The organism is Pseudarthrobacter sp. alpha12b (assembly GCF_054130495.1).
Map to the genome: position 1 here is coordinate 3,356,255 of NZ_CP196746.1, position 57,671 is coordinate 3,413,925.

Here is a 57,671-nt window from a genome sequence, read left to right on the forward strand (position 1 = left end):
AACCCTTGATCATTCGGCGGACGGGTTTCTCACCCGTCTTTCGCTACTCATGCCTGCATTCTCACTCGTGTAGGCTCCACCGCTGGTTTACACCGCGACTTCACCGCCCACACGACGCTCCCCTACCCATCCAAACACCTGAACCACGAAGGCTTAGTCAATGCTTGAATGCCACAACTTCGGCGGTGTACTTGAGCCCCGCTACATTGTCGGCGCGGAATCACTTGACCAGTGAGCTATTACGCACTCTTTTAAGGGTGGCTGCTTCTAAGCCAACCTCCTGGTTGTCTGGGCAACTCCACATCCTTTCCCACTTAGCACACGCTTAGGGGCCTTAGTTGGTGGTCTGGGCTGTTTCCCTCTCGACTATGAAGCTTATCCCCCACAGTCTCACTGCTGCGCTCTCACTTACCGGCATTCGGAGTTTGGCTGACGTCAGTAACCTTGTAGGGCCCATTAGCCATCCAGTAGCTCTACCTCCAGCAAGAAACACGCAACGCTGCACCTAAATGCATTTCGGGGAGAACCAGCTATCACGAAGTTTGATTGGCCTTTCACCCCTACCCACAGCTCATCCCCTCCATTTTCAACTGAAGTGGGTTCGGTCCTCCACGACGTCTTACCGTCGCTTCAACCTGGCCATGGGTAGATCACTTCGCTTCGGGTCTAGATCACGCCACTCACACGCCCTATTCAGACTCGCTTTCGCTACGGCTGCCCCACACGGGTTAACCTCGCGACGTAACACTAACTCGCAGGCTCATTCTTCAAAAGGCACGCCGTCACCAGAATCAGACTGGCTCCGACGGATTGTAAGCACACGGTTTCAGGTACTGTTTCACTCCCCTCCCGGGGTACTTTTCACCTTTCCCTCACGGTACTGGTCCGCTATCGGTCATTAGGGAGTATTTAGGCTTATCAGGTGGTCCTGACAGATTCGCACGGGATTTCTCGGGCCCCGTACTACTTGGGATACTCTCACAGGCGGTACAAACACATTACGGTTACGGGACTAACACCCTCTCTGGCCGGCCTTTCAAAACCGTTCACCTATGCGCGCACATCACACCCCACCAGCCCGGCAGAACTGGTATGGAAAGTCCCACAACCCCGACCATGCAACGCCCGCCGGCTATCACACATGGAACGGTTTAGCCTGATCCGCGTTCGCTCGCCACTACTAACGGAATCACTATTGTTTTCTCTTCCTGCGGGTACTGAGATGTTTCACTTCCCCGCGTTCCCCCCACGCACCCTATGTGTTCAGGTACGGGTCACCGAGTCACTCGCGCGCTCGGCGGGGTTTCCCCATTCGGACACCCTGGGATCACAGTCCGGTTATCGACTCCCCCAGGCTTATCGCAGATTCCTACGTCCTTCTTCGGCTCCTAATGCCAAGGCATCCACCGTGTGCTCTTAAAAACTTGACCACAAAGATCAAAAACATTTTCGAGAGAACCATGAAAACCGTTCCACGCACCACAACCCCAAAAGAGTCACAGCACACGAACCAGATCCAGGTTCATTAATCTTGGAAATTGCTTCTTATACAAGATGCTCGCGTCCACTATGTAGTTCTCAAACAACAACCCCACACCACACACCCCACACACAAACACGTGCACGGACCGCCATGGCAGGGAAACCAGAAACAAAGTACCGAAGGCAAAAACCCCCGGCCCTGTTGCCTCAGGACCCAACAGTGTGCCAAACACTACCCAGCAGCAACAAACCAACCGCGTTCCAGGACAACCCCCACAAAGGAAAGCATCCGTACTAACAATGGTCCGTGCCACCAGGCACCTATTTGTTGATATTCCACCCATGAGCACCCGCCACGGAACAATCGTCCATGCTGCGGGCTTGCTTCCTGACAACACCACACACCAACATGCGCCGGTACGTGATCGTTGTAGGTGCTCCTTAGAAAGGAGGTGATCCAGCCGCACCTTCCGGTACGGCTACCTTGTTACGACTTAGTCCCAATCGCCAGTCCCACCTTCGACAGCTCCCTCCCACAAGGGGTTAGGCCACCGGCTTCGGGTGTTACCAACTTTCGTGACTTGACGGGCGGTGTGTACAAGGCCCGGGAACGTATTCACCGCAGCGTTGCTGATCTGCGATTACTAGCGACTCCGACTTCATGGGGTCGAGTTGCAGACCCCAATCCGAACTGAGACCGGCTTTTTGGGATTAGCTCCACCTCACAGTATCGCAACCCTTTGTACCGGCCATTGTAGCATGCGTGAAGCCCAAGACATAAGGGGCATGATGATTTGACGTCGTCCCCACCTTCCTCCGAGTTGACCCCGGCAGTCTCCTATGAGTCCCCACCATCACGTGCTGGCAACATAGAACGAGGGTTGCGCTCGTTGCGGGACTTAACCCAACATCTCACGACACGAGCTGACGACAACCATGCACCACCTGTAAACCGACCGCAAGCGGGGCACCTGTTTCCAGGCGTTACCGGTTCATGTCAAGCCTTGGTAAGGTTCTTCGCGTTGCATCGAATTAATCCGCATGCTCCGCCGCTTGTGCGGGCCCCCGTCAATTCCTTTGAGTTTTAGCCTTGCGGCCGTACTCCCCAGGCGGGGCACTTAATGCGTTAGCTACGGCGCGGAAAACGTGGAATGTCCCCCACACCTAGTGCCCAACGTTTACGGCATGGACTACCAGGGTATCTAATCCTGTTCGCTCCCCATGCTTTCGCTCCTCAGCGTCAGTTAATGCCCAGAGACCTGCCTTCGCCATCGGTGTTCCTCCTGATATCTGCGCATTTCACCGCTACACCAGGAATTCCAGTCTCCCCTACATCACTCTAGTCTGCCCGTACCCACCGCAGATCCGGAGTTGAGCCCCGGACTTTCACGGCAGACGCGACAAACCGCCTACGAGCTCTTTACGCCCAATAATTCCGGATAACGCTTGCGCCCTACGTATTACCGCGGCTGCTGGCACGTAGTTAGCCGGCGCTTCTTCTGCAGGTACCGTCACCTTGCGGCTTCTTCCCTACTGAAAGAGGTTTACAACCCGAAGGCCGTCATCCCTCACGCGGCGTCGCTGCATCAGGCTTGCGCCCATTGTGCAATATTCCCCACTGCTGCCTCCCGTAGGAGTCTGGGCCGTGTCTCAGTCCCAGTGTGGCCGGTCACCCTCTCAGGCCGGCTACCCGTCGTCGCCTTGGTAGGCCATTACCCCACCAACAAGCTGATAGGCCGCGAGTCCATCCAAAACCACAAAAGCTTTCCACCAACCACCATGCGATAGTCGGTCATATCCGGTATTAGACCCAGTTTCCCAGGCTTATCCCAGAGTCAAGGGCAGGTTACTCACGTGTTACTCACCCGTTCGCCACTAATCCCCCCACAAGTGAGGTTCATCGTTCGACTTGCATGTGTTAAGCACGCCGCCAGCGTTCATCCTGAGCCAGGATCAAACTCTCCGTTGAAAACAAACAGACACAACCACAACCACCGGAAATAACGGCGGAAACAGCTGCACAAAATTTGAAACCAGCTAAAAACACCAGGCCCATCCACGGGGTGGACAAACCCAGCACAATCAACCAATTTTATAAAAAATCGGTATCAACAAACTTGGCACACTATTGAGTTCTCAAACAACAGACACACCCGGCACCACCCAAACTTTCGTTCAGGATCGCTCCGGAGCAACTTTTCAAACTTAGTCGATCTCAAGGAGCTTCGCAAATCGGCGTTTCCGCGATTTTCTTTGCTCTGAGACCGGCCCCACCCACGTCCGGCGCGCCAAGAGGCGAACCATTTTCAGGCTGTTTGGTAAGGGGGTTGGCCGCTATCTTTCCGCTTCAGCGGCGGCGACTCAGAAAACAATACCCGCACACACCCCCCACCGCAAATCGAGCCCCACAGGGCGCCCATGCCCCCAGAAACCCCGGAAATCCGCGGTTCTTGGGGCTGGCATCGGGGCATCTCCCCCTGCCGGGGCGGGATTACTTCCTTTATGGAGTGGCTCACATCCAACGAGGGCCAGGATGGGCTACCCCTGCACCTCGAGGACCACTTGGAAGTCAGCCTGCCGGGGCTTCAGCCGGTACGGCTCCAAAACACCGGGCCCGCACGCTGCTGTGCCCACGCCCCTCAATGCATGGTCAACGTAGATGTGGCTCCATCCGTCCGGTACCAGATCCGGCCTATGGTTTGCCGCCTCAAGGGCCTGCATGCTGTATGGCCGAACTGTCAGCGCAAAGGGTTCGCCTGAAATGTGCAGCTCCCTGCCACCCGTGTGCAGCACAGCGGATCGCACGCCGGACCGGGCACCCGACTCCTGGGGGCGGACATACTCAACATCCAGGCTTGTGAGGGGGAGGGAGAACCAGCCTGTCCGTGCACCCTGCCCGGCGTCCGGGTAACTCTGGTGCGGACCTTGGCCGAACCACTGCACGTTGGTGGTCTGTGCGCCCAGGACCAGCTCCAGTCCGATCCGCGCCCACTCCACCTCGAAGCCGGCGTTGACCCACTCCCCCACCGGCCGGACCTGGGTCCGCAGGGCCATTGAGCCGGAGTTGCTGGTCCACAGGTAATCCACCAGCATCCCGAACTGCTTGTCCGCCGCTGCCATGCGCGTGCTGACGCGCAGGTGCTCCCCGCCGTCGGGCGCTGATTCGGCGCTGATACCCAGCAGCCGGGTGTGCAGCCGGTCGAGTCCCGCGTCCCTCCACTGGGTAGCAAGGGGCCGTTCGTCCGGACCTCCCCACTCCCGGCCAAGGTCGTTGTCGGTCGGGGGCCACCACAGGACCAGGCCGAACTTTTCCACGGGAAGTCCGCCAATGGACGTTGGCATCCCGGTGGCCCGGTTGAACACCGCGGTCCCCAGCCGGAGTTCGTCGTCCCCGGCCTCAAGCAGGTCCCCGGCCGGCACCTCCGCGACTGGAGAAGCGACCCTGACAGCCTGCCCCCAAGCAACCTCGTGGCCGGCAGCGGCCCAGGCAGAATCCGAGGCCAGCTCAGCGCTCACGGTGAGCACCGCGGTCCGGTCCTGCGGCAGCCCCGCCACGTAGCCGGCAACCTCCGCCGGCAGTTCCACGGCAGCCGTCGACTGCGCCGCCAGCGGCGCAAGCGCCACCGTTCCCTCCAGCCGCGTGCCGCCGTCGGCCTCCACCTTGTACTGGAAACGGTAGGCGGAGGTGTCCGCGAAGTCCTGCCCATTCCGCACGGTGAAGTTGGCCCATGACGGCGCCACCTCCAGACGCAGCGGCTCGATCACCTTCTTGAAATCCAACAGCCCGGGGCGGGGGTTGCGGTTGGCGTCCACGAGGCCGTCCGTGACGAAGTTTCCGTCGTGGACTTCCTCACCGAAGTCCCCGCCATAGGCGAAATGCTCGCCGCCGCCGGGGGATGGAACGGTGATACCGTGCTCCAGCCACTCCCAGACGAAGCCGCCCATTAGTCGGGGGTACTTTTCGAACAACTCTTGGTACTCGCTCATGCCGCCGGGCCCATTGCCCATGGCGTGGACATACTCGCAGAGCACGAACGGCATGGCACGGCGCCGTGCGTCCAGCGTGGCGTCCTCCAGGGCTGGCTCGTTGCCTTGCCCGATGAGCGCCGTCTCGGCCTGGCTGGCGTACATCCGGGAGTAGACGTCCACGTCCGGTGAGGACCAGTCGCCCTCGTAGTGGATGGGGCGGGAGGGGTCCCGGTCCTTGGTCCAGCGCGACATCGCCGCAAGGTTCCGGCCGGTGCCGGCCTCGTTGCCCAGGGACCACATGATCACCGATGGATGGTTCTTGTCGCGCTCAACGGTGCGCCGCATCCGGTCCAGCAGGGCCTCCTCCCACTGCGGATCATCGCTGGGGTTCTGTGCCCAGCCGGCGCTGTGGAAGCCGTGCGTCTCGAGGTCGCATTCAAGGACCACGTAAAAGCCGAGCTGGTCTGCCAGCGCCAGGACTTCGGGGTGGGGCGGGTAATGCGAGGTCCGGATGGCATTGATGTTGTGCTGCTTCATCAGCCGCAGCTCCGCCTCCACCACGTCCCGTGGCACCACACGGCCAAGTCGGGGATGGTGCTCGTGGCGGTTCACGCCGCGGAGCAGGATACGGCGGCCGTTCACCTTGAACTGGGCGTCTTCGATAGTGATACTGCGGAACCCCAGCTGCAGTGCGACAGTCTCACCAGGGGTGCTCACCGTCGCGTTGTAGAGTCGCGGGATCTCGGCAGACCATGGTTCCACGGCGGAGATATGGTGTTCCACACCCGCAGGCAGTTCAAGGCCAAGTTCCGGAACGCGTACGACGGCGTCAATCGCCTTCCCCGCCCGGCTCACCTCCACACGGAGCGTGCCTTCGCCCGTTCCCGGGTCATAGCCGGCGTGGGCAAAGACATCATCGATGCCGTCCTCCGGCCGTGCCTGCAGGGTGACGTCCCGGAAGATGCCCGGCAGCCACCACATGTCCTGGTCCTCCACATAGCTCGCAGCAGAGAACTGGGCCACCCGCACGGCCAGTGTATTGGCTCCCTCCACCAGGACGCCCGAGACGTCGAATTCGTGGGCCAGCCTGCTCCCGCGGGTGGTCCCCAGCTCCACTCCGTTCAGCCACACGGTCGCCGCGGAGTCGATGCCGTCGAACCGCAGCAGGGCGTGCGGGAAGAAGTCCGGGCCCGCCTCAAAGGTCACCAGATGATCGCCGATGGGATTGGCGTCCGGTACGTACGGCGGCTCCACCGGGAAGGGGAACTGGACGTTGGTATATGCCGGGGATCCGTGGCCGTGCATGTTCCAGCTGGAGGGGACGGGGAGGGCCGTGAAGCCGGACAGCTCCTTGCCGTTCTGCCACCCGTCGCTGGGGGCCGTCCTGATTCCCTGGCTCAGCCGGAACTGCCATTCCCCATTGAGTGAGAGCCTGGGCGCGTCCGTCACCAGGTAAGCCCGCGCCGGAAGTGCTCCCCGGCCGGGTCCCAGGGAGGCCAACTCGGCGACATCGGACGCGGCGAGATCGAGGCTGCGGGAGGAGCTTGCGGCTGCCGGAGCGGACCGGGGGCCGCCATTTGCGGCGGGGGTGTGGACTGACATGGATTTTCCTAGCGGGGAGAACAGATCGAGTGGCAAACGTGAACGTTCACGTTCCAGAGCAAAAGCTTATGCGCTTACTCTCGATTTGGATAGGGGTCAAGCGGATTGCCGGAGGATCAGCTGGTGCCGCAGGGTCAGATGGGCTTCGAGGCTGCGGTCCGAAATGGCGCCCGTGAGTAAACCATCCAGGAGGCCTACGGCGGCGCGGCCCACGCCGCGCAGGTCCAGGGAGAGGGTGGTCAGCTCAGGCGTAAGCAGTTCTCCGAGCGGTATTCCGTCCATGCCGATGACAGCACAGTCCCCGGGGACCGATGTGGCTGACTCCTGCAGCGCCTTCAGCGCGCCTGCAGCCATCAGGTCGTTGAAGGCGAGAATGCCGTCGATGCGCCCAGCTCCGGTAGGGAGGAGGGCCACAGCGGACTTTGCCGCGGCCGCAGACGGTTCCGCCTGCACGCGGGTGAGGTGGATGCCCGCCTGTGCCGCCACTGCCGCTGCTGCCGTGCTTCGGCTCGTGGCGGTGCCGCCCTGGTCCGAGTCCAGGAAGATGACATTCCGGCACCCGCGGGATGACAGATGGGTCAGAGCCAGCTGGGCAGCGTGACGATAGTCAAAGGAGATCCCGCCGGCGGTGCCCGCGTCCGGGGAGTCAAGGGCGACGACGGGCCGCCGGCCCATGAGTGCCTGAGCCTCATCCGGATGCGGCGCGAGGTAGCCGATCAGCGCGTCCACCTGGGGCGCAAGCCGGGCAGCGGAGTCCACTGCGCTGCCCGTGCCATGGCCGTAGTCGTCCACCACCACGGTCCAGCCGCGCTCGGTAGCGGCTTCCACCACGCTGGAGGCAAAGGCTGGGAAATAGGGATTGGTCAGATCAGGGATGGCGAGACCAACAGAGATCCGCGCCCCCTGCACCAGGCCTTTCGCGAAGCGGCTGGGGCTGTAGCCCATCTCTGCAGCGAGCCTTTGGACCCGTTCCTTGGTCTCCAGGCTGATGCCGGCCATGTCGTTCATAGCCCGGGTTACGGTTTGGCGCGATACGCCTGCTGCAGCTGCCACATCCAGGATGGTGGCGCGCTTGCCCCTGGGGCCGGAGGTCTGGGGGTCCATAAACGGTAAGTCTAGGTGCCAACCGTTCGTGCTGGTTTTGTTTGTTAAAGCGGTAGGGCCCTGACGTTCCTTGTCAGGGCCCTACTTAATGTGTGTCCGGCGGTGACCTACTCTCCCACACCCTCCCGGGTGCAGTACCATCGGCGCTGTGGGTCTTAGCTTCCGGGTTCGGAATGGGACCGGGCGTTTCCCCCACGCTATGACCGCCGTAACCCTTTTACCCGGTCCCCCGGTGATGCTTTGGGGGTGGGAAGACTGGTGGTTACAACATTTGTGGTGTTGTTATTCAGTTGTTGGTTCCGTGTAACCGTTCCCCCGTGGCGGGTTGTTGGTTGGGAACCACATAGTGGACGCAAGCACAGTGTTTTGTATGTTTCTGTGTGGTGTAAGTTGTTGGCCTATTAGTACCGGTCAGCTTCACGAGTCGTTAGTCCTCGCTTCCACATCCGGCCTATCAACCCAGTGGTCTGGCTGGGGGCCTCTCACACATAAAGTGTATGGAAATCTCATCTCGAAGCGAGCTTCCCGCTTAGATGCTTTCAGCGGTTATCCCATCCGAACGTAGCTAATCAGCGGTGCACTTGGCAGTACAACTGACACACCAGAGGTTCGTCCGTCCCGGTCCTCTCGTACTAAGGACAGCCCTTCTCAAATTTCCTGCGCGCGCAGCGGATAGGGACCGAACTGTCTCACGACGTTCTAAACCCAGCTCGCGTACCGCTTTAATGGGCGAACAGCCCAACCCTTGGGACCTACTCCAGCCCCAGGATGCGACGAGCCGACATCGAGGTGCCAAACCATGCCGTCGATATGGACTCTTGGGCAAGATCAGCCTGTTATCCCCGAGGTACCTTTTATCCGTTGAGCGACGGCCATTCCACAATGTACCGCCGGATCACTAGTCCCGACTTTCGTCCCTGCTCGAGATGTCTCTCTCACAGTCAAGCTCCCTTGTGCACTTACACTCGACACCTGATTGCCAACCAGGCTGAGGGAACCTTTGGGCGCCTCCGTTACTTTTTAGGAGGCAACCGCCCCAGTTAAACTACCCATCAGGCACTGTCCCTGACCCGGATTACGGGCCGAAGTTAGATGTCCAAAGTGACCAGAGTGGTATTTCAACGATGACTCCACCCGAACTGGCGTCCGGGCTTCAACGTCTCCCACCTATCCTACACAAGCCACTCCGAACACCAATACCAAACTATAGTAAAGGTCTCGGGGTCTTTCCGTCCTGCTGCGCGTAACGAGCATCTTTACTCGTACTGCAATTTCGCCGAGTTTATGGTTGAGACAGCGGGGAAGTCGTTACTCCATTCGTGCAGGTCGGAACTTACCCGACAAGGAATTTCGCTACCTTAGGATGGTTATAGTTACCACCGCCGTTTACTGGGGCTTAAATTCTCAGCTTCGCCCTTACAGGCTAACCGGTCCTCTTAACCTTCCAGCACCGGGCAGGAGTCAGTCCGTATACATCGTCTTGCGACTTCGCACGGACCTGTGTTTTTAGTAAACAGTCGCTTCCCCCTGGTCTCTGCGGCCCCGATCCCCTCCCGGACGCGTAGTCCGTTCAAGGTTGGGGCCCCCCTTCTCCCGAAGTTACGGGGGCATTTTGCCGAGTTCCTTAACCATAATTCTCTCGATCGCCTTAGTATTCTCTACCTGATCACCTGTGTCGGTTTGGGGTACGGGCGGCTAAAACCTCGCGTCGATGCTTTTCTCGGCAGCATAGGATCACCAAATCCCCCCAAACGGGGGTCCCATCAGATCTCAGGCACAATGAGTGGCGGATTTGCCTACCACTCGCCCTACATCCTTAGACCGGGACAACCATCGCCCGGCTCGGCTACCTTCCTGCGTCACACCTGTTAATACGCTTGCCTCCCAGGATCAGGTCCCGCGCTCCACCAAAAACCTCACACCACAAGGGTGATCGGTCAGGTCTCGGGCGGTTAGTATCCCCTGTTCAACATGGACGGTTTTTCGCCGGTACGGGAATATCAACCCGTTGTCCATCGACTACGCCTGTCGGCCTCGCCTTAGGTCCCGACTTACCCAGGGCAGATTAGCTTGACCCTGGAACCCTTGATCATTCGGCGGACGGGTTTCTCACCCGTCTTTCGCTACTCATGCCTGCATTCTCACTCGTGTAGGCTCCACCGCTGGTTTACACCGCGACTTCACCGCCCACACGACGCTCCCCTACCCATCCAAACACCTGAACCACGAAGGCTTAGTCAATGCTTGAATGCCACAACTTCGGCGGTGTACTTGAGCCCCGCTACATTGTCGGCGCGGAATCACTTGACCAGTGAGCTATTACGCACTCTTTTAAGGGTGGCTGCTTCTAAGCCAACCTCCTGGTTGTCTGGGCAACTCCACATCCTTTCCCACTTAGCACACGCTTAGGGGCCTTAGTTGGTGGTCTGGGCTGTTTCCCTCTCGACTATGAAGCTTATCCCCCACAGTCTCACTGCTGCGCTCTCACTTACCGGCATTCGGAGTTTGGCTGACGTCAGTAACCTTGTAGGGCCCATTAGCCATCCAGTAGCTCTACCTCCAGCAAGAAACACGCAACGCTGCACCTAAATGCATTTCGGGGAGAACCAGCTATCACGAAGTTTGATTGGCCTTTCACCCCTACCCACAGCTCATCCCCTCCATTTTCAACTGAAGTGGGTTCGGTCCTCCACGACGTCTTACCGTCGCTTCAACCTGGCCATGGGTAGATCACTTCGCTTCGGGTCTAGATCACGCCACTCACACGCCCTATTCAGACTCGCTTTCGCTACGGCTGCCCCACACGGGTTAACCTCGCGACGTAACACTAACTCGCAGGCTCATTCTTCAAAAGGCACGCCGTCACCAGAATCAGACTGGCTCCGACGGATTGTAAGCACACGGTTTCAGGTACTGTTTCACTCCCCTCCCGGGGTACTTTTCACCTTTCCCTCACGGTACTGGTCCGCTATCGGTCATTAGGGAGTATTTAGGCTTATCAGGTGGTCCTGACAGATTCGCACGGGATTTCTCGGGCCCCGTACTACTTGGGATACTCTCACAGGCGGTACAAACACATTACGGTTACGGGACTAACACCCTCTCTGGCCGGCCTTTCAAAACCGTTCACCTATGCGCGCACATCACACCCCACCAGCCCGGCAGAACTGGTATGGAAAGTCCCACAACCCCGACCATGCAACGCCCGCCGGCTATCACACATGGAACGGTTTAGCCTGATCCGCGTTCGCTCGCCACTACTAACGGAATCACTATTGTTTTCTCTTCCTGCGGGTACTGAGATGTTTCACTTCCCCGCGTTCCCCCCACGCACCCTATGTGTTCAGGTACGGGTCACCGAGTCACTCGCGCGCTCGGCGGGGTTTCCCCATTCGGACACCCTGGGATCACAGTCCGGTTATCGACTCCCCCAGGCTTATCGCAGATTCCTACGTCCTTCTTCGGCTCCTAATGCCAAGGCATCCACCGTGTGCTCTTAAAAACTTGACCACAAAGATCAAAAACATTTTCGAGAGAACCATGAAAACCGTTCCACGCACCACAACCCCAAAAGAGTCACAGCACACGAACCAGATCCAGGTTCATTAATCTTGGAAATTGCTTCTTATACAAGATGCTCGCGTCCACTATGTAGTTCTCAAACAACAACCCCACACCACACACCCCACACACAAACACGTGCACGGACCGCCATGGCAGGGAAACCAGAAACAAAGTACCGAAGGCAAAAACCCCCGGCCCTGTTGCCTCAGGACCCAACAGTGTGCCAAACACTACCCAGCAGCAACAAACCAACCGCGTTCCAGGACAACCCCCACAAAGGAAAGCATCCGTACTAACAATGGTCCGTGCCACCAGGCACCTATTTGTTGATATTCCACCCATGAGCACCCGCCACGGAACAATCGTCCATGCTGCGGGCTTGCTTCCTGACAACACCACACACCAACATGCGCCGGTACGTGATCGTTGTAGGTGCTCCTTAGAAAGGAGGTGATCCAGCCGCACCTTCCGGTACGGCTACCTTGTTACGACTTAGTCCCAATCGCCAGTCCCACCTTCGACAGCTCCCTCCCACAAGGGGTTAGGCCACCGGCTTCGGGTGTTACCAACTTTCGTGACTTGACGGGCGGTGTGTACAAGGCCCGGGAACGTATTCACCGCAGCGTTGCTGATCTGCGATTACTAGCGACTCCGACTTCATGGGGTCGAGTTGCAGACCCCAATCCGAACTGAGACCGGCTTTTTGGGATTAGCTCCACCTCACAGTATCGCAACCCTTTGTACCGGCCATTGTAGCATGCGTGAAGCCCAAGACATAAGGGGCATGATGATTTGACGTCGTCCCCACCTTCCTCCGAGTTGACCCCGGCAGTCTCCTATGAGTCCCCACCATCACGTGCTGGCAACATAGAACGAGGGTTGCGCTCGTTGCGGGACTTAACCCAACATCTCACGACACGAGCTGACGACAACCATGCACCACCTGTAAACCGACCGCAAGCGGGGCACCTGTTTCCAGGCGTTACCGGTTCATGTCAAGCCTTGGTAAGGTTCTTCGCGTTGCATCGAATTAATCCGCATGCTCCGCCGCTTGTGCGGGCCCCCGTCAATTCCTTTGAGTTTTAGCCTTGCGGCCGTACTCCCCAGGCGGGGCACTTAATGCGTTAGCTACGGCGCGGAAAACGTGGAATGTCCCCCACACCTAGTGCCCAACGTTTACGGCATGGACTACCAGGGTATCTAATCCTGTTCGCTCCCCATGCTTTCGCTCCTCAGCGTCAGTTAATGCCCAGAGACCTGCCTTCGCCATCGGTGTTCCTCCTGATATCTGCGCATTTCACCGCTACACCAGGAATTCCAGTCTCCCCTACATCACTCTAGTCTGCCCGTACCCACCGCAGATCCGGAGTTGAGCCCCGGACTTTCACGGCAGACGCGACAAACCGCCTACGAGCTCTTTACGCCCAATAATTCCGGATAACGCTTGCGCCCTACGTATTACCGCGGCTGCTGGCACGTAGTTAGCCGGCGCTTCTTCTGCAGGTACCGTCACCTTGCGGCTTCTTCCCTACTGAAAGAGGTTTACAACCCGAAGGCCGTCATCCCTCACGCGGCGTCGCTGCATCAGGCTTGCGCCCATTGTGCAATATTCCCCACTGCTGCCTCCCGTAGGAGTCTGGGCCGTGTCTCAGTCCCAGTGTGGCCGGTCACCCTCTCAGGCCGGCTACCCGTCGTCGCCTTGGTAGGCCATTACCCCACCAACAAGCTGATAGGCCGCGAGTCCATCCAAAACCACAAAAGCTTTCCACCAACCACCATGCGATAGTCGGTCATATCCGGTATTAGACCCAGTTTCCCAGGCTTATCCCAGAGTCAAGGGCAGGTTACTCACGTGTTACTCACCCGTTCGCCACTAATCCCCCCACAAGTGAGGTTCATCGTTCGACTTGCATGTGTTAAGCACGCCGCCAGCGTTCATCCTGAGCCAGGATCAAACTCTCCGTTGAAAACAAACAGACACAACCACAACCACCGGAAATAACGGCAGAAACAGCTGCACAAAATTTGAAACCAGCTAAAAACACCAGGCCCATCCACGGGGTGGACAAACCCAGCACAATCAACCAATTTTTATAAAAAATCGGTATCAACAAACTTGGCACACTATTGAGTTCTCAAACAACAGACACACCCGGCACCACCCAAACTTTCGTTCAGGATCGCTCCGGAGCAACTTTTCAAACTTACCCGATCCCCCACTCCGAAGCAAATCCATCTTTCAGGATCCGCATCGAGTTGAAGACCGCCCCCACCAATTTCCTGCGCCCTAAAGAGCAACCAGATTTTGGCTTTGATTTGGGGGTTTTGGCCGCCCGGTGATCAGTTCTTCACTGTCTCCCCCGCGGCGACTTAGAAAACAATACACGCACTCCGGGCCCACCGCAAACCGGCCCTCCGGGGGCCGGAAATCCCCGGTATTGCGCGGCGAAACCCGGGGTGGAGCACCCAAGCAGCCTGCCGGCGTCGTAATTCCACTGTGTGTGCTGCCGCACAGGCCTCGCGGCAGGGACAGGACGGCAGGCGCTTAACGCAGAAGGGCCGGCAACCCTAAGGTTGCCGGCCCTTCTCAAGCAGCTGGAATCAGCGGTGCTGGATTACCAGGAAGACTTGGTGATGCCCGGGAGTTCGCCCTTGTGTGCCATGTCGCGGAAACGGACACGGGAGATGCCGAACTTCTGGAAGGTGCCACGGGGGCGGCCGTCGATGATGTCGCGGTTACGCAGACGGATCGGGGACGCGTTGCGGGGCAGCTTCTGCAGGCCCAGGCGGGCTGCTTCGCGTGCTTCGTCGGTTGCGTTTTCGTCAACCAGGGTCTTCTTCAGCTCGAGGCGCTTTGCAGCGTAACGCTCCACGATGACCTTGCGCTGCTCGTTACGAGCAATCTTGGACTTCTTAGCCATGTTTAGCGCTCCTCTCGGAATTCGACGTGCTGGCGGATCTTGGGGTCGTACTTCTTCAGGACCATGCGGTCAGGATCGTTACGACGGTTCTTGCGGGTTACGTAGGTGTAACCCGTGCCCGCAGTCGACTTGAGCTTGATGATCGGACGTACGTCCTTGTCCTTAGCCACTAGAGCTTCACCCCACGAGCCAGGATCTGGGCGACGACTACGTCGATGCCGCGTACGTCGATGGTCTTGATGCCACGTGCAGAGACCTGCAGAGTGACGTTACGGCGCAGGGACGGAACCCAGTAGCGCTTCTTCTGGATGTTCGGATCGAACCGGCGCTTATTGCGGCGGTGCGAGTGCGAAATGCTGTGCCCAAAGCCCGGCTCGGCCCCGGTCACTTGGCAGTGTGCTGCCATGACTTCTCCTCAAGAATTGAAAGTAATGATCCGCATATCTGCTGCTGGACCATGCTGCTAAGGGCGACCCACAGAATGTACGGGCAACGGTTAGTTACGCAACTTGAGCCCCTAACTACCGGCCACCCTGGAGAAAATTACCGGGCAACCGGAGCAATTGCGCACGCTCCGCGCACTTAGCGCCTACCAAGTCTACGAGTTGACGCAATTAAAGACCAATCGGGTGTATAAGGGCCTGCTCATGGAGAAAGGTCACAGCCGCCGTTGGCCCCTTTTCACAGCCGGGACATAGCTTCCCCACGCATGTTTGATGCATGAATACTCAGCTCCTGCCGGCATCACCGGCCGCAAGCCGCTCCGGCCGCCCGGAGCTAACACCTACGAAGAGACCCGCCCGTGGATGGTTCGCCCGCCAGCACCGGCAGCGCATGCTGCGGACCGACCTCCTGACCGTCATTGCCTGGGCGTCCGTCGCTGCCGCAATCGCCCTGTGGCTGGCCGACGGCGGAGCAACCAGCATCACGTCCCCTGCCTCCCTGTTTACGGCGGCGGGGATCGTGGCCGGCTTGGCGGGCATGGACCTGGTCCTGCTCATGCTGCTCCTTGCCGCAAGGATCCCGTTCATTGACCGCACCATCGGCCACGACCGCGCCCTGGAGTTCCACGGCAAGCTGGGTAAACCCTCCCTCTACCTGCTTTTGGCACACGGACTCCTGCTCGCCACCGGGTACGGCATGGCCGAGGGGCTGGATCCGGTCAGCGAGTCCATCAACTTGTGGGCTCAGGTGCCCGACATGTGGCTGGCATTCGTCTCCATGGCACTGTTCATCGCCGTCGTCGTGACGTCCCTGGTGGCTGTCCGGCGCCGTTTCCCGTACGAGTTCTGGTACGTGGTGCACCTCCTGACCTACGCCGCGGTGGCAACATCAATTCCGCACCAGTTCAGCGTGGGCGGCCTCTTTGCGGCCGGCACCTGGCAGCGCTGGTACTGGCTTGCCATCTGCATCTACACAGGCACAGCTCTGGTGTACTTCCGCGTGCTGGAGCCGGTACTGGCCACAGCACGGCATCAGCTGACGGTGGCCCGCGTTGAGGCTGTGGCCCCCGGCGTGGTGAACATCGTCATGCGGGGCCGGAAACTGGACCAGCTGGCGGGAACGGGCGGACGCTTTTTCATCTGGCGCTTCCTGGCCCAGGGAATGTGGTGGCATCCCCACCCGTTCAGCCTGTCCGCCGAGCCGGTCTTCAATGGCCCGGACGGCCAGGGGAAGCTGCGGGTCACCGTGCGGAACCTTGGCAACGGCTCCGCCCAGCTTGTCCGGCTCCGCAAGGGCACCAAGGTGGCCCTCGAAGGCCCCTACGGTCTGCTCAGCACGGCCGCCAGGACAAGGAACAAGGTGGTGATGATCGGCGCCGGCATCGGCATCACGCCCCTGCGCGCGCTGCTGGAGACCACGCCGTTCGGTCCAGGCGAGGCGACGGTCCTGCTCCGCGGACATACGGACCAGGAGCTCTACCTTGGCAACGAAATTCTCGACCTCTGCCAGGCCCGGGGGGTCCGGCTCTTCCATCTCACGGGGCCCCGTTCCCACGGCCGCTCCACCTGGCTTTCCGAGGACGCCGTGCGAAACGGCTACAGCCTCACCTCCTATGTGCCGGACATCGCGGAGGCGGACGTCTACGTCTGCGGCCCGGCGGCATGGGCGGCAAACGTCATTGAGGATGCCGGGAATGCCGGCGTCCCCGGGGACCAGATCCATCACGAAAGGTTTGACTGGTGAAAATACGCGGAACGGTCGCGGCGGCCCTGGCCTCCGCCGGGATCCTCCTGGCGGGCTGGCAAACAGGCACGCAGGCAGGCGGCATCAGCACCGTCGCTTCAAGTACGACGGCGACAGGCACCACGGGTGCGACGGGAACAGGTTCATCCGGAACGGGGTCGTCCGGGTCTGGTTCCACCGGATCGACGGGTTCCACCGGCACGTCCGGGTCCTCAAGCTCGCCCAGTTCCTCCGGCACCACCGGGTCCTCCAGTTCGTCCGGCTCCTCGGCCTCCGGCACCTACAAGGGCAATGCCGTGCAGACCCGGTTCGGTCCCGTGCAGGTCCAGATCACGGTGGCGAACGGAAAAATCACCGATGTCACCGCCCTTCAGCTGACCAACACCGACGGCAAGTCGATCCAGATCAGCAACCGTGCGGCTCCCCTGCTTCGCAGCAAGGTCCTCGCCGCCCAGTCGGCGAATGTGCAGACGGTCAGCGGTGCCACCATCACCAGCGACGCGTACCTGACCTCACTCCAGGCAGCCATCGATGCAGCGAACCTCTGATCCCCTGCCGCCGGGCACCGGCACGGTCCTCAAGGCCCGCACCTTTGAATGCATGGGAACGGTCATCGGCCTGACACTGCCGGTGGGCCCCCGCGCGGAAGGGCAGCAGGGGTCCGACGAGCTCGCTGCCGCCACCGCCGTCGTCGAACGCCTGTTTCGGGACCTGGACGAAACCTTCAGCCTGTACCGTCCCGATTCGGAAGCCAGCAGGCTTGCCCGCGGGGAACTGACACTGCCGGGCGCCTCGGCCCAGATGCGCGAAGTATACGCCGAGGCGCATGAATGGCGGCTGCACACGGAGGGCGCTTTCACCCCTGAAAGGCCCGACGGCGTGCTGGACCTTTCGGGGATCGTCAAGGGCCAGGCGATCCGCGAGGCCGGCATGTCGCTCCTTGCGCTGGGCCGCCGCGACTGGTGCCTCAACGCCGGGGGTGACGTCCTGGTCAGCGGATCGCCCCGCCCTGGCAGCGCCGAGCCGTGGAAGGCCGGCGTCGTGGACCCGGCGGACCGGCGCACCCTCATCACCGGACATGCACTGGGCGGCGAGAGCCGGCACAGCGCGATCGCCACCTCCGGCTCTGCCGAACGCGGCGAGCACATCTGGCGGGTGGGAAGCAGCGCCGAATTTGTCCAGGTCACCGTGGCTGCCGCGGACATCGTCACCGCGGATGTCCTGGCCACCGCGATCGTTGCCGGCGGAACACGGATGCTGGACCGCGCTGCTGACAATTGGGACGTTTCCGTGCTGGCCATCCGCGCGGACGGCTCACTGCTGGCGACCCCTGGTTTCCAACCCGCCTAAGCCGGCTGCCCATGCGGCGGCTCAGGCGGGACGGCCCGCTACAGCCGCGTGAGCTGCGGGTATCTGGGGTGCAGGTTGTCCCCGGAGGACTTGCCAGTGACGCGGCGGACCACCCAGGGGGCCGCATACTCGCGGAACCATTGGGCGTTGGCGCGCAGAGCCTCGGCACGGCTCAGTTCCGGCACCGGAGTCATGGGCGGGACGTCGATGGAGTGGTCATACTTGAGGACCTCAAGCACGCGCTTGGCCATGTTGGCGTGGCCCGCAGCGGACATGTGCATCCGGTCGTGGGCCCACATGGCCCAGTCGTAGTACTCGCTGAACCGCCAGTAATCCACCAGCAGGGCACCGTGGTCCCCCGCGATCCCGCGCACCAGTTCGTTGTAAATGGCGGTGCGGCCGCGCATGGTGCCGAAAACCTTGGAACCCCGGGCGTCGAAACCCGTAAACATCACCACGGTGGCACCGGTGGCAGCGAGCTTCCCCACGGCATCGTTGTACTCCACGAGGAGTTCATCGATGTCCACGCGCGGGCGGAGGATGTCATTGGCACCGGCGTAAATGGTCACCAGGGTGGGATTAAGTTCGACGGCGGCGTCCACCTGTTCAGCCAGGATCTGGCGGAGTTTCCTGCCGCGGATGGCCAGGTTGGCGTAGCCGAAGTCCGGGTCAGCGGCGCAGAGCTGCTCTGCCACGCGGTCCGCCCAGCCGCGGACGCCGTTGGGGCGTGCCGGGTCATCGTCACCAACGCCTTCGGTAAAAGAGTCGCCGAGTGCCACAAACCGGGAAGTGAAATCCATGCGGTTAGTTTGCCATCCGTTGCCGGAAGCAACCAATCGCCCGGGATGTTCGCAGGTCAGCCTTGGGTTTCGCGGAGAATCCAGTGGTCGGTATCCAGGCGTCCCACCACTTTTTCGCCGATCCGTGCCAGGTCCAGAACATCCTGCTCAGTCAGGGCGTCGAGGAACAGGTCCCGGACGTCCTCCACGTGGGCGGGGGCCAGCCCGACGATGGTGGCCATGCCTTCCTCGGTGAGGTGGGCGGTGGTCACCCTGGCGTCATGGGGGTGCGGGCGGCGCTCCACCCAGCCGCGCTTCTGCAGCTTGGTCACCACGTGGGACAGGCGGGACAGGGAGGCGCTGGTGCGGGCAGCGAGCTCGCTCATGGGCAGGAACCGGTCCTCGGCCTCGGACAGCATGGCCAGCACCGTGTAATCGAAGAGGGACAGCTTGCCGGCGGCATGCAGCTTGGTATCCAGGGCCGCGGGCAGCAGCGTATTGATGCTGACCAGTGCCAGCCAGGCGCGGCGTTCGTCAGCGTTGAGCCAGCGGGGTTCGGTCATGGTCCCCATTCTACGATTGATCCTTCAACCAGCATGTGCAGCGCCGGTAGGCTTGCCGCATGTATGTTGTCTCCCTCACTTACCGCGTGCCCCAGGAGATCGTCGACTTCCACAACGACGCGCACATCGCCTGGCTGCAGAAGGCGTTCGACGACGGTGTGTTCATCGCCGCCGGCCGCAAGATTCCGCGCACGGGAGGGTTGCTGCTGTCGCAGGCCGAACGGGGGGTTCTGGACGCGAGCCTCGCGCAGGCTCCGTTCAACACCAACGGGGTTGCCGACTTTGAGGTGATGGAGTTCCACGCAGGCCGGGTGGCCGCAGGGTACGAAAACCTGCTGGACCCCCCGCCCGCGCCCGCGCCTTAGGTCATGCCGCCTCCGTAAGGTGTGCTGCCGGCGTCGTACTTTCTCCCGGCGATCTTCTTCAACCCGCCTTTCCGCGGGACCTTCACCGGCTGCGGCCAGCGCGGGGTGAGGGTGTCCCCCAACGTCACGCCGCGGAGCTTGCGGCCAAAGAGCGGCAGGACCCAGTCGTGGACCCAGCGCCGCTGGCGCCGCTCCCACTCGCGCAGGCTGAGCGGGGCGGGCGGCTCCCAGTCCCTGGGCTTGATCTTGTGCGGCACGCCCAGCTGGTCCAGCACCTGCCCGGCCAGGTATTTGTGCCCCGCCTTGGACATGTGGAGCCGGTCCGAGTCCCACATCCGCCGGTCATGGAAGGCGTCCAGGCACCAGTAGTCCACCAGCACCGCACCATACTTCCCGGCGATCTCCCGCACCCGCTGGTTGTAGTAGGTGTTGCGCTTCTTCAGGGGCTCCAGCAGCGCGGAGACTTTGACGTCGAAGCCGGTGAAGAGGACCACCGTGGCCCCGGCGCCCGCCAGTTGGGCCACCAGCTCTTCGTAGTCCGCCATGAGTGCCGGCATGCCGGTCTTCAGGTCCAGGATGTCGTTACCGCCGGCATAAAGCGTGACCAGCGTGGGCCGCATCCGCAGTGCCGGCTCCAGCTGCTCTTCGACGATGTGCCGCAGCCGCTTGCTCCTGATGGCCAGGTTGGCGTACTTCCACCCGGGCTGCGCTTTGGCGAGTTTCTCGGCCACCCGGTCGGCCCAGCCCCGCACCCCGTTGGGCAGCCGATCGTCCCGATCCCCCACCCCTTCGGTAAAGGAATCACCGAGGGCAACAAACACCCGCCGCCCGGAGTCAGGAAGCAAGGATTCAGGCACCACCGCCCCAACGTACCCGGAGGAAAAGAAGCAAGTACGACGCCGGGATGAACAGTAAGTGATGGGGCGTCCCGGGCGGATTCAAGGGGTCGTCGCAACACCTGAGTGATTGGTGGTGTTGTGGGACGTTTTGGTCGGCCTGAGGTTTTCCGTGAGGTGATTCGGGTGTTCTGGGAGGTGAGGTCTTCTGGAGCATCTGATGAGTTAGCGGCGGAGGCTGCCGGTCTTTCCCTGTCAGCGGCCCGGGTAATCGTCCGTCAGCATGGTGGGGTGAATCCTGCAATGAGGCCTGCCTGCCGACGGTTCTTGTCCTTCCATGAACGCGAGCTGATTGCGGTCTGGCGCGCGGCCGGATGCGGGATACGTGAGATTAGCCGGCGTTTGGGCCGGAGCCCCTCCACGATCAGCAGGGAACTGGGCCGCAACGTCCGGAACGGGGGCCAACGCCCTTATCTGGCGTCCTCGGCGCAGAACCGGGCGCAGAAGCTGGCACGCAGGCCCAAGACCCGGAAACTGGCTTCCCATGAAGCCTTGGCACTCTACGTCGCCGGGATGCTGACGGCACGGGAGCGGTTGTCGCCGGAACAGATCAGCGCCCGGCTGCGGATTGATTTCCCCGATGATGAAAGCATGCGCATCAGCCCGGAGACGATCTATCAGTGCATCTATATCCAGGGCCGCGGCGGGCTCAGATCCGAGCTCACCGCAGCCCTGCGCACCGGCCGGGCCGTGCGGCAGCCAAACCGGCGGGCCGGGAACCGAAAGCCCCGGGTCCCGAAAGAGTTGCTGATCAGCGAACGGTCCGCGGAGGCCGATGACCGGGCCGTTCCCGGACACTGGGAAGGTGACCTCATCATCGGTACCCCCGGCACCGGGGCGATCGGAACACTCGTGGAACGCAGCAGCCGCTTCGTGATGCTCCTGCATCTGCCCAACGGACACAGCGGCGAGCAAGTGCTGGCCGCCATCCAGGAAACCCTGCCCTTGCTCCCGGCCCAGCTGCGCCGGTCCCTGACCTGGGACCAGGGCGCGGAGATGGTCGGCATTCACGACCGCGTCAAGATCGCCACCGGAGCGGACGTTTACTTCTGCGACCCCCACTCACCCTGGCAACGCGGCACGAACGAGAACACCAACGGACTCCTGCGCCAGTACTTCCCCAAAGGCATGGACCTCACCAAAGTCACCCCCGAGGACCTCGACTACGCCGCCGCGGGACTCAACGGCCGCCTACGCAAAACCCTCGGCTGGAAAACCCCCGCACAAGCCCTCCAACAAATACTGGAAGAATCAGCAGCATAGAACGTGTTGCGACGACCCCTTGAATCCGCCCCGGAAATACCGGCAGGATCTGATGGGGCGTCGCAGGGCAACGCCGAAAGGTGAGCCCGGCGGGAGTGGGGGATTCAGCCTTCGGCTTTGCCCTGCCGCCAGTACCCCATGAAGGCCACCTGTTTCCGGTCGATTCCCGCCTCGCGGACCAGGTACCGGCGGAGGTCCTTGATAACCCCAGCTTCTCCGGCTATCCAGGCGTAGAAGGGCATGGCACCGGCAGGCACGGCGGGGTTCCTGGCGCCACTGATGTCGGCGGTCTCCAGGCGGGCCGGGGTCTCCCACAGGATGTCCACGTCCACGTTGACGTCATGGGGCTCAGGCCCGGCGCCGCCGTCGTCCGCTTTGATGCCCACCCAGCCCGGCACGGGGACGGCTTTGCGCACGGCCTCCTGCAGCAGTTGGCCGTGGGGGCGGGAACGGCCGATGGCGGCGCCGCGGGCCAGCCAGGTGACCTCGATGTCCGCCGGGGAGGTGAGCTCCAGGAAGTCACCGGCCTGCGGAACCTCCAGGAACGCGTGTCCGCTCACGTAGGGCGGCAGGGTTTCGAGAATGGCAGAGATGGCGGGGACGGCGGTTTCGTCGCCGGCGAGCAGAACGCGCTGGGCCAGGCCGGGCCGCCACTCGATGCCGGAGTAGGTTTCCGCGGTGACGCAGTGTGCGGCGCGGTTGTTGGGGCCGATGATGGTGAGGGCGTCGCCGGGTTTGGCGTCCAGCGCCCAGCTCGCGGCGGGGCCGCTGTGTTGCGGATCATCCACGTGCATCACGAAGTCGATATCGATCTCCGGGTACACCCCATCCAGCCGCGCCTCCCGTACCGTATAGGTGCGCATTGAGCCGCGCACCGCCGGGTCCATGGCCAGCCAGTCCCGGTACCAGCCGGCCTGACTCGTGCGGAAGGCCGGCAGCGGCAACTGTGAGCCGTCCGGTGCCAGTGACGGGATGAGCAGCTTGACCCGGAGGTCCAGGGTGTCGCCGTGGACGCCGAAGTCGCGCAGCGAGTAGCCGCCGAACGTGACCCTGCGGAAGGTGGGGCTGAGCTGTTGAACGGCGGAGACGGTGACCTCGAAGGCGAGACTCATCGGCTGAACGGCCATGTTCTGGTTGGTAGCGGGTTCGCGGGTCTTCACGAGGCGAGCTCCAGTTCCTTGGCTGTGGCGTGGTGGCGCCCGATGGGAATGATGAGCGGGGTGCCGGAGACGGGGTCCGGGATGACGCGGCTTTCGAGGCCGAAGACGTCACGGACCAGTTCCTCCGTCACCACGTCCGCCGGGGAGCCCACGGCCGCCACGGCGCCGTCCTTCATGGCGATGACGTGGTTGGCGTAGCGAGCCGCGAGGTTGAGGTCATGCAGGACGATGGCCACCGTGGTGCCGCGGCTGCGGTTCAGGTCCGTTACCAGGTCCAGGACCTCCACCTGGTGGGCGAGGTCCAGGTAGGTGGTGGGCTCATCCAGCAGCAGGACGTCGGTTTCCTGGGCGAGGGCCATCGCAATCCAGGCGCGCTGCCGCTGACCGCCGGACAGTTCGTCCACGTCCCGCCCTGCGAGGGCCAGCGTTCCGGTGGCTTCCAGCGCACGCTGCACGGCGGCGTCGTCCTTTTCACTCCAGCTGCGGAAGAAGCCCTGGTGCGGGTAGCGTCCACGGCCCACCAGGTCGCGGACGGTGATGCCGTCCGGGGCGCTGGGGTGCTGGGGCAGCAGCCCAAGGGTGCGGGCCAGTTCGCGGGCCGGGCGGGCGTGGATGTCCTTGCCGTCCAGGGTCACGGCGCCGCCGGAAGGCTTCAAGAGCCGGGAGAGCCCGCGGAGCAGGGTGGACTTTCCACAAGCGTTGGCGCCCACGATCATGGTCACCCGGCCTTCTGGGATCCGGACGCTGAGGCCGTCCACCACACAGCGCTGGCCGTAGGTGAGCGTCAGGTCCTTGGCGTTCAGAACTGCCACGTCAGGTTTCCTTTCGGTTGGCCGTGACCAGGAGCCACAGCAGGAACGGGGCGCCGAGCGCGCCGGTGACCACGCCCACCGGCAGGACGGTGCCGTCCAGCAGGAGAGGGGCGAGGTTGGCGGCGGCATAGTCCGCCGCCAGGACAATCAGGGCACCCACCATGGCCGACGCCGGCAGGCTGGCTTTGCCGGCGAAGCGGCGGGCAATGGGACCGGCCAGGAAGGCGACGAACGAGACTGGCCCGGCTGCCGCCGTCGCCACAGCTGCCAGCGATACCGCGATGACCACCAGGGCCAGGCGCGCGGCATTGACGCGGACGCCCAGCGCGGCTGCGGCGTCGTCACCCAGCTCCAGGATGCGCAGCGGCCCGGCGATGAGCCCGACGGCGGGAACCAGCACCACGAGCGCCAGGAACAGGATTCCGGCGCGGGCCCAGTTGGCGGAATTCAGGGATCCGTTGAGCCAGACCAGGGCGTCGGCTGCTGTGCGGATGTCGGCGCGGGTCATCAGGAAGCTGACCACGGCCTGAAGTGCTGCCGCGATCCCCACGCCGGCCAGGACCAGCCGGTTTCCGGCGGAGTTCCCCCGGCCGGATCCACGGACCGCCCCGCCGCTGGAGATCGTGTAGATCAGGGCAGCTACGGCCAGGGCACCTGCCAGCGCCCCGCCGGACACTGCGGCACCGGACGCGCCAAAAACGACGATGGCGACAACCGCCGCGGCACTGGCCCCGGAGCTGATGCCAATGACATCGGGGCTGGCCAGCGGGTTCCGGAGCATCGTCTGGAACAGGGCGCCGGCCAAGCCGAACGCGATGCCGATCAGGGTGCCGATGACGGCCCTGGGCAGTTTGTTCTCCATCACGATGAAGCTGGCGCCCGGGATCCTCGCGCCGCCGGTCAGATGGTTGGCCACGATGGTGAAGAAGTCCGGGATGGTCACCGTGTAGCTGCCCAGCAGGACGGATACGAAGAACATCAGCACGACGGTGGCGGCCAGCACGGCAGTCCGGTGCACTCTCACAGCCCGGCTCCCTTCCCGCGGCGGATCAGCCACACAAACACCGGCGCACCGACCAGGGCGGTCATGATGCCGGCGGGGACCTCGCCGGGAAGCAGCACCACCCGGCCAAGAATGTCGGCACCCAGGAGCAGCGCCGGGGCTGCGACCAGGGAGAAGGGCAGGATCCAGCGGTAATCCGGGCCCGTGAGGAAACGGACGGCATGCGGGATGACCAGGCCCACGAAGCCTATAGGCCCTGCCAGCGCGGTGGCTGTGCCGCACAGCAGGACGATCCCCAGGGCTGTCACGGCACGGGCCAGCCCAACGCGCTGGCCAAGCCCGCGGGCGGTATCGTCCCCCAGGGCCAGGCTGTTGAGCGTCCGGCCGGCCAGCAGCACGATGAGCGCGCCGGCGGCCAGGAAGGGCAGGCCCGGCAGCAGCACCAGCCAGTCACGGCCTGCGATGCCGCCCACCTGCCAGAAGCGGAACCGGTCCAGGGTGTCCTGGCTGGAGACCAGGATGACGTTCACGAGCGAGGACAGCCCGGCACTTAGTGCTGCCCCCGCGAGCGCGAGTTTCACCGGGGTTGCGCCGTCCCTGCCCAGCGACGCGATGAGGTACACCACCACGGCGGCGGTTGCGGCTCCGATGAAGGCGAACCAGATGTAGCCGGAGAAAGTGGTCACGCCGAAGATGTAGATGCCGGTGACCACGGCCAGGGCCGCCCCCGCGTTGACGCCGATGATGCCGGGATCGGCCAGCGGGTTGCGGGCAACACCCTGCATCGCCGCACCGGCCAGCCCCAGCGCGCCGCCGGCCAGCAGGCCCAGGACCGTGCGCGGGATGCGGGCGTGCACCACGGCGTGGTCGCCGTTCGGAGGATCGAACGCGGTGAGGGCCTGCCAGACAGTGCCGAGGGGAACGTCCCGCGCGCCCACGGCCAGCGATGTGCCGGCAAAGAGCACCAGAACGACGACGGCGGCAAGCAGCCAGACGGCCCGCTTCCTTCCCGAAGCATCACCGCGGTGGGGACCACAAGGTGCCTTGGCTTGCACCTGGGTGCCCTTGTCCGCTGCCGGACCCGCCGTCGTCGTACTCATGGAAATGCCCTACTTCACTGCGTCTGCTGCTTTGGCCAACTGCGGCAGGAAGGTGTCCACGGACCACGGCAGGCTCAGCGGCGACGAGGCCGAGATGGAAAGGGTCAGGGTGTTGTCCGAATCGGCCACCAGGGCGCCGTTCCTGATGGCCGGGATCTGGCCCAGCAGCGGATCGGCCTTGATCGCATCCGCGGTGGAGGCATCCGGAACCCAGGTGACGAAGATGTCGGACTGCAGTTCGTTCGCCTTCTCAGCCGACCACGGGATATAGAACTCCTTGGAAGCCTTGGAGTTCTCCGCCACCACCGGCGCAAGGGTCATCCCGATTTCGCTCAGGAACCTGGGGCGGTTGTCGTTGGCCGTGTAGACGTTCACGCCGTCACCCTTGGCGGGCTCCAAATTGCCGTAGATGAAGCTCTTGCCCTGGATCTGCGGGTACTGGGAGACCTTGTCCTTGACGGTGGCCTCGGTGCCGGAGACCAGCTTGGCCGCCTCGGTTTCCTTGCCCAGGACCTTGCCGATGATGGTGGTTGCGTCCTGCCAGGACGTTCCATAGGCCACCTCCGGGTGGGCCACCACAGGGGCAATCTCGCTGAGTTTCCTGTAGTCCTCTTCCGTGAGGCCCGAATAGGCGGCGAGGATGACGTCCGGGCTGAGTTTGGCGATCTCGGTGAAGTTGATGCCGTCCGCCTCGGAGTACTGGACCGGGGCCTTGGCCGAACCGAACCCGGCGCCCAGCTTTTCGAGGGCGGCGTCCTTCCAGGGCGTGGAGCCCTTGCCGTTGCCGCCCCACTCGTTCCTGGGGACGCCCACCGGGACCACTCCGAGGGCGATGGCGACATCGTCATTGACCCAGGAGACGGTGGCAACGCGGGTGGGCTGCTTCTCAATGGTGGTCTTGCCGTACACGTGATCGATGGTGACCGGGAACGCGGTGCTGCTGCTGGTGTTAGCTGCGTCCGCAACGGAGGACGCGGGTCCGGTGCTGCAGGCGGAGAGCGTAAGCGCCGCTGCGGCCAGCACCGCCGCCGCTTTGCCGGCGGAAGAGAATAGCGTCCGGCGGGAGGAAATGGGGCCGGGGAAAAGGGGGGATGTCACGGGGCTCCTTGAATAGGGCTGACGAAAACTTAAGTAAGGCTAACCTATGTAAATTGCCATTACGCAACGTTTCTGTCACCTAATCCGCCAAGGTGATGAAGGCCACATCCTTCGTGGGCTTCATGGACAGGACCCATCCCATTTGGCAGGATGGCGTTTGCCGGTCCGGCGGCAGAGACACCGGAAAGCTGAACAGGGACAGGACAACGGGAACAATGCGCATGCAGAAGGCCGTTCCGGCCGCCGCTGCCATGGAGAGCGGGGTGGCCGCTTTGGCCTGCTCCGCGGAGACTGACTGACTCCCCTTTACCCCCTGGCCCGGCTCCGGGCCGCCCGCTTCTTCACGAAAGTTCAGCCATGCAATCAGTCACGCCTCAGCAAATCCGTTCATCGTTCGTCAACGCCAGCCGTTCCGAAGCCGCAAAGCTCACCCTGCCCAAAAACTTCGACTCCCTGGACTGGGACAGCCTGGAGTTCCTGGGCTGGCGGGACGGGAAGATGCCGCTGCGCGGCTACCTGCTGGTTCCCGGGCCCAAGGGCCTCACCGGGATCATGCTCCGGGCACCCGAAGGCGGCGCCAGGAAAAAACGCTCGGTGCTGTGCGAGCTGTGCCGCGACGTGTTCTCAAAGGACGACGTCCTCCTCTGGGTCGCCAAGCGGGCAGGCCAGTCCGGGCGCGACGGAAACACCGTGGGCACGCTGATCTGCGCCGACTTCCTGTGCTGCGGCAATGTGCGTAAAGAACCGCCGGTCAACGAGATCAACCCGGACCCGGCCGTCGTTGTGCAACGCCAAATCCAGGGCCTGCAGGACCGCACCGCGCAATTTCTTGGCCGCGTGCAATCCACATAGGACTGCAGTCCGGGAGAGGCGGTTACCGCAGGACGATGTCCACCGGGTTCGCCTCCGACCGCCAGGCCCCTTCCTCCCCCGGGCGGGGGCGGATGACGGGCGCGGTGAGGACTCCGGAGCGGTTGGTGCGCTTGTCCCGGAGGATTTCCGTGACGGAGCCCAGGTGCCGGGACAGGTCGATCACGTTTTCGGGGGCAGCCAGCAGCAGCTGGAAACCGAATTCGTGCAGCGCCTTGATCCCGGCGCCGGCGAACTCCTCGGAGGCGAGCACAAAGGCCTCGTCCATCATCACGGTGCCGTAGGTGGTGAAGCCCTGCTCGGCGATGCCCAGCTGGTAGCTCAGTGCCGCGGCCATGATGAACGCGGTGAACCGCTGCCGCTCGCCGCCGGACATGGAGCCGGTGTCGGCGTGCATGAACACCTCAGTCTTCTTGCCGCCGCGCGGACCGGTGACTTCCCGGTGCTCCTTGCACTGGATGAACAGGTGCCCGCGGACGTCCAGGACCTCGGCCCGCCACCGGCGGTCCTCTGGCGCCTGCGATCCAAGCCTCTTCACAAGCGTCTCCAGGGACTTGTAGCGGGCGGTGAGCTCGCCGTCGTCGTCCTTGTCCGCGCCGGAACCGTCCACCCGGCCGGCTTCTGCTTTCACCGGCCGCGCATGCCGTGCCTTCAAAGCATTCTGGATGGCGTCCTTGAACTGCTTGGCCGTGGGCGGCAGCGTCTGCTTGATGTCCAGTTCCAAGTAGCTCCCCTCGTGGAAGTTCACCTGGGACAGGATGCCGTTCAAGGGCAGGATGCGGCTGGTGATGGAGCGCCGCTCCTCGTCCAGCAGGTGCAGCAGGGTGCTGAAGGATTCATGCGTGCGCTGGTTGAAGAACTGCCGGAACTCCGCCTCCTGCGCGGGCAGGCCGTCGTTCACGATCGCGTGGTAGCGGGCCTCGAATTCGCTCGCCGCGCCGATGCCGGTGCCGTGGTCAGCCGAGATGGCGCTGCCCCACTCCCGCACGAAGCCTTCGAAAATACGCGTAAGGCGCTCGGCCGTGGCCTGCCCCCGCGACTCAGCCGCGTGCAGGTCGCCCAGCAGGGCGGTACGGACGCGGTTGGCCAGGTTGTCCAGCTCGTGCATCTCCGTGACATCGCCGAAATCCGCGAAGTACGGTTCCAGCGCTGTCACGGTAGCGTCCGACGGCGGCGCCTGGGCCAGGCGGTCACGCGCAGCTTCCAGCAGTGAGTCCGCAGTGGTGAGCTGGCGGTCCAGCGCCTTGTATTCGCTCTGCAGGACCGCGGCGGACTCGGTGCTGGACTGGTGTTTGTGCCGGACCTCTTCGATGGTGGCACGCAGCGGCTCCAGGTCCGCCTGTGCAGCCAGGGCGTCCTTGAGCCGCTGCTCAATCCGGGTGAGCTCATCGGCGGCAACCGCGGCAGAAACCTGTTCCCAGGGCCGGTCATCTTCGGCGATCCGCCGCAGCGCGTCGAGCTGGCGGCTCATGCCCTGGTGCGAGTCCTCGCGGCTCTGCGCCAGTTCGGCAGCCTTGGCCACTTCCTGCCGGAGGTCCTCCACCTGCCCTGCGACGAGTTCCAGCTTGGCGGCATTGTCGAAACCCAGGACGTAGTCCTGCCGGCTGGTGAAGCGGTCGTCCTTTTCCACGGTGTGCCGGTTGCGTTTCACCACGCCGCCCAGGCTGAGGCCCTTGTCCAGCGCTGCCAGCTCGTCCGGGTCCTCCACACAGGGGTAGGCGAAATCGAGCGCAATGCGTTCGCGGACCCATTCACCCGCTTCGGCAGCGCCACCCGCGGCGAGGATGTCCAGCTTGGTGAGGAGGTCGCCGTCGCGCGCGTCCTCCACGGCGAGCGCACCGCCGGCGAGGGGCTTGGAAACGTCCACTGCCCGCAGCGCGCCGCGGACGTTGTGGTCGTTGAGGTACCGGGTCACGGCGCCGAAGTGCTCGCCGGGGACCAGCAGGGTGGTGGCCAGGTTGCGGAGCGCGCGTTCGGCGGCCGGGCGCCACCGTTCCTCCCCTTCGGCGAGGTCCATGAGCTCGCCGGCGAACGGCATCCGGTCCTCGGGGATGCCCGTCGCGGCGGCGATGGCCGCGCGGTTCTCAATGCTCGACGGCGGCAGCAGGGACTTGCGCGTCTTCAGCGAGACGAGTTCCTGCTCAGCCGCGGCCAGCTCGCGTTTGCGGGTGGCGTGGGCGTCGAAGGCCTCGAACCGCAGCTCCTGCAGGGCCTGCGAATCATCCTTCAACTCGGCGGACCGTGCCGCCGCCTGCTCGTGGGCCTGCTCCCAGCCCGCGGCGCTCCACTCAAGCTGCAACCCGGCGTCGGCCAGTGCCTGCTGCGCCGCCTCCTCCACCTGTTGGCGGAGCGTCAGGCCAACCCGGGCGTTCTCCAGCGACTGCTCGATGGCCGAGATCGCGTTGCCGCCCTGGTTGTTGTAGTCGGTTTCCAGCTGCCGCAGTTCATTGGCCAGGCTGTCGCGGACCGCACGCTCCGCGCCAAGTTCCTTGGCTTTCGCCTGCGCCAGCTCGCGGAAACGGACCAGCGTCTTCTGGTGGACCGTGACGGCCAGCTGCTGCCGGTACGCCTCGAATTCCCCACTTACCAGCTCCCGGAGCCGGTTCGCGTCCAGCAGCGACTGCGCATACTCCCTGTTGAGGCCCGGAACAGGCGCCAACTGGTCGCGCTGCTGCCGGACGTCCTCCAGCCGTTGGCGGATGGACATCAGGTTGCTGAACTCTTCCACCACGTCATCCGCAGCGGCCAGGGTTGCCGGCGCATCCAGCACCTGGTCCCGGAAGAAAGTGTTGACGCTTCCGCCCAGCCCCTTGCCCGCCTGGATCACACGCAGCAGGGGCAGGGCCTGGTCCGAGCTGATGCCCAGCAGGCGCCGGAACCGCTCCGCGAACGCCTTGTGGACATCGAACACCTGGGCGCGCGGGAAGATCGTCTCCAGCGCGCCCTTGGTGAACCGCTTGTCCGCGATGCCCTCGACCGCCTCCAGGTCCAGGGGCACATTATCGATCAGGTAGAACCGGCCCACGCTCGACTCCGTGCCGTTCTTGGGCAGGTCGAACAGCGCCGACACCGTCACCCGCGTGCCGGCGGCGTTATCGAACGTGAGGGCGACGGCGGACCACGTGGCACCCGGGCGCTGGAACGCGCTCGCCGAGCCCTCCCCCACGGCCTTGTCCCCCACCTTGCCGCGCATGTACGTGAACGTGGTCCGCTTGTCCTCCACGGCACCGCCGGACCGCTGCGCGGCCGCCTCATTGGACCGCGGCCGCGCATCGAACACCCGCAGCATCGCATCAAACAGCGTGGACTTGCCCACGCCCGAGTTACCGGTCAGCAGCGTCCCGTTCCGGTCCACATGCATCGTGTGCGCGCCGTGGAACGTGCCCCAGTTGACCACCTGCACCAACGCAAGCCGCATCTGTCCCGGGTTCGTCACATCCCCCAACGGGAGCATGCTTGCAATGGTCACTGGTCATCCTCCTCGGACGTGGTTTCGTTCGCCTCCGCGGTGGCGGTGTCCTCCAGGTCCAGCATGGCCTCGGTTCCCGTGGGGTCCGCCGAGGCGGCGACCAGGGCTTCGATGTGGGCCGGGATGTCGCCGATGTTTTCGAATGGCAGGGCCAGGGGCAGGGCGTTGGAAATGGTGTAGACGTCGTCCAGGCCGGTGGGGAGCAGGAGCTGGCGGGCCAGGAGCTTGGTGATGGCCCGGGTCACGACGTCCGAGTCGCGCAGGGCGTCCTGCTGGCCGGCGGGCTGGTAGTGCGCCACCAGGTCACTGATTTCCTCGCGGGTAATGGTGGGGTCAGTCTGGGCGGTGACGTGCCGGTCCAGCAGCAGGCGCAGGCGGAGCAGCACGATGGTTTCCACTCGGCTGAGCGCCCTCTGCTGGCGGAGGATGCTGGACCGCGTGCTGCCGCCGATGGCATCCGGGTCCACCGGGCGCAGGACGGCGATCTTCCGCTCGTGGTCCAGCTGCAGGGTCAGGAACAGCTCGGAGAGGCGGCTGCGCAGGATCACCTGGTTGTCCAGCAGCACCGTCCAGAGCTTTTCGTCCCGGCCGCCGTCGATGTACGGGCCCTTGAGGAGCTTTACCAGGGCCTGCCGCACCTTCATGGACAGGACGCCGGTGTCGCCGGGAAACAAGGCAGCACCGTCGACGAAGGTGTCGCGGGGTGAGACTGGCCCGGGGTACGCAGCGCCCGATGCCGCCCCCGCCCCTTCGCCGGGCAGCATTCGTCCTGCGGACGATGCGCCCGGCTCCGACAGGCCCGATGCCACTCCCGGGGCGGCATCGGGCGCTGAGTCCTGTGCGTGCGTTACCTCAGTCATTTGAATCCTTTGCGAGCGTGACCACCGGCAGGTAGGCCCTGCGGGCGGAGCCGTCTATCTGTTCGAAGTCCAGGCCATCCCAGGCGCCGCGGTGGAACTCCGCCCCGGCGTGCAGGGCTTCCGAGAGGAGGGCGCGGATGGTGTTGATGTGCTGCTCTTCGGGCGGCAGCTGCTGCCAGGCGTCGGCGAGCGTGGTAGCCCCTGCCATGGCCGCCCGGACCACGGAAGGCTTGGCTTTGCCCGTCCTCGGCGAGCGCACCCGGTCCGAGTCGGTGAAGGCGATGGGGTCCGCCAAGCGGGGCGGCGCGGCGAACTCGTCCGGATCGAAGAGCTTCACCATGGACAGTGACTCGAAGCCGGCGTTGTAAAGGACGGGCCCGGGAAGCAGGCCTGGGCGTTCACGCTCGTACGGGAGGGAGCGGATGGCCTGCTCGGCTTCACGCAGGACCTGCCGGAGCCGGACGGACTGGCGGAAGTCGTCGCTTTGGACGTAGGTATTGAGGCTCTCACTGAGCTTGCCGTAGATGCGCTGGATCTGGCTGTGCTGCTGGCGGAGCTCGGCCACCAGGTTCTTCAGCGTCTCCCGGTCGTCAGGTGAGAGGTCGTCGGCGAACTGCCGGCTCAGCACCTCCCCGATGGCGGACCGGAATCTCAGCTGCTGCTGCGGATCTTCCAGGAATGCGGTGAAGGAACGGAACGTCCTGCCCTCGGGACTTTGGCGGAGCCGCTTGTCCGCCTCCAGGACCTGCGCCATGGTGGCACCCTTGGTCAGCGACTCCTCGATGATCTGGTTGCGGAGCCCGCCCACCAGTTCCTCGATCCGGTCACGCATCTTCTTGTAGTCCGCGGGCAGGCTGGCGGCCAGGTCCAGGATGTTTCCTGCAGCCTCCACGGCCTCGTCGTCGTCAAGCAGGCCGTCGAACTCGCCGGTGCTGATGTCCTCGATGAGCTGCTGCCGCTCTTCGATTTCCTCTTCAAGGGCTTCGAGGCGGGCGCTCTGGTCCGGGTTGGTCTCGTTCGCGAGCTTTTCCACGTCCCCCAGCAGGGTGCCCAGCCGGGAGCCGTTCAGGGTGGACCGCTCACTGGAAAGGCTGTCCAGGAAGGCGAGCACACGCGCTGCCGGCTCGGTTGCCTCGTAAACGATCCGGCCCGACTGGTTCCGGCGGGTCAGGAACTGCCGCCGGGTCCACTCGTCACCAAAAGCCTTTCCGTTGGCCCCTCCTCCCAGCCCGGGATCCTGGCGCCGGAGTTCCTCAAGGAAGGAATCGACGTCGGCGTGGAATTCCTCAAGCGGAACCTGCGGCCGGGTGCGGGTAAAGGAAGCCTGGAGCACCGCAATCACCCAGGGCGCCGATCGCGTCAGGGCCCAGGCGGGTCCCTTGGTGAGGAGTTCGAGGTCCCGTAGCCGGGCGCTGATGGCGTCAGCGGATGACCTGGCGGAGCGGGGCACGCACTCTCCTTGGGCTGTTGGGCGGGGGCTGGGCAGGAGAGGTCCGACGTGGCCGGACCGGAAAACTGCCAACTACAAGGTTAACGCAGGCCGCCGCGACCGCTCCGTGACCTACCTGCCGGTAGTGTTTCGATCCCGTATCAACAGTCACTCCTGCCCCATCCTGCTCTGGCTGGCTGCGCGGCTGTCCCCCTACGCTTCTGCTACTGGTCTTCACCACAGCAGTCTTTCGCAAAGCAATGTCGCAGCAGGGGGATTCATGCAGTTCGATCTAAGCTCAGTGGAAACAGCCACCTTGGTCTTCATCGGGACCCTGGTATTTGGCGCAATTCTGGCCGCATTCGTCCTCACGGCGGGACTGATTGCCCTGGTAGTACTGGGCGCGGGCAAGCTCACCTGGGTGGTGGTGGCCAATACGCTCCTTGCGGTGGTGCACGGCATCAACTCAGGCTGGGACAGGCTGGTCCACCGCGCCTCCACCGTGGAGCTGCCGGGCGATTTCCAGGGGCAAACGTCCCCTAGTACCGGAACCTACCCGCGGGTAATCTTGAGGGACAGCTGAAGGGTTCTCCAACCCGGCGGATCCATGGCTACACCGGCCAATCCGGCCAAGGAGATAACCCATGACCTCCGCAACTGACAGCCAGGCCAAAGACGCCCCGGCTGAAGAAACCCCCGTCCCCGCCGGCAACATCGGCGCCGGAGCCACCGCTGAAGATGCCCGGGCCGTCGCTGAGGCCGCCAGGGAATCCGGCTGGGAACGCCCCAGCTTCGCCAAGGGCCTTTACCTCGGCAGTTTCGATCTGGACCTGGTCCACCCGTGGCCTGCCGCGGACCCCGCCTCCGTGGAGCGGGGCGAGGAGTTCATGTCCCGCCTCACGGAGTACGCAAAAACCATGTCCGGGCGGGTCATCGAGCGGGAAGCGAAGATTCCCGACGACTACATCAAGGGCCTGGCGGACCTTGGCGTCTTCGGCATGAAGATCCCGGAGGAGTACGGCGGGCTTGGCCTCTCGCTGGTGTATTACGGCCGGGCGCTTGCCCTGCTGGGCAGCGTGCACCCCAGCCTGGGCGCCCTGATCTCCGCCCACCAGTCCATCGGCGTGCCGGAGCCCGTCAAGGTCTTCGGGACGCCCGAACAAAAGCGCGAGTACCTGCCGCGGTGTGCCGCCGGCGCCGTCACGGCCTTTCTCCTCACCGAACCGGACGTGGGCAGCGATCCCGCCCGGCTGGGCAGCACAGCAACGCCCACGGACGACGGCGACGCGTACCTTCTGGACGGCGTGAAACTTTGGACCACCAACGGGGTGATCGCCGAACTTGTGGTGGTCATGGCGGTGGTTCCGGCACACACCGATCCCGACGGCACCCGGCACAAGGGCGGCATCAGCGCATTCGTGGTGGAGATGGACTCGCCGGGCATCACCGTGGAAAACCGCAACGCCTTCATGGGCCTGCGCGGCATCGAGAACGGGGTCACCCGCTTCCACCAGGTGCGGGTGCCGGCTGCCAACCGGCTGGGCCGGGAGGGCCAGGGCCTGAAGATCGCACTGACCACCCTGAACACCGGCCGGCTCGCGCTGCCGGCGCTGTGCGTGGCCTCCGGACGCTGGAGCCTGAAGATTGCCCGCGAGTGGTCCAACGCCCGCACCCAATGGGGCAGGCCCGTGGGCGAACACGAAGCGGTGGGCAAAAAGATCGCGTTCATCGCAGCGTCGGCCTTTGCCCTGGACGCAGTCTTTGAACTCTCCGCCGAACTTGCCGATGCCGGGCAGAAGGACGTCCGGATCGAGGCGGCGCTCGCCAAGCTCTGGGCCACGGAGATCAGCTGCCGGATAGCCGATGAGTTGGTCCAGATCAGGGGCGGGCGGGGCTTTGAGACCGCAGAGTCGCTGGCTGCGCGCGGTGAACGTGCGGTGCCGGCCGAGCAGCAGTTGCGGGACCTGCGCATCAACAGGATCTTCGAGGGGTCCTCCGAAATCATGCGGCTGCTGATCGCCCGGGAAGCGGTGGATGCGCACCTGGCCGCCGCGGGCGACCTTGCATCCCTCGACGCGAGCCTGGCCGACAAAGCGAAGGCCGCCGTCGGCGCCTCCGGCTTCTATGCCAAATGGCTGCCCAAGCTGGTGGCCGGGGCCGGCATGGATCCCCGCTCTTACGGCGGGTTCGGCAGGCTGGCCAAACACCTCCGGTTCGTTGAACGCTCGTCGCGGCGGCTGGCGCGGCAAACGTTCTACGGCATGGGAAGGTGGCAGGCCAAACTGGAGCGGAAACAGGCGTTCCTGGGCCGCGTGGTGGACATCGGCGCCGAACTCTTCGCCATGACCGCGTGCTGCTCCCGCGCGGAAATGCTCCTGAAAACCGCCCCCGAAAAGGGTGCCGGTGCTTACGAGCTCGCCGACGCCTACTGCGAGCAGGCCAGGGTGCGGGTGGACGAATACTTTGACCAGCTGTGGCGAAACACGGACGACGCCGACCAGGCATTGACGCGCAAAGTCCTCGCCGGTGATTACACCTGGCTGGAGGCGGGCGTGCTGGACCAGTCCGAAGGCACCGGCCCGTGGATCGCCGACGCCACCCCCGGGCCGTCAACCAAGAAGGACCTGCACCGGAAATACCGATAAAACCGCAGGTCACAAATTAGTAAGCACGCTTGCTATCACCCTGCGCCGGTGGTTGAGTTGAGCCATGAGCAGCTCAACGAACCCAGAGAACCTGCCTCCCCGCCGCGCCCGGGAGGACGAAACCACCCGCAACGGAAGCTACCGGGACGCAGCCGCGGACGATGCCGCCACGCGCTCGATGGACCAGGCGCCCACACGCCCAAGGGAAAGGGACTATTCCCCCGCCCCCTCCGCCGAGCGGGAGTACCGGCCTGCCCCCACCAGGGCTACGCCCGTGGTGGGGCCGGTGACAGACCCCACGCTGGCGAACCGTGAAACCGCCGTGGCGCGCCAAAAAGAGCGGTTTGGCGGCATCAAGGTGGGCTCGGCGTTCTTTGGCTGGCTGACCGCCACCGGGATGGCCGTGCTGCTCACCGCGCTGGTGGCAGCAGCCGGGACCGCCGTGGGGCTCGCCAACAACACCGACGTCAACCAGGCCGTGAACCAGGCTGCGCAGAACAGCGGCACGGTGGGACTGGTGGGCATCATCGTGCTGCTGGTGATCCTGTTCCTGTCCTACTACTGCGGCGGGTACGTGGCCGGCCGGATGGCCCGCTTCAATGGTGCCAAGCAGGGGCTCATGGTCTGGATCTGGGCCCTGATCGCGGCCGTCGTGGTGGCCATCCTGGGACTCGTGGCCGGGCAACAGTTCAATGTCCTGGCCAACCTGAACAGCTTCCCCCGCATCCCCATCAATGAAGGACAGTTGACCACCACCAGCATCATCGCCGCCGTCGTGGTGGCAGTCGTGGCCCTCGTGGGCGCGGTGCTCGGCGGCCTGGCGGGCATGCGGTTCCACCGGAAGGTTGACCGCGCCGGCTTCACGCCGGACAGCGAATATTACGACGACGAGGAGTAGTCAGGCGAGAATGTCGCCGTCCACATAAAGCCACCGGCTTGCCTCCCGGACGAACCTGCTGTTCTCATGCAGGACTCCCCGTTCGCTGCCGTGCCGGTAGTGCGCCTTGAACTCCACCGTCCCTGCGGTATCGAAGGGGCCACCGCCGCTGGTGGCCACGATGTCCAGGCGGCGCCATTCCATGGCCGGGTCCAGGTCCAGGGCCGCCGGAGCGGTGGATGGGTGGTGGGTGCGAAGCAAATAGTCCTCATCCAGCCGGACAAATGCGCTGTAGCGGGACCGCATCAGCTGTTCTGCCGTGGATGCCTGTAACCGGCCGGAATGGAACCGGCCACAGCATGCCGCGTACGGCTCACCGGAGAGACATATGCAGTTTGCGGAATCTATTGATGCGGTCACCCGGTGATGCTGTCATATCCGGTAACAGCTTCGCTACAACCTGGGGCCGTGCCCTGCCTGTCCCGGCACGGCCGGACAAAAATCCGTATGGTGGAGAAGGAACTTGCCCCGGCACTGTGCGCCGGACATGGCCCAGGATGGTGGCTAGAGAGGAGAAGACGTGGAGAACCCGGACACTCTCGTCCTCAACCTGACCTTCCTGGGCACCATGGGGGTGGCCGCCCTGATGTTCCTGGTCCTTTTCCTGCTCGGAGTCATCACCCTGGTCCTTGCGGGCCTGGGACGCCTCACGGCCGTGGTGCTGATGACCCTGTTCGGACGGGCTCCCGGCAAGCGGGATTCCGCCCGTTTTGCCGGCGTACCCGCCCAGCAGGCCCAACCCCGCAGGCCGCTCCGGGAACGGGCTGCCGCGCTCAAGCCGGACCGGCTGAAGGAGTCGCTTCGCACCGCCGTCGTACGCCACCCGAAGCTGGCTGCCGCCCGTCCTGAACCGCCGGTCCTCGCCGAAGACTGGGCCTCTGCCGTTGCCGAAGCCGACAAGCGTGCGGAGGCCAGGGCGCGGGCAGCCGCACCGGAAATCAAACTGTCGGTGCGGGATCTTCCGGACCCGGCCGTACCTGCGGACAAGGTCTCCGAGGTAGCACCGCTGGTGGAGTCCGCACTGCACAACCATCGGCCGCCGCATGAATTGCCGAGGTCCTTCAAGAAACCCCAGCCGCTGCACCCGCTGCCGCCGCTGGATACCGGGTCCCTCGTTTCCCTGGCGGGCCCGCAGCAGGTACTCAAGGAGCAGTCCAAGGAGAACGGCTAAGCCCTTACCCTGAGCAACCATCTGCGTTAGCGTGAACACATGGAATTCAGATACCTCGGAAACAGTGGCTTCAAAGTCTCGGAAATCACGTTCGGCAACTGGCTGACGCACGGCTCGCAGGTGGAAAACGACGTCGCAACCCAGTGCGTGCGCGCGGCCCTCGACGCCGGCATCAGCACCTTCGACACTGCGGACGTCTACGCCAACACAGCAGCGGAAACCGTCCTGGGCCAGGCCCTGAAGGATGAGCGCCGCGAGTCGCTGGAAATCTTCACCAAGGTCTTCGGCCCCACCGGACCCAAGGGCAAGAATGATCTTGGCCTGTCCCGCAAGCACATCATGGAATCCATCAACGGTTCGCTGCGCAGGCTTCAGACGGACTACGTGGACCTGTACCAGGCCCACCGCTACGACTTCGAAACGCCGCTGGAAGAAACCATGCAGGCGTTCGCGGACATCGTGCGGCAGGGCAAGGCGCTCTACATCGGTGTGAGCGAGTGGACCGCGGACCAGCTCCGTGAAGGACACAAGCTGTCCAAGGAACTGGGTTTCCAGCTCATCTCCAACCAGCCGCAGTACTCCATGCTGTGGCGCGTGATCGAAGCTGAGGTGGTCCCGGCGTCGGAAGAGCTGGGCGTATCCCAAATTGTCTGGTCGCCCATGGCGCAGGGCGTCCTCAGCGGCAAGTACCTCCCGGGCCAGCCCGCCCCGGAAGGCAGCCGGGCCACCGATGAAAAGGGCGGCGCCAAGATGATCCAGCGGTGGATGCGCGATGACGTCCTGGCAGCCGTGCAGGAACTGAAGCCGATTGCCCAGGAGGCGGGGCTGTCCATGCCGCAGCTTGCGGTTGCGTGGGTGCTGCAGAACCCGAACGTTGCCTCAGCCATCGTGGGCGCCTCCCGGCCGGAGCAGATTGCTGACAGCGTGGGCGCCGCCGGTGTGAAGCTGGAGGCGGAGGTCCTCAAGCGGATCGACGACGCCGTGGGCGGCCTCGCCGAACGCGATCCCGCGCAGACCAAGTCGCCGGCCACCCGGGAAGCGTAAGTGGCGTCCCCGTCGGAACTGCCGGATCTTGCGGTCACCGGTTCCACCGGAGGCCTGGGCGGAATGGTGGCGCGGCAGCTTGCCGCGTCCGGTTTCGCCCAGCGCCTGCTGGTGCGTGATGCCGCGCGGGCCCCGCAACTGGATGGCGCGCACCCGGTGGTGTGTTCATACGGGGATGCTGCGGCGTCACGGCAGGCACTGGACGGGGCGAAAGTCCTGTTCATGGTGTCCGCCGCGGAGGCCGAAGACAGGCTGCAGCAGCATTATGCGTTTGTGGACGCCGCTGCCGAGTCCGGGGTGGAGCACGTCGTGTACACGTCCTTTTACGGGGCGGCGCCGGATGCCACCTTCACCCTGGCCAGGGACCACTACGCCACCGAGGAGCGGATTAAGGCGTCCGGGATGGAGTACACCTTCCTGCGGGACAACTTCTACCTGGACTTCCTGCCCCTCATGACCGGGGATGACGGCGTAATCCGCGGGCCGGCGGGGGACGGCGTGTTCTCCGGGGTGGCCAGGGAGGATATTGCCCGCTGCGCCCACGCCGTGCTGCGTGACCCTGCCATCCACAAGGGCATGACCTATGACCTGACCGGCCCGGAGGAACTGACCATGTCGCAGGCCGCAGAGGTGCTGAGCGCCGGGACCGGGCGGGCCGTAAGCTACCACCCGGAGACGGTGGAGGAAGCCTACGCATCGCGGGCCTCCTACAACGCTCCGCAGTGGCAGCTGGACGCGTGGGTCAGCACGTATACGGCGATGGCCGCAGGTGAAATGGCAGGGCTCTCACCGGACGTGCACGGGTTGACCGGCCAGGACCCCATCAGCCTTGCCGAGTTCCTGACCCGTCCGGTGCTGTAGCTGGCTTAATTTCGTTGACGGGCGCGTGGGCCCGGCGTAGACCTGTGGCGGGGGGCTCTTTGGTCCGCCGAGCAGAATCGCACCGCCATGAACTACAGCAACCGGCAGTCCACCCGGCAGGAGCCCGCGCCGGCCCTGCCCCACGCCGCCCAGCCTACGTCCGGCCCGCTCACCCGCGAGGAACTGCAGCTCGCCGCCCGCAACCATTCCATGCCGCTGGAGGCGCTCCGCCGCGAGGTCACGCCGCCCGGACTCCACTACGTCCTCACGCACTTCGACATCCCTGACCTGGACGCTTCCACCTGGCACCTGAGGATCGGCGGTGCGGTGGAACGCGCCCTGGAGCTGGGGATGGCTGCGCTTCGCAGGGACCCGGCCATCACTGTGCCCGTTACCCTCGAGTGCGCGGGCAACGGCAGGTCGCTGCTGGAGCCGCGGCCCCTCAGCCAGCCCTGGGTGCTGGAGGCTGTGGGTACGGCGTACTGGACCGGCGTGCCGCTGGCCTATCTCCTTGGCAAGGCGGGCGTACTGCCGGATGCGGCGGAGGTGGTCTTCACCGGGGCCGATGCGGGGGTGCAGGGCGGCGTCCCCCAGCAATATGCGCGAAGCCTGCCGATCCGCGAAGCGCTGCGTCCCGACGTCGTTCTCGCCTACAAAATGAACGACGCCGACCTGCCGCCGCAACATGGCTACCCGCTGCGGCTGGTGGTGCCGGGCTGGTACGGCATGGCCAGCGTGAAGTGGCTGCAGTCCATCGACGTGGTCAGGGCACCGTTCACCGGTTTCCAGCAACAGGTCGCCTACCGCTACCAGAGCTCCGAGGACGACGCCGGCAGTCCGGTGTCGCGGATCAGGGTGCGTTCGCTGATGGTCCCGCCGGGCGTCCCGGACTTCTTCACCCGGCGGCGTTTCCTCCGCCCGGGCCCGGTGATGCTGGAAGGCAGGGCATGGTCAGGGGAAGGGGCCGTAACCGCCGTCGAGGTGGGCATTGACGGCACCTGGCTGCCCGCCCACCTCGACAAGCCGGCAGGCGGCTTTGCGTGGCGGAGGTGGAGCCTGCCCTGGGTGGCCGACCCCGGCGAGCATGTCCTGGCCTGCCGAGCCACGGACATCACCGGGGCCACCCAACCCTTGGGGCAGAACTGGAACTACCAGGGAATGGGCAACAACATGGTGCAGCGGGTCAGCGTGATGGTGGAGTGAAGTTGACGGCCCGGGGCTATACTCGGTGCCAATCATGACCAGCCTCCCTGCCTCCCCCGCCAGTGTCCGGATCGATGCCTGGCTGTGGGCCATCCGCGCCTATAAGACGCGCTCCGCTGCCACCGCAGCCTGCCGGGCAGGGCATGTCCGCCTGAACGGCAGTCCGTCGAAGGCGTCGGCGACCCTGGTTACAGGCGACACCGTGACCGTCCGCATGTCCGGGTACGAGCGCATCCTGGAGGTCCGGCGGCTGATCGCGAAGCGAGTGGGAGCCGAAGCGGCGTCACACTGCTTTACCGACCACACTCCCCCGCGGCCCGTCCTGCCGGCGCTTGGCCTGCCGCAGCGTGACCGGGGCGCCGGACGGCCCACCAAGAAAGACCGCCGCGAGATGGAGCGCTTACGGGGACCTGCGTGAAAGGCGTACCCGCGACGTCAACCGCCGGCCCTGGTGCGCGCCTGCACCAGGTTGGCGAACGGCAACCTACCGAATTCCGCTACGAAGGCTGAATGGCAAGCCGCTTCGGCGTCGTTCAGTTGTTCCGCCGGGAGTTCTTTCCACGCAATGGCCAGTGAGCCGGCGTCCGCCAGCTGCCAGATTGGCCGCCCGTCCCAATGCCCGGGCGGCTTTCCTTTGCCGAAGTCCACAAACTCCTGGATCTGACGCCGGAGCCCCCGGTTACCTTTGCTTCCGGGCCCGGCCTTTCCGACGTAGAGAACCACGGCGCCGTCCACCCATTCGGCGGCCAGAGCGGCTGCGGAGAGGGACGGTTCCTTCTTCTTGAAGACGCCCGCGGTGCTTTTCGTCAGGAAGCGCGGCTGGAAACTTTCCGGAGCCACGACGGTGAAGAGGCCGGTTCCTTGCGGGATCCTCATGGTCTCAAGGTCCTGGATCGGCCGGAAGCCGGCAAAACCCTCGGCCTTCAGGCCCTTCCTGGTGAACTGCATAATCCATTGAACAGCATGCCCTGGGACCGTTGCTGCCTTCCGTTTTCCACATAGGGCTTTTGGGTGGCTGTCGTTGTCACACCCTGGTGGAAGACTTTGGTTATGGAAGCGGTTGTGGGGTCGGCGGCGGTGCTGGAGGCGGAGCCTCGGGGGCTGTTGGCTGCTGATCCGCCGCGATCTTCGTATGCTGTTCCGGCGCCCAGGGATGGGCTTCTGTTCCGGCCTGCATCCCCTGCAGTGCCTTCGATTGATGATGTCCTGGCGCTGCTCGCTTCAGTTCCGCTGGCTGACGATGGTGCCGGGATGATCGACCAGATACGCGGGCTGGAAGACCTGAAGTGCCTGGCGGGTGCCCGCCAGGCCGGTACTGCAGTGGCGTTTGATCTGTCCCAGCGGCGTGAGCAGGCCGCGGCCGGGGTCCCGGCCGGTGAGCAGGGTGCCGGGGTCGCGGCGCAGATCGCGTTGGCCCGCAGGGAGTCCCCGGCCAGGGGCGCAAGGTTGTTGGGTCTGGCCAAGACCCTGACCGGCATGCCGCATACGTTCGCGGCGTTCCGGTCCGGGTTGTTGAATGAGTGGCGGGCCACGCTGATCGTGAAGGAAACCATCTGCCTCACCCCCGAGGACCGGGCCGGGGTGGATGAGGAACTCGCCGCCGACACCGGCGCCCTCGACGGCGCAGGAGACCGCGCGATCGTGTCTGCGGTCCGGGCTGCCGCGTACCGGCGGGACCCTGCGTCGGCCGCGAAGCGGGCCGCCCGGGCCGTGGCGGAACGGACCGTGAGCCTGCGCCCGGCACCGGACACCATGACCTACCTGACAGCACTGCTCCCCGTCGCCCAGGGTGTGGCCGCCTACGCCGCCTTGTCACGCGATGCCGACACCGCCCGTGCATCCGGGGATGAGCGGTCGCGGGGGCAGGTCATGGCCGATGCGTTGGTCGAACGGGTCACCGGCACGCCCGGCGGGATCAACGGGGTGGAGATCCAGCTCGTCATGACCGACCGCACCCTCCTGCAGGCCGATGCCGAACCCGCCCGGCTCCCCGGCTACGGCACCATCCCCGCCGCAACCGCACGTCACATCGCACTCACCGGCGGATCATCCAATACCGAACACCCAGTGCCAGGCCACGCAGTCGCTCTCAAACTCAACCTCTGGATCCGGCGGCTGTACACCGCGCCGGGCAGTGGGGAGCTGGTGGCGATGGAGTCCAAAGCCCGATTCTTTCCGCCGGGGCTCAAACGCTTCCTGCAGGTCCGGGACGATACCTGCCGCACCCCCTACTGCGACGCACCCATCCGGCACCACGACCACATCACCGCCTGGCACGATCGCGGACCCACCAGCGCCGATAACGGCCAGGGGCTCTGCGAAGCCTGCAACCACACCAAAGAAAACCCCGGCTGGACAGCCACACGAGTGTGTGGCCCGCGCCAGACCGTGGCAACCACCACCCCAACCGGCCACACCTACCACTCCACCGCACCACCACTTCCGGGTTCACGGTTAGCGGGAACCCGGTCATGCAACTCTCAGGAACGGCGGCTAACCTTGGCGCGTGCCACCCCTTGAGATCCTCATTTCCTCCTGGCAACTGGACTGGGCCGCCGCTGCTTTCGTTGCTGCGGCAGGCGTCCTGTACGGGTGGGGAATCCGGTCAGCTGCCCGCCGGGGCCACCGCTGGCCAGTCTGGCGCGCGGTGGCATTCTACGTCCTCGGCCTGGGCTCCTATATTGTCCTGACCTGCGGATTCACTGGGGTTTACGGTTCCCAGCAACGGTGGGCGTTCACCATCAAGATATCCCTGCTGCTCTTTGTCGTCCCGCTGCTCATCGGGCTGGGCAAGCCCCTCACCCTTGCCCGCGCCGCATTGCCGGCCAAGGGCACAGCAGCCTTGGACGCCGTCCTGTCCAGCCGGCCAGTACGCTTCGTCAGCAATTCATTCGGCGCACCATTGCTGGGCTTGGCGCTCTTCTCCACCTTTCTCACGCCGGTCTTCTTCACGTTGCGGACCGACCCCCTTGCCGGCGCTCTCCTGACCATCGGCGTCCCACTGTTGGGCATGTTGATGGCGCTGCCCATCATCGAAGAGTCCGACTTCCAGCGGTCCAGCGCGTACCTGACCCTTGAATTCATGTTCGTATTCATCGAGTTGTTGATCGACGCGGTTCCCGGCATCCTGCTGAGCCTCAACGGTCAGGTCCTCGATCACGTGATGTCCGTTCCCAACCCCCAATGGTGGTTCCGGGACGCTCTCCAGGACCAGCAGTTCGCGGGCAATCTGCTGTGGTTCATCTGCGAGGTGTTGGACCTGCCCTTGATCATCCTCATGTTCATCCGCTTCTCTCGCAGCGACAAGAGGGAAGCGCGCACCTTCGATGAACTGACCGACGAACAACTCGACGAACTTCAAGACCAGCACCTGCGCGGGCGGAGGTAGACGCGGGCGGCCTTCGCGGGGCGTCAGGAAGGGTACTGCGAAATTCAGTGTGCCCACCCCTCCGCGGGGAAGCGTAGAGTGACATAGGACGCCTGATTCTGGACGCCTCGCTGCCAAGGGAGAAATCGTGACGATTGATTGGGACGAAAAAAAGGCCCTGCTACAGGAACCGAATATCGCGAAGGTAACCCAGCTTTGCGATGAACTGATGGAAAAGAAGCCCGGTTCCACGGTCCCCTACATCGACCCCGTCCATGACGAAGACGAGTGCAGAATCATCAGCCTCCAGGCCAGTCCCGGCAAGGGGACCGAGTCCGGATTCGTCTCCCACAACAACGATGACGAAGCTGCCCGCCGGGCCACCCAGATCTACGAGCTCGCTGAGCTGGACCCCCGCTATGTCATGCCGTGGAATGCCTACCCCTGGGTCCGCGAGAGCGGCAGCCCCTCGGCCCTGAGCGTCCAGGAAAAGACCGACGGGCTCCGCCCGTTCCGCCAGTTCCTCAAAATCAATTCCCGCGTTTCGGCCATCATTGCGCACGGCACGGACGCCTCCACGTTCCTGACCCTGTTTGAGAAGACCTACCACTCATCGCTGAAGAACAGCGGCATCAAAATCTATAAGGCCTCCGCCCTTGGCGGCAGGGCCTTCGCTGTTTCGGAGGCCAAGCAGGAAGAGCTCCTCACCAAGAGCGTCGAAACCTACCGTGACGCGATGCAGCGGGCAGGCATCCAGCACCTCTAGGCCCAGTCCTGCGGTAAGGGCCCAAAACTGCGCGCACGTTGATCCACCCTTGATGAATTCTTGCTCCTGCTTCTTCAGCATTAGTGGAGTAAACACTCAGGATTCTCCGAGGCGGCGCATTAGAACGGCCTCGTTTCCTGCTGCATTTGGGGGAACAGGGCATGAAAAGACTAATAATTGCTTCACTGGCGGCCACTGGCCTGGTCGCAGGTTCGCTGGCTGTAGGCGCGGCAGCCAATGCAGGTACCGGCAGGGTGGTCCGGGTCGTCGATGGAGACACACTGGTGGTGTCCATCAACAATGGCGACCACACCATCCGGCTGCTGAACATCGACACTCCTGAAACCAAGGATCCACATCAACCCGTCGAGTGTCTCGGCCCAGAGGCCACCAGCTTCCTTGAGGGCTTGCTTCCTAAAGGGACCCAGGTCCGGCTTGAGTTCGACGCGGAACGTCACGACAAATACGGCAGGACCCTCGCTGGAGTCTTCACTGCCGATGGATCCCTGGTCAACGCCAGAATTGCCCAGCAGGGACTGGGAATTCCAGTGGAGTACGGCGGCAACAGGAAATTCCTTCCGCCTGTAGAGGCAGCATACGAAGAGGCCAGGGCGGCAAAGGCCGGGCTCTTCTCCGAAAGTATCGGCTGCACACTTCCTGCCCAGTTGGCTGAAGCAACCAAGGGGCTCGAGACTGCCACGGCGGCTGCGCCGGCGACTACCTCTGCTGCGGCAGGTACGGCTGCAGGCGTACTAGCCACCAAGGTGGCTGCTGCAAAGGCACTCCGCAAGGTCCTGAACGGAGACAAAGCAACAGAGCGAGCGCTTTTTTGGGCCGGCATTTCAACTGCCGTGCTCGCCAAGCACGTGTCGAGCCTGGATGCGAAGATCACATCGGCCGAGAAAAAAGCGTCAGATACAAAAGCCCTAAAAGTTACCTTGGAAGCTGCCGAGAAAAAGGTCGAGGAAGAAAGGGTGGCGGCGCAAGCCAGGGCGGCGGCCGAACGCAAAGCAGCAGCGGATCGGGCTGCGGCAGAAAAGAAGGCAGCAGAAGAGGCTGCTGCTGCAGCAAAAGCTGCAGCCGATGAAGCAGCGCGGCAAGCCGCTGCCGAAGCAGAACGCCTACGCAATCTCCCCGCGCCGGCCCCCAACCCAGCACCCTATGTTGCCCCAGCCCCGCAACCGTACGTTCCACCTGCCCCTTCAACTAAGTACACCGGGCCACGTTGCTACGCACCCGGCGGCAAAACCTGGCGTCCATGTTGACACTCACGACGCCCCTTCGGGGATAACGGGGCAGCCGGACTATCAGGGATTTTTCAGGGGCACGTGGGCATACTCGTAGGTATCCTGACCGGCGACAGAACCAGGCTGACCCTTGACGTCCCACACCAACCGTTCCCCTAAGGCGGCATCCCCAACGGAGGCTGCAGCCGTGCGCATGGCGACGCTGCCCCAGCTTCGCCACTGGGTTGCGGTGCCGCTCATGGCGGCTGTCCTGATTGTGGCGGCCGGCCTGGCGCTGCGGTTTGTCCCCGCACTGACCTCGGCGGACATGTCCGTGGACGCTGAGCTGAGCCATGACCACACTGCGCCCCTGACGGGCGTGGCCATGTTCATCAACGTCGTGTTCAGCCCCGCCGGCGGCGTGCTGATGATCGCCGCCCTGTGCCTCTACCTGCTGCTGGTGCGCCGCAGCCCTATGAATGCTGTGGCCACGGGGCTGGTGGCTGCCGGCGGCTGGGTGAGCAGCGAACTGTTCAAGGTCCTGGTGGCCAGGCACCGGCCGGACTCGACCGCCCTTTTCAACCCGCTGATCCCCGAACCGGGAACGGACAGCTTCCCGAGCGGGCATGTGGCACTTGCCTCGGCACTGGCCATCGCCGTCTTCCTGCTGGCCCGCGGTACAAGGTGGCAGCGGCCCGCAGCCATCGTCGGAATCGTCGTGGCGGTCGTCGTCGCATTTTCACGCGTCTACCTTGGCGTGCACTACCCCACCGACGTCACGGCGTCCTTCCTCACCGCAGCCACCGGGGCAGCATTCCTGACCGGGCTGTGGAACCGTTTCGGCTTGTCACTGCTCGCCCGGGTGCCGTTCCTGGCAAAACTCGGACCCATCCCGGCCCAGCAGGCATAAAATCCTGCCATGACGGGCTTCATCGACGGCCTCCTGAACGTCAGCCCACTCGTGGCATACATCGCCGTCTTCTGCCTGGTGTTCGCCGAGGACGCCCTGTTCATCGGTTTCGTCATTCCAGGCGAAACAGCTGCCGTCCTCGGCGGCGTGGTTGCCAGCCGGGGCGAAGTGCAAGTGGGCACCATGATGGCCCTGGTGGTGGGTGCCGCCATTATTGGCGACAGTGTGGGCTACGAAGTGGGCAAACACCTGGGCACCCGCATCATGAAGTCGAAAGCCTTGGCCCGCCACTCCGGCAAACTCGAAAGCGCACAGGACTTCCTTCGGCGCAAGGGGGGCTCTGCTGTGTTCCTGGGCCGCTTCACTGCCTTTTTGCGGGCCGTTATGCCCGCACTCGCCGGCACGTCCCGGATGCCCTATGGCCGGTTCTTAGCCTGGAACGCGATGGGCGGCGTGGTCTGGGGCATCGGGTTCGTCCTCCTGGGCTTCCTCGCTGGAAACTCCTACGAGGCCGTTGCCCAGGCAGTGGGCCGGGACCTCGCCGTCGTCATCGCCGCACTGGCGGTGGCCGCGCTCATCGCCTGGCACTTCCGCACACGGCGACGGCGGCAGCACCGGCGCGCGGCAAGCCGGCGGCAGGACAGTGCCCCCGGACCCTAGGGAGAGTTTGACAGCTACTGTGACCCGTGCCATATTTAAGGCGTGAACCTGTCAGACAGCCGGACAGCAGGACAGCCTGTAGTCCGTCCCCTTGCCCGGCTGAGCGCTGCCGAGGCGGTGTTCAACGCTATCCGCGAGGACATCGAGTCCGGTGCAATCCCGGTGGGCAGCAAGCTCAGCTCGGAGGCCACGCTCTCGCAGCAGTACGGAGTCAGCCGCTCGGTGATCCGGGAAGCCCTCCGCTCCTGCACAGCGCTGGGGCTGACGGTCACCAGGACCGGCAAGGGCACATTCGTCGTTGCCAGCAAGGTGGCCAATGACCTCACCCTGGGGCAGTATTCGGCACGGGACCTCACGGAAGCCCGCCCGCACATCGAAGTCCCCGCCGCCGGCCTGGCGGCAGAACGGCGCACCCCCGAAGAACTCGATATTCTCCGTGGGATCGTTGCCGCCATGGCCTCCGAAACCGATCCGGAATCCTGGGTTGCCCTGGATTCCAGCTTCCATGCCACGATTGCACGCGCCAGCGGCAACAAAGTCTTCGCGAGCGTGGTGGCTGACATCCGGGACGCACTGGCGCACCAGTCCGAGACCCTAAACATGGTGGCAGACCGCCAGCACGCCTCCGACATCGAGCACCAGCACATCCTTGCGGCCATCGAGGCCGGCTCCGCGGACAACGCCCGCGCCGCCATGGCCCAACATCTGGAGGCCGTGGGCGCAGCCCTGGACTCCATCCTCAACAGCTAGCCAGATCCAACCAACCCTTCCAAGGACTCCATGCCATCCCCCGTGTTTTCTGCTGCCCACACCGCTGCCCCGGAAGAGCTCGCCCTGCCGCAGCACACTCCGCTGGTCGCCGCCATCCGTGACGGCCTGGTGGAGAGTGTCCACTACGGCTCCGCGGTTGCCCTTGCGGCCGACGGGTCAGTGGCGGCATCCGCAGGCGATCCGCTGGCAGCGTTCTACCCGCGGTCCGCGCTCAAGCCCTTCCAGGCCGTGGCCATGGTCCGTGCCGGCCTTGAACTTCCAGCAGATCTCCTGGCACTGGCCGCCGCAAGCCATTCCGGGGCGGCAGCGCACCGCGACGGCGCACTGCGCATCCTCGAACTGCATGGCCTCGCCCCCACCGACCTGGACAACAGCACAGACCTCCCCTACGGCACCGCCGAGCGCGAGGACTGGCTGCGCAACGGCGGCAGCACCACCCAAATCACCCAGAACTGCTCCGGGAAACACGCCGCCATGGCAGCCACGTGCGTGATCAACGGCTGGCCGGTACAGGGCTACCTGGACCCCTCCCACCCGCTGCAGCAGCTGGTGGCCCGGACCGTCAACGACCTGACCGGCGAGGAACCGGCCGCCGTGAGCACGGACGGCTGCGGCACCCCACTTTTCGCCCTCACGCTGCGCGGCATGGCCCGCGCCTTCGGCCGGATCGCCCGGGCTGCCGCGGACGACGACGGCAGCCCGGAAGCCGCCGTCGGGCAGGCCATGCAGCAGCACCCGCAGATGGTGGCCGGCGAGGGCCGTGACGTCACCGACCTGATGCGCCTGCTGCCCGGCGCCGTAGCCAAGGACGGCTTTGAGGGCGTCCAGCTGGTGGGCCTGGGTGACGGAAGTGCCGTGGCCGTCAAGATTTCCGACGGCGGCGACCGCGCCCGGATGCCCGCCACCGTCCGCCTCCTGGATGCGCTGGGCGTGGACACCGGGCCGCTTGCCGGCATCGCCACCGCCCCGGTGCTGGGTGGCGGCCACGAGGTGGGCCGGCTGCTGGCTACCGACTTTCTGAATAACCTGTCCACGCCCGACAACGAAGCCCTGTGAGGACCCCCTTGACTACCATCGAAACCGCCGTGCCCGCACAGGTCCGGTCAGAGCACGACCTGCTGGGTGACCGGGACGTCCCGGCGCACGCGTACTGGGGCGTGCACACGCTCCGGGCCGTGGAGAACTTCCCCATCACCGGCCAGAAGCTGTCCTCCAACATGCACCTGGTCCGTGGACTGGCCGCCGTGAAACTTGCTGCCGCGCGCACCAACCGCGAGCTCGGACTGCTGGACGCCGAGCGCGCCGGGGCAATCGAGCAGGCGTGCCTGGACGTCATGGCGGGCATGCTCGCCGACCAGTTCGTGGTGGACGTCGTCCAGGGCGGTGCCGGGACGTCATCGAACATGAACGCCAACGAGGTCATCGCCAACCGGGCGCTGGAAATCCTGGGACACCCCAAGGGCGACTATGCACGGCTGCACCCGAACGACCACGTCAACCTCAGCCAGTCCACCAACGACGTGTACCCCACGGCCGTGAAGCTGGGCACCATCTTCGCCGCCCGGGAACTGCTGGCCGCACTCGAAGAACTCGAGGACGCCTGCGCTGCCAAGGCCGTGGAATTCCGCACCGTGGTGAAGATGGGCCGCACCCAGCTCCAGGACGCCGTGCCCATGACCCTGGGCCAGGAGTTCGGCAGCTACGCCGTCACCATCGGCGAGGACCGGCTGCGCCTGGCGGAGGCCGAGCTGCTGATCCACGAGATCAACCTCGGCGCCACCGCCATCGGCACCGGCCTGAACGCCCCGGCCGGCTACGCCGACACAGCCTGCCGGCACCTGGCGGAGATCACCGGGCTGCCGCTGGTGACCGCCGTCGACCTCATCGAAGCCACCCAGGACGTCGGCGCCTTCGTGCACCTGTCCGGCGTACTCAAGCGCGTGGCGGTCAAACTGTCCAAGATCTGCAACGACCTCCGCCTGCTCTCCTCCGGACCGCGCGCGGGCTTCGGCGAAATCAACCTGCCGGCCGTCCAGTCCGGGTCCTCCATCATGCCCGGCAAGATCAACCCGGTCATCCCGGAAGTGGTCTCCCAGGTGGCCTACGAGGTGATCGGCAACGACGTCACCATCACCATGGCCGCCGAAGCCGGGCAGCTGCAGCTCAACGCCTTCGAACCGATCATTGTCCACAGCCTCCACAAGAGCATCTCCCACCTCGAGGCAGCCTGCCGCACCCTTACGGCCCGCTGCATCCGTGGAATCACCGCCAACACCGACCACCTGCGCCGCACCGTGGAGCAATCCATCGGGCTGGTCACCGCATTGAACCCCCACCTCGGCTACGCCACCGCCACTGCCATCGCGCAGGAAGCACTTGCCACCGGCAAGGGCGTGGCCGAGCTCGTCCTGGAACACGGGCTCCTCACCGATGCCCAGCTCCAGGAACTCCTGAGCCCCGAACGCCTGGCCAACCTCAGCAAGTAGTCCCAAGTAGTCCCCACATCCCCAAAGGACACTCCCATGACAAATACCCCCCTTCCCGACCACCTGATTGATGGTGGTCACGCGCATGCGTCCGAGACCTCCCTGCACGCGGAGGACAAGGGCTACCACAAGAACCTCAAGCCCCGGCAGATCCAGATGATCGCGATCGGCGGCGCGATCGGCACCGGCCTGTTCCTCGGCGCCGGCGGCCGGCTCAACGCCGCGGGCCCGTCCCTGGTCATCGCCTACGCCGTGTGCGGGTTCTTCGCGTTCCTGATCCTCCGCGCCCTGGGCGAACTGGTCCTGCACCGGCCCTCCTCAGGCTCCTTCGTCTCCTACGCCCGCGAATTCTTCGGCGAAAAAGCCGCGTTCGTCTCCGGCTGGTTCTACTGGATCAACTGGGCCACCACCACCATCGTGGACATCACCGCCGCCGCCCTCTACATGCACTTCTTCGGCAACTACATCCCCTGGATGGCCGACGTCCCGCAGTGGGCCTGGGCACTGACCGCCCTCATCGTCGTCCTGGCCCTGAACCTGGTCTCCGTGAAAGTCTTCGGCGAAATGGAATTCTGGTTCGCCCTGATCAAGGTCGCAGCCCTCGTCGCGTTCCTCATCATCGGCACCTACTTCGTCATCTTCGGCACCCCCGTCGACGGCCAACAAGTCGGCCTCAACCTCCTGTCCGATAACGGCGGGATCTTCCCCAACGGCCTGCTGCCCATGATCATCCTCATGCAGGGCGTCCTGTTCGCCTACGCCTCCATCGAACTCGTCGGCACCGCCGCCGGCGAAACCGAAAACCCCGAAAAAATCATGCCCAAGGCCATCAACTCCGTGGTCTTCCGCATCGCCGTGTTCTACGTCGGCTCCGTCATCCTCCTGGCCCTGCTGCTGCCCTTCACCTCCTACCAAAAAGGCGTCAGCCCCTTCGTAACCTTCTTCGGCTCCATCGGCGTCCAGGGCGTGGACGTCATCATGAACCTCGTGGTCCTCACCGCCGCCCTGTCCTCCCTGAACGCCGGGCTCTACTCCACCGGCCGGATCCTGCGCTCCATGTCCGTCAACGGCTCCGCACCGAAGTTCGCTTCCCGGATGAACAAAGCAGGCGTCCCCTACGGCGGCATCGCCATCACCGCCACCGTCTCCCTCCTCGGCGTCCCCCTGAACTACCTCGTCCCCGCCGAAGCCTTCGAAATCGTCCTCAACATCGCCTCCGTCGGCATCATCATGACCTGGGCCACCATCGTCCTGTGCCAAATCCAACTCAAACGCTGGGCCGACAAAGGCTGGGTCGAACGCCCCTCCTTCCGTATGTTCGGCGCCCCCTACACCGGCTACCTCTCCCTCCTCTTCCTCATCGGCGTCCTCATCATGGTCTTCATCGACTCACCCCTGACCATGCTCGTCACCGCCATCGCCTCCATCCTCATGGTCATCGGCTGGTACGCCTGCCGCCAACGCATCCGCGAAATCGCCGAAACCCGCGACGGCTACACCGGGTTGTCCCCGGTAGTGGCCAACGCACCGGCTGACACCTTCAAGAAGTAACTGCCTTAACGTCCGACGGCGGCACCTGCGTTCTGGAATTCCGGAACCCAGGTGCCGCCGTCGGGCGTTTAACGCACTGGTTTTTCTACTTTGAGGGCTTAACCACCATGGCCGATCCGCCGCCGCGCCTCACAGGCTCGGCTGCCGCCAACGTCCGCCCGTCCTCGAGGAACTCGATGGCGGTGGCGGCCCCGATCTCCGAGGCCGACGTGAACGAGTCACCCGATGGGGCCAGGATGTGGCCGAAGCGGGACGTCAGGGCCTGGCCGTACTTGTCGATGAACGCCGGCTCTGCGGTCACCTTCTCCGTGTTCCGCTGGGAAGCGCGGGGCGCCGCAATGGCATCGGGGGTGCTCATGCCCAGGTCGATGCGGTTGACGATGGTCTGCAGGACGGTGGTAATGATGGTGGAACCGCCCGGGGAGCCCAGCGCCAGGAACGGCTTGCCGTCCTCCAGCAGGATGGTGGGCGACATGGACGAACGCGGCCGCTTGCCTGGCTCGATCCGGTTGGGGTCCGTGGCGCTGTAGACCGTGGAGAAATCGGTGAGCTCGTTGTTGAGCAGGAACCCGCGGCCGGGGACAACCATGCCGGAGCCGCCGGTCTGTTCAATGGTCAGCGTGTACTCCACCACGTTGCCCCACTTGTCCGAGACCGTCATGTTGGTGGTGGAGATGTTCTCCGTGTCCTTTTCATCGGCGAGCGCCGCCGGTTCCGCCGGGCAGGTTCCGTCGTAGGAGGTGACGTCACCGGCCTTTACCGGCTTGGCGGCTGCGTGGTTGGGGTCCAGTTCGCAGGCGCGTTCCTTGCCGAAGATGGGATCGGTCAGCGCTTGGGTGGGCACGTCCACGAAGGCAGGATCACCCACGTACTTCCCCCGGTCCGCGAAGGCCAGGGCGCTGGCCTCGAGGTAGTGGTGCAGCACGGCCGGCTGGTCGGCCTTCAGGCCCGGCAGGTCGAACACGTCCAGGATGTTCAGCGACTCCCCCACCGTGGTGCCGCCGCTGCTGGAGGGAGCCATACCGTAGACGTCATAGCCGCGGTAGTTCACGTGCGTGGGGTCCTGGTCCAGGGCTTCATAGTTGGCCAGGTCCTCCGTGGTCATGGAACCCACGGGAACGGGGAGCTTGGTGTCCGGGGACTTGGGCGGGTTCTGGACTGTCTTGGCGATCTCCTCAGCCAGCGGCCCGGTGTAGAACGCGCTCATGCCCTTGCGTGCCAGCAGGCGGTAGGTGTCAGCGAGGTCGTGGTTCTGGAAGACTGAGCCCACCTCCGGCAGCTTGCCGCCTTGAAGGTACAAGTCCTTGGTGGAGGTGAAGGCATCGAAGCGCGCCTGGTTGTCCGCGGTTTGGCTGCGGAACGTCTCATCCACCACGAAGCCGCGGTCCGCCACCTTGATGGCGGGTTTCAGCGCGTCCCCCAGGCTGATGCTGCCCCAGCGTTCCAGTGCCCGCTCCCACGTGGCGGGTGTACCCGGGACACCTACCGAGACTCCGCTGGTGACGAGTTCCGGGGTAAACCGGTATGGCTTGCCGGTGGCGGGATCGATGAAGGCATCCTGCTTGATCCCTGCCGGCGCCGTTTCGCGCCCGTCAATGGTGCTGACCTTTCCGGACTTGGCATCGTAATAGACAAAATAGCCGCCACCGCCGATTCCGGCGCTGTACGGCTCGGTTACTCCAAGGGTGGCTGCCGCGGCAACGGCGGCGTCCACCGCGTTCCCGCCCTTGCGGAGGACTTCGATGGCTGCTGCTGATGCTTCCGGGTCCACCGTACTGACCGCGCCGCCGTAGCCGGTGGCCGTGGGGTCCTTGTCGGTCTGCCGGGGATCGGCCGAAGCGGGACTGATGGCCCCGGTGGTGACGCTCATCGCCAGCGCCGCAGTAACAGCTGCGAGCCGGCGTCCGAGATGTGGCATGGTGGCTCCTAAGGGATGTCGAGTGATGTGGGCCACGCTACTCTTCGGGTACGACACACTCAACGAATCCAGGAAGGCAGGGCCCCATGGCAGGCTCCAAACTCGCGGTGGTAGGCGCCGGGAGCGTCGGCACCTCGCTGGCGTACGCTGCATTGATCCGCGGCTCCGCCAGCAACATCGCATTGTTTGACGTCAACGCGCCCAAGGCGGAGGCGGAAGCCCTGGACCTTGCCCACGGCAGCCAGTTCGCCGCGGCGTCGGCAACCGTGTCCGGCGGCGGGGATATCGCCGTGACGGAAGGCGCAGACGTCGTAGTCGTCACGGCAGGTGCCAAGCAGAACCCCGGCCAGAGCCGGCTGGACCTGGCCGGTACCAATGTGCGGATCCTGGAACAGCTGATGCCGCCGCTGCTTGAGCGGGCACCGGACGCCGTCTACGTCCTGGTCACCAACCCCTGCGACGTCCTCACAGTGGCCGCACAGCGCATTTCGGGCCTGCCCCCGGAGCGGATCTTCTCCTCCGGCACGGTCCTGGACACGTCGCGGCTGCGCTGGCTGCTGGGACGCCGGGCGGGTGTTTCCGTCACCAGCGTCCACGCCAGCATGGTGGGTGAGCACGGTGACACGGAGTTCCCGTTGTGGTCCGGAGCAACCATTGGCCCGGTGCCGATCCGGGACTGGACAGTCGACGGCGAACGGATCTTCACGCCCGAATACCTCGCTACCACTGCCAGGGAAGTGGTGCAGGCCGCCTATAAGGTCATCGCGGGCAAGGGGGCCACGAACTATGCCATCGGTCTGTCCGGCGCCCGCATTGTGGAGGCGCTGCTCCGCGACGACAACGCAGTCCTTCCGGTCTCCACTGTGCTGTCCGGACTTCACGGGATCTCCGGGGTGGCGCTCTCCCTCCCCAGCGTGGTGGGGCGCGGCGGCGTGCACCGCGTCCTGGAAACGCCCATGGACGACGCCGAGCTGGCGGCCCTGCATCATTCTGCTGACACCCTGCGCCGGACCATGGACGCGCTGGGGCTCTGAGAGGGCGTCATGCAACGCCGCCGCAACCCGGCCGGTGACGGGTTCGAATAAGCTCACCAACAGAAGTGCACGCTGTGCAGGCTCAACGACGAACCAACAGGAGTAACCCATGACCAACTGGCGGATCAGGGATTTCCACTCGGCCGACCTGGACGGCATCCTGCACCTTTGGGAGACGCTCAAGGCACACAACGTGGAACCCGTCTATGCCCTGTCCGAGGTCCTCGCCTCCTGCGAAAAGGACCACGCCGTGGTGGCAGTACTGGGCGAGCAGGTGGTGGGCGCCGCCGTCGGACGTGCCGCGCACGACCAAGGCTGGATCGTCTTCCTTGCCACCCTTCCCGAGTACCGCGGCAGGGGCATCGGCACGTCACTGCTCGCCGCCGTCGAAAACCGCATGGCCCCGCACGGGCTGAACAAGCTTTCGGCGCTGATGCCGGAATCTGAAACCCGGGTGGAGGCGTTCCTGGGCCGCGGCTTCGCGCTCAAGAAGAACCTGCGCTACTTCGAGCGGACCATCCCGGTGCAGCGCCAGGAGCTCGGCGCCCTGGGCCAGCTGGGCGGCCGCGTCCTGGCGCGTGACCTGTGGGAAAACGTGGCCGGCATGCGCAAGGAAAAGGAACTGCTCGAACGCCGCCTGGTGCTGCCGCTCGCCGAGGCGGACCTCGCCGACGAATTCGGCGTGGTGCCGCCGCGCGCCGTCGTCCTTTTCGGCCCGCCCGGCACCGGCAAGACCACCTTTGCCAAGGCCATCGCCTCCCGTTTGGAGTGGCCCTTCGTGGAAGTGTTCCCGTCCCGCCTGGCGGGTGATCCGCAGGGCCTGGCGGGCGCCCTGCGGGAGACCTTCCTGGAGATCGCGGAGCTGGAGCACGCCGTGGTGTTCATCGACGAGGTGGAGGAGATCGCGTCGCAGCGTGCCGGGGACCCGCCGTCGCCGCTGCAGGGCGTAACCAACGAGCTGTTGAAGATCATCCCGGCGTTCCGCGAACAGCCCGGCCGCCTTTTGGTCTGTGCCACCAACTTCATCCGCGCCCTGGACTCCGCCTTCCTGCGCCACGGCAGGTTCGATTACGTGATTCCCATCGGACTGCCGGACCGGCAGGCGCGGGTGGCAATGTGGCAGCGCTTCATCCCCGCCGCGGTGGTGGACGCCGTGGACGTGGAGCTCCTGGTCGAACGTACCGAGGGCTTCTCCCCGGCGGACATCGAGTACGCCGCCCGCAGCGCCTCCCAGCGTGCGCTGGAAAAGGCAGTGTACGACGACGGCGGGCTGGC

At 64.5% G+C, this 57,671-nt stretch carries 45 protein-coding genes and 5 rRNA genes (2 of these 50 running past the window's edge); 26 read left to right on the forward strand and 24 right to left on the reverse strand.

What is annotated here, in order from left to right; translation table 11 throughout:
- The 10 genes from ACTAQI_RS15470 to rpmB form a co-directional block, all read right to left on the reverse strand.
- Positions 1 to 1,430 (reverse strand): 23S ribosomal RNA (locus tag ACTAQI_RS15470); it reaches 1,700 nt to the left of the window's first position.
- Positions 1,431 to 1,927: 497 nt separating this feature from the next.
- Positions 1,928 to 3,451: ribosomal RNA gene (locus ACTAQI_RS15475) — 16S ribosomal RNA — on the reverse strand.
- The 16S and 23S rRNA genes sit together here, the layout of an rRNA operon.
- A 569-nt stretch (positions 3,452 to 4,020) precedes the next feature.
- A complete protein-coding gene (locus ACTAQI_RS15480; protein ID WP_457947009.1) occupies positions 4,021 to 7,053 on the reverse strand; it encodes a glycoside hydrolase family 2 TIM barrel-domain containing protein in 3,033 nt (1,010 codons plus the stop codon).
- 96 nt (positions 7,054 to 7,149) lie between these two features.
- Positions 7,150 to 8,157 carry a LacI family DNA-binding transcriptional regulator gene (locus ACTAQI_RS15485; protein ID WP_457947011.1) on the reverse strand — a complete coding sequence of 336 codons (1,008 nt, stop codon included), beginning with the start codon at positions 8,155 to 8,157 and terminating at the stop codon, positions 7,150 to 7,152.
- Between the two features lie 94 nt (positions 8,158 to 8,251).
- Positions 8,252 to 8,368 (reverse strand): 5S ribosomal RNA (rrf, locus tag ACTAQI_RS15490).
- Between the two features lie 169 nt (positions 8,369 to 8,537).
- Positions 8,538 to 11,667, reverse strand: a 23S ribosomal RNA gene (locus tag ACTAQI_RS15495).
- Between the two features lie 497 nt (positions 11,668 to 12,164).
- Positions 12,165 to 13,688: ribosomal RNA gene (locus ACTAQI_RS15500) — 16S ribosomal RNA — on the reverse strand.
- Between the two features lie 648 nt (positions 13,689 to 14,336).
- The gene (gene rpsN, locus ACTAQI_RS15505; protein ID WP_009358853.1) at positions 14,337 to 14,642 is read right to left on the reverse strand and encodes a 30S ribosomal protein S14; all 306 of its coding nucleotides are present in this window, start codon (positions 14,640 to 14,642) and stop codon (positions 14,337 to 14,339) included.
- Between the two features lie 2 nt (positions 14,643 to 14,644).
- Positions 14,645 to 14,812 (reverse strand): 50S ribosomal protein L33, encoded by a 168-nt coding sequence (gene rpmG, locus ACTAQI_RS15510; protein ID WP_013602737.1) that lies wholly within the window; start codon positions 14,810 to 14,812, stop codon positions 14,645 to 14,647.
- A complete protein-coding gene (gene rpmB / locus ACTAQI_RS15515) occupies positions 14,812 to 15,048 on the reverse strand; it encodes a 50S ribosomal protein L28 (RefSeq protein ID WP_013602738.1) in 237 nt (78 codons plus the stop codon). Before rpmB ends, rpmG begins: the two co-directional genes overlap by 1 nt.
- 314 nt (positions 15,049 to 15,362) lie before the next feature.
- Between rpmB and ACTAQI_RS15520 the strand changes: the two genes are divergently transcribed.
- Genes ACTAQI_RS15520 through ACTAQI_RS15530 form a run of 3 tightly spaced genes read left to right on the forward strand, consistent with a single transcriptional unit; the run spans position 15,363 to position 18,179 of the window.
- On the forward strand, positions 15,363 to 16,829 hold the full coding sequence (locus ACTAQI_RS15520) for a ferredoxin reductase family protein (RefSeq protein WP_457947013.1): 1,467 nt from the start codon (positions 15,363 to 15,365) through the stop codon (positions 16,827 to 16,829).
- Positions 16,826 to 17,377 carry an FMN-binding protein gene (locus tag ACTAQI_RS15525; protein WP_457947014.1) on the forward strand — a complete coding sequence of 184 codons (552 nt, stop codon included), beginning with the start codon at positions 16,826 to 16,828 and terminating at the stop codon, positions 17,375 to 17,377. Before ACTAQI_RS15520 ends, ACTAQI_RS15525 begins: the two co-directional genes overlap by 4 nt.
- 52 nt (positions 17,378 to 17,429) lie before the next feature.
- Complete coding sequence (locus tag ACTAQI_RS15530) at positions 17,430 to 18,179, forward strand: FAD:protein FMN transferase (RefSeq protein WP_457951075.1); 750 nt, start codon at positions 17,430 to 17,432, stop codon at positions 18,177 to 18,179.
- A 38-nt stretch (positions 18,180 to 18,217) separates the two neighbouring features.
- On the opposite strand, the gene ACTAQI_RS15535 is transcribed toward ACTAQI_RS15530, so the two are convergent.
- Both ACTAQI_RS15535 and ACTAQI_RS15540 read right to left on the reverse strand, forming a co-directional pair.
- Entirely contained in the window at positions 18,218 to 18,979 is a 762-nt protein-coding gene (locus tag ACTAQI_RS15535; RefSeq protein ID WP_457947016.1) for an SGNH/GDSL hydrolase family protein, read from the reverse strand.
- Between the two features lie 56 nt (positions 18,980 to 19,035).
- Positions 19,036 to 19,521 (reverse strand): MarR family winged helix-turn-helix transcriptional regulator, encoded by a 486-nt coding sequence (locus tag ACTAQI_RS15540; protein WP_457947017.1) that lies wholly within the window; start codon positions 19,519 to 19,521, stop codon positions 19,036 to 19,038.
- A gap of 59 nt (positions 19,522 to 19,580) precedes the next feature.
- Between ACTAQI_RS15540 and ACTAQI_RS15545 the strand changes: the two genes are divergently transcribed.
- Positions 19,581 to 19,886 carry a YciI family protein gene (locus ACTAQI_RS15545; RefSeq protein ID WP_457947018.1) on the forward strand — a complete coding sequence of 102 codons (306 nt, stop codon included), beginning with the start codon at positions 19,581 to 19,583 and terminating at the stop codon, positions 19,884 to 19,886.
- Here ACTAQI_RS15545 and ACTAQI_RS15550 read toward each other — a convergent pair.
- Entirely contained in the window at positions 19,883 to 20,746 is an 864-nt protein-coding gene (locus tag ACTAQI_RS15550) for an SGNH/GDSL hydrolase family protein (protein WP_457947020.1), read from the reverse strand. The two genes, ACTAQI_RS15545 and ACTAQI_RS15550, sit on opposite strands and share 4 nt — an antisense overlap.
- Positions 20,747 to 20,848: 102 nt before the next feature.
- On the opposite strand from ACTAQI_RS15550, the gene ACTAQI_RS15555 reads away from it, so the two are divergent.
- Positions 20,849 to 22,045, forward strand: a complete 1,197-nt coding sequence (locus ACTAQI_RS15555; protein WP_457947022.1) for an IS30 family transposase — start codon at positions 20,849 to 20,851, stop codon at positions 22,043 to 22,045.
- A gap of 104 nt (positions 22,046 to 22,149) precedes the next feature.
- Here ACTAQI_RS15555 and ACTAQI_RS15560 read toward each other — a convergent pair whose 3' ends face one another.
- The 5 genes from ACTAQI_RS15560 to ACTAQI_RS15580 are packed head-to-tail and all read right to left on the reverse strand — an operon-like array spanning position 22,150 to position 27,218.
- Positions 22,150 to 23,157: a siderophore-interacting protein gene (locus ACTAQI_RS15560; protein WP_457951076.1), complete on the reverse strand. Its 1,008-nt coding sequence runs from the start codon at positions 23,155 to 23,157 to the stop codon at positions 22,150 to 22,152.
- Positions 23,158 to 23,201: 44 nt separating this feature from the next.
- Complete coding sequence (locus tag ACTAQI_RS15565) at positions 23,202 to 24,017, reverse strand: ABC transporter ATP-binding protein (RefSeq protein ID WP_457947024.1); 816 nt, start codon at positions 24,015 to 24,017, stop codon at positions 23,202 to 23,204.
- Position 24,018: 1 nt separating this feature from the next.
- On the reverse strand, positions 24,019 to 24,996 hold the full coding sequence (locus ACTAQI_RS15570; RefSeq protein WP_457951077.1) for a FecCD family ABC transporter permease: 978 nt from the start codon (positions 24,994 to 24,996) through the stop codon (positions 24,019 to 24,021).
- Between the two features lie 41 nt (positions 24,997 to 25,037).
- The gene (locus tag ACTAQI_RS15575; RefSeq protein ID WP_457947026.1) at positions 25,038 to 26,120 is read right to left on the reverse strand and encodes a FecCD family ABC transporter permease; all 1,083 of its coding nucleotides are present in this window, start codon (positions 26,118 to 26,120) and stop codon (positions 25,038 to 25,040) included.
- A gap of 9 nt (positions 26,121 to 26,129) precedes the next feature.
- Positions 26,130 to 27,218, reverse strand: coding sequence for an iron-siderophore ABC transporter substrate-binding protein (locus tag ACTAQI_RS15580; RefSeq protein WP_457947028.1), 1,089 nt, complete (start codon positions 27,216 to 27,218; stop codon positions 26,130 to 26,132).
- A 357-nt stretch (positions 27,219 to 27,575) separates the two neighbouring features.
- Between ACTAQI_RS15580 and ACTAQI_RS15585 the strand changes: the two genes are divergently transcribed.
- Positions 27,576 to 28,070 carry an FBP domain-containing protein gene (locus ACTAQI_RS15585; protein WP_457947030.1) on the forward strand — a complete coding sequence of 165 codons (495 nt, stop codon included), beginning with the start codon at positions 27,576 to 27,578 and terminating at the stop codon, positions 28,068 to 28,070.
- A 22-nt stretch (positions 28,071 to 28,092) separates the two neighbouring features.
- Here the strand turns inward: ACTAQI_RS15585 and ACTAQI_RS15590 are convergent, their stop codons facing one another.
- The 3 genes from ACTAQI_RS15590 to ACTAQI_RS15600 all read right to left on the reverse strand — a co-directional run bounded on the left by ACTAQI_RS15590 (position 28,093) and on the right by ACTAQI_RS15600 (position 33,867).
- Positions 28,093 to 31,557: an ATP-binding protein gene (locus tag ACTAQI_RS15590; protein ID WP_457947031.1), complete on the reverse strand. Its 3,465-nt coding sequence runs from the start codon at positions 31,555 to 31,557 to the stop codon at positions 28,093 to 28,095.
- Positions 31,554 to 32,321: a DUF4194 domain-containing protein gene (locus ACTAQI_RS15595; protein WP_457951078.1), complete on the reverse strand. Its 768-nt coding sequence runs from the start codon at positions 32,319 to 32,321 to the stop codon at positions 31,554 to 31,556. Before ACTAQI_RS15595 ends, ACTAQI_RS15590 begins: the two co-directional genes overlap by 4 nt.
- An 88-nt stretch (positions 32,322 to 32,409) precedes the next feature.
- Positions 32,410 to 33,867: a DUF3375 family protein gene (locus tag ACTAQI_RS15600; RefSeq protein WP_457947033.1), complete on the reverse strand. Its 1,458-nt coding sequence runs from the start codon at positions 33,865 to 33,867 to the stop codon at positions 32,410 to 32,412.
- 259 nt (positions 33,868 to 34,126) lie between these two features.
- Here ACTAQI_RS15600 and ACTAQI_RS15605 point away from each other — a divergent pair, with 259 nt between their 5' ends.
- The 3 genes from ACTAQI_RS15605 (at position 34,127) to ACTAQI_RS15615 (ending at position 37,389) form a co-directional block, all read left to right on the forward strand.
- Positions 34,127 to 34,429, forward strand: a complete 303-nt coding sequence (locus ACTAQI_RS15605) for a hypothetical protein (protein WP_457947034.1) — start codon at positions 34,127 to 34,129, stop codon at positions 34,427 to 34,429.
- Between the two features lie 61 nt (positions 34,430 to 34,490).
- Positions 34,491 to 36,491: an acyl-CoA dehydrogenase family protein gene (locus tag ACTAQI_RS15610; protein ID WP_457947036.1), complete on the forward strand. Its 2,001-nt coding sequence runs from the start codon at positions 34,491 to 34,493 to the stop codon at positions 36,489 to 36,491.
- Positions 36,492 to 36,555: 64 nt separating this feature from the next.
- Positions 36,556 to 37,389, forward strand: coding sequence for a TIGR04086 family membrane protein (locus ACTAQI_RS15615; protein ID WP_457947037.1), 834 nt, complete (start codon positions 36,556 to 36,558; stop codon positions 37,387 to 37,389).
- Here the strand turns inward: ACTAQI_RS15615 and ACTAQI_RS15620 are convergent, their stop codons facing one another.
- The gene (locus tag ACTAQI_RS15620) at positions 37,390 to 37,788 is read right to left on the reverse strand and encodes a YchJ family protein (protein ID WP_457947038.1); all 399 of its coding nucleotides are present in this window, start codon (positions 37,786 to 37,788) and stop codon (positions 37,390 to 37,392) included.
- A 160-nt stretch (positions 37,789 to 37,948) separates the two neighbouring features.
- Between ACTAQI_RS15620 and ACTAQI_RS15625 the strand changes: the two genes are divergently transcribed.
- The 5 genes from ACTAQI_RS15625 to ACTAQI_RS15645 all read left to right on the forward strand — a co-directional run bounded on the left by ACTAQI_RS15625 (position 37,949) and on the right by ACTAQI_RS15645 (position 42,125).
- Entirely contained in the window at positions 37,949 to 38,599 is a 651-nt protein-coding gene (locus tag ACTAQI_RS15625; protein ID WP_457947040.1) for a hypothetical protein, read from the forward strand.
- Positions 38,600 to 38,638: 39 nt separating this feature from the next.
- Positions 38,639 to 39,643 (forward strand): aldo/keto reductase family protein, encoded by a 1,005-nt coding sequence (locus tag ACTAQI_RS15630; protein ID WP_457947041.1) that lies wholly within the window; start codon positions 38,639 to 38,641, stop codon positions 39,641 to 39,643.
- Complete coding sequence (locus tag ACTAQI_RS15635) at positions 39,644 to 40,504, forward strand: SDR family oxidoreductase (protein WP_457947042.1); 861 nt, start codon at positions 39,644 to 39,646, stop codon at positions 40,502 to 40,504.
- Between the two features lie 87 nt (positions 40,505 to 40,591).
- Positions 40,592 to 41,707 (forward strand): sulfite oxidase, encoded by a 1,116-nt coding sequence (locus ACTAQI_RS15640; RefSeq protein ID WP_457947044.1) that lies wholly within the window; start codon positions 40,592 to 40,594, stop codon positions 41,705 to 41,707.
- A gap of 34 nt (positions 41,708 to 41,741) precedes the next feature.
- The gene (locus ACTAQI_RS15645; RefSeq protein WP_056332115.1) at positions 41,742 to 42,125 is read left to right on the forward strand and encodes an RNA-binding S4 domain-containing protein; all 384 of its coding nucleotides are present in this window, start codon (positions 41,742 to 41,744) and stop codon (positions 42,123 to 42,125) included.
- A 17-nt stretch (positions 42,126 to 42,142) separates the two neighbouring features.
- Here the strand turns inward: ACTAQI_RS15645 and ACTAQI_RS15650 are convergent, their stop codons facing one another.
- Positions 42,143 to 42,655, reverse strand: coding sequence for a hypothetical protein (locus tag ACTAQI_RS15650; RefSeq protein WP_457947046.1), 513 nt, complete (start codon positions 42,653 to 42,655; stop codon positions 42,143 to 42,145).
- 303 nt (positions 42,656 to 42,958) lie between these two features.
- Here ACTAQI_RS15650 and ACTAQI_RS15655 point away from each other — a divergent pair, with 303 nt between their 5' ends.
- The 10 genes from ACTAQI_RS15655 to ACTAQI_RS15700 all read left to right on the forward strand — a co-directional run bounded on the left by ACTAQI_RS15655 (position 42,959) and on the right by ACTAQI_RS15700 (position 53,444).
- A complete protein-coding gene (locus ACTAQI_RS15655; RefSeq protein ID WP_457951079.1) occupies positions 42,959 to 44,227 on the forward strand; it encodes an HNH endonuclease in 1,269 nt (422 codons plus the stop codon).
- Positions 44,214 to 45,095: a cytochrome c oxidase assembly protein gene (locus tag ACTAQI_RS15660; RefSeq protein ID WP_457947048.1), complete on the forward strand. Its 882-nt coding sequence runs from the start codon at positions 44,214 to 44,216 to the stop codon at positions 45,093 to 45,095. The genes ACTAQI_RS15655 and ACTAQI_RS15660 overlap by 14 nt, the downstream gene beginning before the upstream one ends.
- A gap of 127 nt (positions 45,096 to 45,222) precedes the next feature.
- Entirely contained in the window at positions 45,223 to 45,840 is a 618-nt protein-coding gene (locus ACTAQI_RS15665; protein WP_457947050.1) for a uracil-DNA glycosylase, read from the forward strand.
- A gap of 287 nt (positions 45,841 to 46,127) precedes the next feature.
- Positions 46,128 to 47,105: a thermonuclease family protein gene (locus tag ACTAQI_RS15670; RefSeq protein WP_457947051.1), complete on the forward strand. Its 978-nt coding sequence runs from the start codon at positions 46,128 to 46,130 to the stop codon at positions 47,103 to 47,105.
- A gap of 175 nt (positions 47,106 to 47,280) precedes the next feature.
- Positions 47,281 to 47,976: a phosphatase PAP2 family protein gene (locus ACTAQI_RS15675; protein WP_457951080.1), complete on the forward strand. Its 696-nt coding sequence runs from the start codon at positions 47,281 to 47,283 to the stop codon at positions 47,974 to 47,976.
- A gap of 9 nt (positions 47,977 to 47,985) precedes the next feature.
- On the forward strand, positions 47,986 to 48,636 hold the full coding sequence (locus tag ACTAQI_RS15680; protein ID WP_457947053.1) for a DedA family protein: 651 nt from the start codon (positions 47,986 to 47,988) through the stop codon (positions 48,634 to 48,636).
- Between the two features lie 42 nt (positions 48,637 to 48,678).
- Entirely contained in the window at positions 48,679 to 49,386 is a 708-nt protein-coding gene (locus tag ACTAQI_RS15685; RefSeq protein ID WP_457947054.1) for a FadR/GntR family transcriptional regulator, read from the forward strand.
- A gap of 30 nt (positions 49,387 to 49,416) precedes the next feature.
- A complete protein-coding gene (locus ACTAQI_RS15690) occupies positions 49,417 to 50,463 on the forward strand; it encodes an asparaginase (RefSeq protein ID WP_457947056.1) in 1,047 nt (348 codons plus the stop codon).
- 8 nt (positions 50,464 to 50,471) lie between these two features.
- Positions 50,472 to 51,893: an aspartate ammonia-lyase gene (locus ACTAQI_RS15695; RefSeq protein ID WP_457947058.1), complete on the forward strand. Its 1,422-nt coding sequence runs from the start codon at positions 50,472 to 50,474 to the stop codon at positions 51,891 to 51,893.
- Between the two features lie 36 nt (positions 51,894 to 51,929).
- Complete coding sequence (locus ACTAQI_RS15700) at positions 51,930 to 53,444, forward strand: amino acid permease (protein WP_457947059.1); 1,515 nt, start codon at positions 51,930 to 51,932, stop codon at positions 53,442 to 53,444.
- A gap of 85 nt (positions 53,445 to 53,529) precedes the next feature.
- Here ACTAQI_RS15700 and ggt read toward each other — a convergent pair whose 3' ends face one another.
- Complete coding sequence (gene ggt, locus ACTAQI_RS15705) at positions 53,530 to 55,362, reverse strand: gamma-glutamyltransferase (RefSeq protein WP_457947061.1); 1,833 nt, start codon at positions 55,360 to 55,362, stop codon at positions 53,530 to 53,532.
- Positions 55,363 to 55,448: 86 nt separating this feature from the next.
- Between ggt and ACTAQI_RS15710 the strand changes: the two genes are divergently transcribed.
- Together ACTAQI_RS15710 and ACTAQI_RS15715 are read left to right on the forward strand one after the other, a co-directional pair.
- Entirely contained in the window at positions 55,449 to 56,396 is a 948-nt protein-coding gene (locus ACTAQI_RS15710) for an L-lactate dehydrogenase (RefSeq protein ID WP_457947062.1), read from the forward strand.
- A 109-nt stretch (positions 56,397 to 56,505) separates the two neighbouring features.
- On the forward strand, positions 56,506 to 57,671 hold the 5' portion of the coding sequence (locus ACTAQI_RS15715) for an ATP-binding protein (protein ID WP_457947063.1). The gene runs 151 nt beyond the window's last position; the window shows 1,166 of its 1,317 coding nt (coding positions 1-1,166); its start codon is at positions 56,506 to 56,508; its stop codon lies off the right edge, out of view.

Excerpts from the sequence above, each read along its gene's own strand:
- ACTAQI_RS15535 (WP_457947016.1), bottom strand. The coding sequence starts at position 18,979 with ATGGATTTCACTTCCCGGTTTGTGGCACTCGGCGACTCTTTTACCGAA.
- ACTAQI_RS15680 (WP_457947053.1), top strand. The coding sequence starts at position 47,986 with ATGACGGGCTTCATCGACGGCCTCCTGAACGTCAGCCCACTCGTGGCA.
- ACTAQI_RS15630 (WP_457947041.1), top strand. The coding sequence starts at position 38,639 with ATGGAATTCAGATACCTCGGAAACAGTGGCTTCAAAGTCTCGGAAATC.
- ACTAQI_RS15650 (WP_457947046.1), bottom strand. The coding sequence starts at position 42,655 with ATGCAGTTCACCAGGAAGGGCCTGAAGGCCGAGGGTTTTGCCGGCTTC.
- ACTAQI_RS15585 (WP_457947030.1), top strand. The coding sequence starts at position 27,576 with ATGCAATCAGTCACGCCTCAGCAAATCCGTTCATCGTTCGTCAACGCC.
- ACTAQI_RS15595 (WP_457951078.1), bottom strand. The coding sequence starts at position 32,321 with ATGCTGCCCGGCGAAGGGGCGGGGGCGGCATCGGGCGCTGCGTACCCC.
- ACTAQI_RS15545 (WP_457947018.1), top strand. The coding sequence starts at position 19,581 with ATGTATGTTGTCTCCCTCACTTACCGCGTGCCCCAGGAGATCGTCGAC.
- ACTAQI_RS15655 (WP_457951079.1), top strand. The coding sequence starts at position 42,959 with ATGATCGACCAGATACGCGGGCTGGAAGACCTGAAGTGCCTGGCGGGT.
- ACTAQI_RS15540 (WP_457947017.1), bottom strand. The coding sequence starts at position 19,521 with ATGACCGAACCCCGCTGGCTCAACGCTGACGAACGCCGCGCCTGGCTG.
- ACTAQI_RS15530 (WP_457951075.1), top strand. The coding sequence starts at position 17,430 with ATGGGAACGGTCATCGGCCTGACACTGCCGGTGGGCCCCCGCGCGGAA.
- ACTAQI_RS15520 (WP_457947013.1), top strand. The coding sequence starts at position 15,363 with ATGAATACTCAGCTCCTGCCGGCATCACCGGCCGCAAGCCGCTCCGGC.
- ACTAQI_RS15570 (WP_457951077.1), bottom strand. The coding sequence starts at position 24,996 with ATGTTCTTCGTATCCGTCCTGCTGGGCAGCTACACGGTGACCATCCCG.
- ACTAQI_RS15485 (WP_457947011.1), bottom strand. The coding sequence starts at position 8,157 with ATGGACCCCCAGACCTCCGGCCCCAGGGGCAAGCGCGCCACCATCCTG.
- ACTAQI_RS15690 (WP_457947056.1), top strand. The coding sequence starts at position 49,417 with ATGCCATCCCCCGTGTTTTCTGCTGCCCACACCGCTGCCCCGGAAGAG.
- ACTAQI_RS15575 (WP_457947026.1), bottom strand. The coding sequence starts at position 26,120 with ATGAGTACGACGACGGCGGGTCCGGCAGCGGACAAGGGCACCCAGGTG.
- ACTAQI_RS15645 (WP_056332115.1), top strand. The coding sequence starts at position 41,742 with ATGACCAGCCTCCCTGCCTCCCCCGCCAGTGTCCGGATCGATGCCTGG.
- ACTAQI_RS15560 (WP_457951076.1), bottom strand. The coding sequence starts at position 23,157 with ATGAGTCTCGCCTTCGAGGTCACCGTCTCCGCCGTTCAACAGCTCAGC.
- ACTAQI_RS15615 (WP_457947037.1), top strand. The coding sequence starts at position 36,556 with ATGAGCAGCTCAACGAACCCAGAGAACCTGCCTCCCCGCCGCGCCCGG.
- ACTAQI_RS15480 (WP_457947009.1), bottom strand. The coding sequence starts at position 7,053 with ATGTCAGTCCACACCCCCGCCGCAAATGGCGGCCCCCGGTCCGCTCCG.
- ACTAQI_RS15710 (WP_457947062.1), top strand. The coding sequence starts at position 55,449 with ATGGCAGGCTCCAAACTCGCGGTGGTAGGCGCCGGGAGCGTCGGCACC.
- ggt (WP_457947061.1), bottom strand. The coding sequence starts at position 55,362 with ATGCCACATCTCGGACGCCGGCTCGCAGCTGTTACTGCGGCGCTGGCG.
- ACTAQI_RS15610 (WP_457947036.1), top strand. The coding sequence starts at position 34,491 with ATGACCTCCGCAACTGACAGCCAGGCCAAAGACGCCCCGGCTGAAGAA.
- ACTAQI_RS15675 (WP_457951080.1), top strand. The coding sequence starts at position 47,281 with ATGGCGACGCTGCCCCAGCTTCGCCACTGGGTTGCGGTGCCGCTCATG.
- ACTAQI_RS15605 (WP_457947034.1), top strand. The coding sequence starts at position 34,127 with ATGCAGTTCGATCTAAGCTCAGTGGAAACAGCCACCTTGGTCTTCATC.
- rpmB (WP_013602738.1), bottom strand. The coding sequence starts at position 15,048 with ATGGCAGCACACTGCCAAGTGACCGGGGCCGAGCCGGGCTTTGGGCAC.
- ACTAQI_RS15640 (WP_457947044.1), top strand. The coding sequence starts at position 40,592 with ATGAACTACAGCAACCGGCAGTCCACCCGGCAGGAGCCCGCGCCGGCC.
- rpsN (WP_009358853.1), bottom strand. The coding sequence starts at position 14,642 with ATGGCTAAGAAGTCCAAGATTGCTCGTAACGAGCAGCGCAAGGTCATC.
- ACTAQI_RS15700 (WP_457947059.1), top strand. The coding sequence starts at position 51,930 with ATGACAAATACCCCCCTTCCCGACCACCTGATTGATGGTGGTCACGCG.